This is a genomic window from Caloramator sp. CAR-1 (assembly GCF_030546345.1).
GTDB lineage: Bacteria > Bacillota > Clostridia > Clostridiales > Caloramatoraceae > Caloramator > Caloramator australicus.
In genome coordinates, this window is sequence record NZ_JAUONW010000016.1 from 57,672 (window position 1) to 115,342 (window position 57,671).

Sequence of the window (57,671 nt, forward strand, 5' to 3'; positions counted from 1 at the left end):
TACCGGCAAGACCAAATACTGTAAATAATATAGCACCAAGAGCTTCATTTTTCTTTATGATTTCCATATTAAATTTCTTCGAAACCTCATTATATCCATAGCCTAAATAGATTAACACCACCGCAGAAGCAACTAAAACTCCACCTTGGAAACCTCCCCCTGGGCTTAGATGTCCATGTAATATTATATAAAATCCAAGGACCAAGGCTATCGGTGTAAAAAAGTCAGCAGCAGTTTTTACTATAACATCCTTTACTTGTCTATTCTTGCCCTTCATCATGGTCACTTCCCTTCTTATGGCTCTTTAAAATAACTACTGAACCGGCAATTGCTGTAAGAAGAATAAAGGATTCTCCAAGTGTGTCATATCCTCTATAGTCAAATACAACAGCAGTAACCGCATTTACAGACTTTGTTCTTTTTAAGTTTTCTCTCACGATAATATTAGCAACTCCATCTGGTTTATTCATATCGTAATTTTGTTCATTCTTTAAAACCTCAGAAAGTTTTGTTCCACTATAAGTTCTATCTAATGTAGATGAATAATACATTGCATAACATCCCATTAACAAGAAAACCACCAACGAAAAAGCTATAGCAAATCTTTTCATCTTTCCTTGCCCTCCTTTACTTTTTTGAGGGTTATAATAAATATCACAGGTGATAAGACCGCTCCAACAGCAGCTTCTGCTATTGCAACGTCGGGTGCATGTAGCAATATAAACTCTAATGCTACAAAGGATCCTGTAACTGCTAAAGCTATTATTGATGATAAAAGGTTATCAAATTTTACAGTCAAAATTGCAGAAACTATAATTGCAATTATAACCAGTGTATTTAATATAACTATACTATTCATTAGGATTATCCCTCCTATACTCATCAACCACTAAATTCTCCGGTCTTATGCCATGTTTATATCCTCCCTTTAGAATGGCATGTCCCGCAACTGCACTCGTAAGAACTATAAAAATTCCTATCATGACCGTTTTGATTCCAAAAACAAAATTTTGATTTGAAAAGGCATATACAGCTACACCTAAAACCGTCCAAAGAACTCCAAAGGTTGCAATGTTAGTACTTGATTGCATCCTAGTAAAGGAATCTGGCATTCTAAGAAGACCAACTGCTCCTGCAAAAGCAAAAAAGCAACCTAATATTAAAAACAAATCAATTATTATCCTAACTATCATAGTCTTCCCTCCAAATATCTTGCTATAAGGACAGTCCCCAAGAAACCTAAAATTGCTAAAACAAGCGCAATATCAAGATAAATGCTTCTATTGCTATAAATCGAAAAAACAATTAAAGCAATGGCAGTTAAAATATCAATGCTATCAGCTGCAACAGCTCGATCTACAACACTAGGTCCTTTTAAAACCCTATATAAAAGCATTAATGCTAGTATAACATAAAATATCCCAACATAAACAAACTCTATCACTTCCAAATCCTCCTTATCCAGTTTTCTAATTTTCCTTTAATCATATCACCAGCTTCTTTGCTATTCTTACTTGCAACATCAATCCAATGGATATAGTAATAATTCTGTCCATTTTCTTCTACTATTTCCATTGTTATTGTTCCCGGTGTTAAGGTAATCGAATTTGCAAGCATAGCAAGTCCATATTCGGATTTTAAGTCAACTGGAACTTTAACAATACCAGGATTAATTGGAAGTTTTGGACTTAATGCTCTTTTTGCAACATCTACATTCGCCTTCCAAAGTTCTACTGGAAATATAAATAATACATAAATTATGAAATTGATAAACACATTTGGTTTTAATAAATGGAATGCATCTTCATGGATAAAGTAACTTGATGTAAATAATGCAACTAGTAATGAGACTATAGCACCTGCTATTAATTCCTGTGCTGTAAAGGTTAATGTAAATAATATCCATACTAGAAAGCATAATATAAACGTTGCAATAACAGCAGCTGGTTTATTTTTCATCATTATCCCCCCTTATTTATTTAATTTATCTTTTATTTTTCTTCTTAATGATGCAAATAGGTCTTTGTTATCAAATTCTTTTTTTGAAGAAAATCTATATATTTCAAGATTAGGATTTAAACCTTTTGCATACATGGATACCTTTTCATAGTCAAATTCGAAAAATTCCTTCATGTCGTATTTGTTTAACAAAAGAATATTTGCAACTGAAAACATCAATGGATACTTTTGAACTTTGTCATCTCCCTCTGGAATACTTAAAATTGCTACTTTTAGGTCCTCTCCCAAATTAAATTCAGCAGGACATACCAAATTACCTATATTCTCAATTAATAATACATCGATATCATTTAAATTAAAATAATTTAATATATTTTTTATGGACATAGCCTCAATATGGCAAGCTCCATCTGTATTAAGCTGAACCACTGGAATCCCCATCTGACTAATTCTCTCAGCATCAATTTGTCCAGTTATATCTCCTTCAATAACAGCGAGCTTATAATCTTTAGAAAGCTCTTTTATTAATTCAACAATTACACTTGTTTTTCCTGCACCAGGAGATCCCATTATATTTATCATAAAAACCTTTTTTTCGTCTAATTCCTTTTTTACTTCATTGCTGCAATCCTCATTCCATTCCATTATCTGTTTTACTACTTTAATTTCCACTATTCCACCTCCAATGCTTCTACGTAAAATTCTTTACCACTAATAATCCTATATCTATACCCACCGCATTTTGGACATCGTATATCGCTTCTTTTTATCTCACTTTCATTATTGCATTCTGAGCATATAATTTTAATAGGAACTCTATCTATAAGAAGTTTAGCACCTTCAACTATAGTTCCTTTAGAAACAATATCAAAATACTCCTGAATTAAAGAAGGAATAACCCCCGAGAAGTCCCCGCATTTTACCTTTATATTTAATACCCTTTTGGCATTATTTTTTTCTGCTACTTCCTTTGCAATTTTGATTATTCCTTCAGTTATAGCTAACTCGTGCATAATATCACTACCTATCTAAGCATGAGAAACAAGGGTCTATACTTGCAATAATAAGTCCTGCATCTGCAACGGTATTATTCCTTAGCATATAAGGAACTGTAGGTGCTGTTTTAAAGGTCGGAACATGTATACTTACTCTATAATTTGTTTGTCCTCCATCTGTAACAACATAATATATTACTTGACCTCTTGGAGCTTCAACCCTTTGTGTAAACTCCCCAGCAGGAACTTTAGGGATCTTCATTCCTAAATTAATTGGTCCTTCAGGTAGGTTTTCTAATGCTTGCTTTATAATCTTTATACTTTCATCAACTTCTAATGCCCTTATTAATATCCTTGCAAAAACGTCTCCATCTTCAACTACAGGAACATCGAATTCAAAATCTTCATAAGATGAATATGGAGCATCCTTTCTAACGTCTACCTTAACTCCAGAAGCCCTTGCATGGGGACCAATTGTTCCCATTTTTATAGCTATATCCTTTGGTAAAACACCTACTCCCTTTGTTCTCATGGCTAAAGTTTTATCGTTAAGAACAATTTCCTTTATTTTTTCGTGTTCCGCTTTAAATTCATCTAAAATCTGCAATATATTTCTTCTTAAATCATCACTAATATCCCTTCTTGAACCTCCTATAATTATCATACCATAGTTAACTCTATTGCCAGATATAGCCTCTAAAATATCCATTATCTTTTCCCTTACATTCCAAATATGCATGAATAAACTATCATATCCAACTAAATGGGCAGCTATACCCAGCCAAAGATAATGGGAGTGAAGTCTTTCAAGTTCAGCCATTATAACTCTTATATATTGTCCCCTTTTAGGAACCTCCATATTGGCAATCTTTTCTATAGCTTGAGCATATGCAAAGGGATGAGAGTGAGAACAAATACCACAAACCCTTTCTACTAAAACTAATGTTTGGATAAAATTCTTTTCTTGAGCTAATTTTTCTATACCTCTATGATTATAGCCTATAAAAACTTCAGCATCCTTTATTATTTCACCTTCAGTATAAAGTTTAGCATGTATGGGTTCTTCTAAAGAAGGATGATATGGTCCAATTGGAATTACGTAACTCATCTAATCACTCCTTTATTCCTTGAGTTTTTTTCACTAGTTCATTTAATGGAGTAACAAGTATCTGACCCTTTCCTTCAAACATCGTATCTGGAAGGAAAAGCCTGCCCTTCATATTTAAACCTTCAAAGTTAACTCCAATAAGTTCATGAAGTTCTTCTTCTGGCCATGAGGCTGAAACATCATAAATATGCGATATTGTAGGTAAAACATCTTCTCCTTTAACCGTATAGGCTTCAATAGTATCACCAACTTCATAATGGTAACTCACTATTTTTTGCCCCTCCTTATCCACATATCCGTGGATCATAACAAGTCTTCTTCCTTCACCACTCATCTTTTCTGCAATAGGAACTATTTCTTCCTTCTTAATTTCAATTGACTTAAAATTTTGCATTAAATCACCTCCATTTAACATATCCTGGGAAGCTGTGCCCCAGTTAACTTATTTAATATTCTTGAACCTCCGATTGGAGTTTTTAACACAACTAAACCTTTATGGTTTGAGGTTACTTTTCCTATAATAGCTGCATTTTTACCCTCAGGTAGATTTTTAATATCCTTTACTAAATCTTCTGCTATATCTTTTGACGCTATCAAAACTATCTTTCCTTCATTTGCACTGTATAATGGATCAATTCCAAGTATTTCACAAGCAGTAAATACATTTTGTGCAATTGGAACATCTTTTTCTATAAGTTCAATAGAAAATTCAGTCCCCTCAACAAACTCATTTAATGTAGTAGCTAATCCCCCTCGTGTAGGATCCCTCATTATTTTAACTTCTCTACCATACTTAAAAATAGTTTTTGCTAAATTAGTTAGGGGCATACAATCCGATTTAAGATCCGTATCCAAAAAGAAGCCATTTCTTGCTGACATAACTGCAACTCCATGATCCCCAACATTTCCCGTAACTATAACTACATCTCCATCATTAATCCTTGCCTTAGCATACCCTTCTATTTCCATAAAACCTATACCTGAAGTATTTATATATATGCCATCTCCCTTTCCCTTTTCCACAACCTTTGTATCTCCTGTTACTATCTCAATACCACATTCTTTTGCGGTTTCGCTAATCGAATTTACTATTTTTTTTAGGTGCTCAATTTTGAATCCTTCCTCTATAATGAAGCTCAAACTTAGATACCTAGGGATTGCACCACACATTAAAAGGTCATTAACAGTCCCACAAACTGCTAATTTGCCTATATCTCCTCCAGGAAAAAAATAAGGTGAAACAACAAAGCTATCAGTTGAGAATGCAATTCTTCCTTTACTTTTTAGAACTGCTCCATCCATTAATTCATTTAACTTGCTGTTATCAAATTTAGGTAAAAGAATTTCTTCTATTAAACTTGAAGTTTTCTTTCCACCGCTTCCATAGTCTAAAGTAATTATTTCTTCCATAATTTCACCTCAGAATCTTAAATACTTATAATATGCCGCACAGGCCCCCTCACTTGAAACCATACATGGACCTATTGGATTTTCAGGTGAACATAATTTAGCAAACAATGAACACTCCTTAGGTTCTATCTTCCCTTTTATTATATCACCACATTTACAAATTGTTAATTTATCTTTAAAATCTAATTTTATATCAAACCTTTTAACCGTATCAAAATCACAATAAGTATCCTTAATTCCCATACCACTCTTAGGAATGATTCCTATACCTCTCCAAATATCATCAACAGGTTCAAAAACATCCTCCATTATTCTTTGAGCAAATTCATTTCCCTCTAAGGTTACAATTCGCATATATTCATTTTCAATGATAGCAATATTTTTTTCAAACTGCATAATTATTTTATATATTGCTGTTAAAATATCTTCCGGTTCGAAACCTGATATTACAGAGGGCTTTTTGTAGTCATCAGCTAAAAATCTAAATCCCTTTATTCCAAGAATAGTTGATACATGTCCTGGACAAATAAATGCGTCGATTTCGATCTCCTTTGAATCTAATAAGGCCCTCAATGCTGGTTCTACAAATTTATGCATAGAAAAAACCGAAAAATTTTTAATATTCCTTTCCTTTGCTTCTTTTATTGCAACAGCCGTTCCTGGAGCCGTTGTTTCAAAGCCGATTCCCAAAAAAACAACCTCAAAATCAGGATTATTTTCTGCTATTGAAATTGCATCCATTGCAGAATAAACAACTTCTACTTTAGCCCCCATAGACTTTAATGTAGCCAAATTAAATCCCTGACGACTTCCTGGAACTTTAAGCATATCACCAAAAGTAGCTATCAAAACTTTAGGATTTTGGGATAGAGTTAAAATTTCATCAATTCTATTAATTGCTGTGACACAAACCGGACACCCTGGCCCAGAAATTAATTTTATATTTTCTGGAAGTATCGTTTTTATGCCACTTTTAGCAATAGACATGGTATGTGTTCCACATACTTCCATTATTTTTATTTTCCTTTTATCATAGTTTTTTATAAACTCTACAATGTCCTTTACCTCACTTGGATTTATTTTTAGCTGCATTGGCAACCTCCCTAAATAATTCTAAATTTTCCTTTGCAAGCTTTTCATCAAGTTTGTTTATTGCAAAACCAGCATGAACATATACATAATCACCAATTTTTATATCTTTGACAAAATCTACTCTGATCTTCATCTTAATACCATCTAGCTCTGCTACAGCATCGTTGCCATCAATTTCTATTACCTTTAAAGGAACTGCTAAACACATAATATTCCTCCCCCTTTTTCTGCAACAGCTAATTGTCCTAATGCTATTCCTTCATCATTAGTGGAAACCCTATTATGATAATATACTTTAAAATTATTGTTTCTAAGAATCTGAACTAATTTACTTAGTAGATAAATATTTTGAAAAACTCCACCAGAAATAACAACTCTGTCTATCTTATAAATATCCTTTAGCCTTAAAACTATTTCAACAGCTGAATTTACTAAAGTATTCATAAATGCAGCTGTAATAATATCTACATTCTTACCTAAAGTAACATCATTTACTATATCTCTTATAATAGGCCTCCAATCTATTTTTAATATTTCATCATTGTAAATTTCATATTTATAAAACAAATCATTTTCCAAAGCCTTTGACTCTAATAAAACCGCTGCTTGACCTTCATAGGATACCCTATCTTTAATACCAAGAATGCTTGCAACGCCGTCAAACAACCTGCCTATGCTGCTGGCTTTAACTGTGTTGAAATTTTTATTCAACATCATATTTATTACTTGCAGGTCATCTGTTGTAGCAAATTCATTTGGAATTTCTCCTAATGCATCCATTAATATAGAATACTTTATCCTATAAATATCCTTTATAGCCATATCTCCTCCAGGTAAAGCTATGTCTCTTATAGTAGCTACCCTTTTAAATTCTTTATAATCACCAACCAAAAACTCTCCACCCCATATTTTCCCATCTAACCCATAACCTGTTCCATCCCAAATGATACCTATTACTTCCCCCTCCAACTTATTATCCGCCATACATGATGCCATGTGGGCATGGTGATGCTGCACCATATAAAGGGGAATATTTTGCTTTTTGCTTATCTCCTTCGCATATTGTGTTGACAAGTAATCAGGATGCATATCACAGGCAATTCTATCAATATCTATATCAAATAATTTTTTATAATGTTCAATTTGATCTATATAATGCTTGTAGGTTTCAATATTTCTTAATTCTCCAATATGCTGACTCAAAAAGACAAAACCATTTTTGCTCAAAGCAAAGGATCCCTTCTGTTCTGCTCCACAGGCTAAAATCTTATTTCTTGAATTATATCTTATCGGGAAAGGAACATAGCCCCTTGATCTTCTAATAAAATATTCCTTGCCCTCAAATACCTTTACGATTGAATCATCACACCTTACATGTATATCTCTTTCATGAATCAAAAACCCATCTACGATATCCCAAAGTTCATTTATAGCATCTTCATTTTTATAAACTATTGGAACATCATGAATATTTCCACTTGTCATTACAAGCACGTCTAATTCCTGCATAAGTATATAATGTAAAGGAGAATATGGTAGCATAACTCCTAACCATTTATTTTCTGACACATGATCCAAAAGATTATTTCTTTTTTTAAGCAATACAATAGGCCTCTTATAACTCTCCAAGATATTTTTTTCTTCTTTACCTAAATAGCAATAATTTTCTACAGTATTTATATCCTTCATCATAAGGGCAAAGGGCTTTTCATCCCTACCTTTACGTTGTCTTAATTTTACTAATGATTCTTTATTTTTTGCATCACAGGCTACATGAAATCCTCCTATGCCTTTAATTGCAATTATTTTACCATCCTTTAAATATTCTATTGCCTTTTCTATTCCTTTATCGAATTTTTCCATATTTTTGTCTATAAAATACACCTTAGGTCCACAATCGCTGCAGCAATTAGGCTGAGCATGGTATCTTCTATCCTCAATATCTAAATATTCACTTAGACATTTATGACACATCTTGAACTCTTTCATTGTGGTTTTATCTCTGTCATAGGGAACATCCTTTATTATTGTAAAACGTGGTCCACAATTGGTGCAATTAATAAAAGGATATAAATATCTTCTATTCTCCTTATCGAATAATTCACTAAGGCATTCATCACAAATGCTAACATCAGGAGATATAAAGGTAAACTTGTCTTCTTTATCTTGGCTTTTTATAATTTCAAACCCTTTATAATATTTTAAATCTTGAAAAAATTCATATTGTAAATCTTCTATATAGGCTAACTTTGGAGGGTTATTTATTATTTCCTCTAAAAAACTTCTAATATAAATTTCTTCACCTTCAACCTCTAATTCAACCCCCAAAGAAGTATTTTTAACCCAACCTTTTAAATTAAAATTTTGAATTAACTTATTTATAAAAGGTCTAAAACCAACACCCTGAACAATACCGTTAACTCTTATTACAGCTCGTATCATAATTTTATCACCTGTATTTTATTTGATATAACAGTATCTATTTTTATATATAACAGATAGAAAAATTAGTTAAATTTTGGGCTTTATATAAGTATAACACAATTTATTTATTTTTTAAATAGATTTAACAGATTAAATTATTAACAATCTATTCCCCCTCGACTACACTCTAAATTATTGTTATAATATAATAATGTTAAGATTTTTTTAAGCAATTTTTTACAATAAATTTAGTATAAAGGAGAATGAAATATGGGATTTAAAGAAAAATTAAATCAAAAACTTCAAGATGCTTACTGGGAAAAATATAAAGATCGCCTAACCCAGGTTCACGGACATGTTCTAAGTGTAAAAGTTGCTGAAAAAGTAATATTGGGATTTATTCACTTGCTAAAGGTTGATATTGTTGTAAAACCTGAAAGAAGCAAACTTGTAGTTAAGTGCCAATACAAAAAAAGAAGGTTCTTTAAAAAGCCAGAATTTATTCAAGTAAATCAGGGGCATTTAGTTTTAATTCAAGGTTTAAAACCTAAAAAGAACAAAAAGAAAGATTCTGATGTTATAGAAATAATGAATGTCATAAATATGACAACTAAAAAAGAATTAATTCCTATCGGACTTGACCTTAAAAAGCTTCAACAAAAACAAATAATAAGGAAGTAAAGCTGTCTTTACTTCCTTTAATTTCTTTTATACCAATAAAGGCTAGAAATCAAAGAAATTATACCTGAAAATAATAGCACTATAAGCCATTGAATAGTATTCAAAGGTTGCGTATAAAAAACCTTCTGCATGAAGGGATTGTAAATTATAAAAATCAACATAAATAGCGAAGATAAAACTGCATATATTAAATATTTATTAGTCAAAATACCTATATTAAATATAGATTGTCTCTCTGAACGACACTCAAAAACATGGAATAACTGCGACATTATTAATGTGCCAAGGGCTATTGTTCTAGATATTACAATGTTGCCAAAATAATTTAAACTTATTGCATAGGATGCCACTGTGCACAAACCTATAAGTATTCCTCTTAAGATAATTTTGTGTAACAATCCCTCCGAAAATATGCTTTCATCCCTTTTCCTTGGCATCCTTTGCATGATATCCTTTTCTCCCTTTTCCATGCTAAGAGCCATTGCAGGTAGGCCATCCGTAGCTAAATTTACAAATAATATCTGTATCGGTAATAGCGGAATAGGTAAACTCAACAATGAACTTAAAAACATAGTCAATACTTCGCCAATATTGCATGAAAGAAGATATCTTAAAAATTTTCTTATGTTATCATAAATAATTCTACCCTCTTTAACTGCAGCAACAATAGTTGCAAAATTATCATCAAGCAATATTAAAGATGCCGATTCTTTAGTTACATCTGTTCCACTTTTACCCATAGCAATACCTATATCGGCTTCCTTTACCGCTGGAGCATCATTAACTCCATCGCCAGTCATTGCAACTACTAGTCCTTTTCTCTTATATGCCTTTACAATTCTGAATTTATGTGTTGGAGTCACTCTAGCGAAAACTTTTACTTTCATTATTATATCATCAAGTTCTTTTTCTGAGATTTTATTTAGTTCTTCTCCTGTTAATACAAGTTCCTTTTCGTTTAATATGCCTAATTCCTTTGCTATAGCCTCAGCTGTTAATTTATGATCACCTGTTATCATCACTGGAACTATTCCCGCCATTTTTGCCTCTACTACAGCATCATAAACTTCCTTTCTTGGGGGATCAATCATTCCTGCTAAACCTAAAAATATTAGTTCCTTTTCGTCCTCCGTGTTTTCAATTTCTTTATAAGCAAAAGCCAATACTCTCAATGCTTCCTTTGCCAATTTATCATTAGCAGATAAAATTGCCTTTCTATCGTTTTCTGTTATAACTCTTGTCTTCATATCTTCCAAAAGAGCTTTACAATTTTCCATAACCTTCTCAGGTGCTCCTTTTACGAAAAGAAATTTTCTATTGCCCTTTTGCACAAGAACCGACATCATCTTTCTATCAGAATCAAAGGGGTTCTCCTTTAATATTTTGAATTCCTTTAGTTCTTCCTTTTTGTATCCAAATTTTGCCGCTAATACAAGTAATGCAATTTCAGTAGGATCTCCTAAATAATTATTCCCTTCAATCGAAGAGTTATTACATAAAACACAACATTCAAGCAATTTTTTAAAGGCTTCCTTATTGTTTAAGTTTACCCTTATTCCTTCATATAATAATTCTCCCTTTATGTCATAACCTTCACCAGCTATTTTATATTCCTTATTCAAAATATATAATTTCCTCACCGTCATCCTATTTTGAGTTAATGTTCCAGTTTTATCGGAGCAGATTACCTGGGTGCAGCCTAATGTCTCCACTGCCGGAAGTCTTCTCACAAGAGCATTTTTTCTCATCATCCTTTGAACTCCCAATGCTAATGAAACAGTTACTACTGCAGGAAGACCTTCTGGAATAGCAGCAACTGCTAAACTTACACCAACTAAAAACATTTTATATATGTTTTCGCCCCTTAATATCCCTGTAATAGTAACCAATGCGCATATTGCCAATATTAGATATACAAGATATTCTCCTAATTTATCAAGTTTTTCCTGAAGAGGGGTCTTGTTATCATTTATATTTTCTAGCATATCTGCTATTTTACCCATTTCTGTATTCATCCCAGTTGCTATAACTTTACCTAAGGCCTTCCCTTTAGTTACTAAACAGCCCATATAGACCATATTTTCTTGTTTTATTTTATCTCCATTATAAGCTTTTTTATCAATCGGCATTGATTCGCCAGTCAAAATTGACTCATCGCTCTGTAGGGCATCGCATTTTAATATCAATATGTCTGCAGGAACCCTATCACCGCTTTCTAATTCTACTATGTCTCCTATAACTAATTCTTTAGCCTTTATTACCATTTTCTTTCCTTCGCGAATAACCTTTGCCGTTGGGGCAGCAAACTCCTTTAAAGCTTCTAAAGCCTTCTCGGTCCTATATTCCTGAAGGAAGCCTAAAATTCCGTCCATCAATATTATTATAAATATAGTTATTGCATCGGCGATTTCCCCCAAAAATATAGAAATTATAGTTGCAGCTAATAGAACCCATACAATAAAATCATTGAACTGTGACAAAAAGATAATTAATGATGATTTCTTTTTCTTTTTAGCTATTTCATTATACCCATATTTTTGTTGCCTCTTTTTTACTTCGTATTTTGTTAAACCTAAAAATTCATTTTCTTTTTTTATGTCGACTCCATAAAATGCCAAAATACCATCCCCCTTAGTTAAAATTAAAGAAGATAAATCTAATTAAAATATATTTTTAAATATATAGTTATATCACAAAAAGAAGTCATTATTTAAAAAATAGTATTTATTGGTTATAATATTTAAGTATATAGGAGGTGTTTTAATGACAGATATTATTTACATATTTGGCCACAAAAATCCTGATACTGACTCAATTTCAGCTGCAATAGCCTATGCTGAGCTAAAAAAACGTTTAGGTTTTAACGCAATCGCTAAAAGACTTGGGGATATCAATCAAGAAACAGACTTTGTATTAAATTACTTTAATATTCCAAAGCCAGACATCCTTCCAACTGTAAAAACTCAAGTTTCAGATTTAAACTTGGATAAAGTAATCCCAATATCCCCAGATTCTTCTATAAAAACCGCTTGGATGCTTATGAAAAAAAACAATGTCAAGACGCTGGCAGTTATCGATGAAAACGAAAAATTTTTGGGGCTTGTGACATTATCCAATATTACAAGTAAATACATGGATACACTTGAAAACAATATAATTAAAACGCCATTGAGAAATATATTGGAAACCTTAAACGCTAAAATTATTTTGGGAGACGAAGCGAAATTTAATTCCAACGGTAAAATAGTAGTTGCAGCTTTGTCCCCTGAAAGCATGAAGCCGTTTATTGAAAAGGGAGATATCGTAATAATAGGCAACAGAAAGGATTCCCAAAAAAAGGCTATAGAACTTGGAGCTAATTGTTTAATTATAACTGGAGGGTTTAGTGCTGAGGATGAAATTTTAGAACTTGCAAAACAAAACAACTGTATTATTATAAATACACCTAATGATACCTATACTACTGCCAGATTAATAAATCAAAGCATACCTGTAAAATATGTAATGACTACTGAAAATATAATAAGCTTCCATATCGATGATTTTGTAGATGAAATAAGAGATAAGATGCTGCAAACAAGATATAGAAGTTATCCTGTTCTAGATGAAAATAATAAAATCTATGGTTTTATATCAAGATATCATTTAATATCACAAAAGAAAAAGCAGGTTATTTTAGTAGACCATAACGAAAGATCCCAAACTGTCCATGGAATTGATGATGCTGAAATCCTTGAAATTATAGATCACCATAGAGTTGCTGACATTCAGACGGGTAAACCTATTTTCTTTAGGAATGAACCTGTCGGAAGCACATCGACTATAATTGCAGGGATGTATTTTGAAAATGGGATTAGACCCCCAAAGAATATTGCTGGTTTACTTTGTGCAGCTATTATATCAGATACAGTTAAATTTAAATCACCTACCTGCACATACATAGATAAAATAACAGCTGAAAGGCTGGCAGAAATAGCTGGTATAGATATCGAAGGCTTTGCCCTTGAAATGTTTAGAGCTGGAACATCTCTTCAAAACAGAACGCCAGAAGAAATTTTCTTCCAAGATTTTAAAGAATTTAAACTTGGAAAATATAAAATTGGTATAAGTCAAGTTAATACTATGAACGTTGAAAGCCTTGGTGAAACCAAAAATGATTTATTAAATTTCATGAACAAATTGTGTAACGAAAAAGGATATGATTTATTAATAATAATGTTAACTGATATTATTAGAGAAGGTTCAGAGATAATATTTACAGGAAAGGAAAAAGATCTTATAGCAAAGGCCTTTAACGTGGATGTGCATAATAATTTTGTATTTTTGCCTGGAGTAATTTCAAGGAAAAAGCAAATAATTCCTCCACTTTCACAAATAATTGAATAACACAAATAAAAAATGCGTCCTTGTGATTTAGGGCGCATTTTTGAATTTATAACGATGAAACTTTTACTTGAACAGGTTGATCAAACAAACCTCTTTTAACTTCAGTAGCAGTAATATGGGTTGCTCCAAATTTTTCAGTCATATAATTACAAGCATCCCAAGGATTTATATGATCGCCGCATGTAAAGACATCTACTGCAGCGTATCCTAACTCTGGCCAAGTATGAATTGTAAGGTGAGATTCAGAAATAACTACAACGCCACTAACGCCAAGTGGACTAAATTTATGAAAAGCTACTTCCCTAACTTCAGCACCAGCCATAAGTGCAGCATCAACCATTATCTTTTCAATCTTTTCTCTGTCGTTTAAAATTTCTGCATCACAACCATAAATCTCTGCAATTATGTGACGACCCAAAGCGTTCATTCTAACTCTCAACCTCCTTTTTCATTTTTTACAATAATTAAATTTTATCAAAATAACACAAAAAGTCAAGCATTTTAAACAAAATCCATAATTATTTAAAATTACAATTAAAACATATCAATTTTTCTCAATAAATCTCTTATTTTTAAGCAAAGTTACTATTTCTACTACTTATATTATATGACTATTTTCAAAAAATGCAATATAATAGCAAAAAAATAGCAGGATTCTCACCTGCTATTTTTTGCATCCTTTATAGATAGTGATATTCTTTTGTTTTCATAATCAATATCTATTATTTTTACTTTTACTTTTTGGCCAATCTTAGCAATATCCTGAGGCTTATTTATTCTTATATGAGACATATTCGATATATGAACTAAGCCTTGAACACCTTCTTCTAATTCTACGAAGGCTCCAAATTCTGCAAATGCCACTATTTTACCTTCTACTATATCTTCTACAGAGTATTTTTTAATAAACTTTTCCCAAGGTGTTTCCATAGTTCGTTTTATGCTTCCAGTAACCTTTCCTAATGCTTTATCCAATTTTATTATTATAAATTCTACTATATCTCCTATTTTAATTACATCGCTTGGTTTTTGAATTCTCTTCCAGGATAATTCTGAAACTGGGATAAAGGCATCATAATCTCCAGTATCTACAAATACACCAGAATCTATTATAGTCTTAACTTTACCTCTTTGTGTCATACCTTCCTGAAGATTTAATATTATATTCCTAGACCTTTGTTGCCTTTCATGTCTTGCAACTTCCCTTCTTGATACTATTATTTCAATTTTACCATCTTCTTTTACTTCTAAAACATTTGCCTTAAGTTTTTTCCCAACTAAATCCTCAGGATTATCCTTTACTAAATCAATGCCTGAGTGTGAAAGGGGCATAAAGCATCTTAATTCTCCTATTTTACATTCAAATCCTCCCTTAATCACTCTAATAACTTCTATATCAACTAATGTCCCATCATGTTTATAATTCTTTAGGTTTTCTATGAATTCTTCCTTTTCTAGACTCCTTCTGCTTAATAGAACATTTCCTTCTCCATCATTTAGCTTTATAATCTCAACCTCGTATTCTTCTCCTATTTTGAATTTTTCCTTAAGATTAATCTGCAAGTTAGATGCTTCTTCCTTTGGTAAAATTCCATCGGATTTATAGCCTATATCAAAATACACCTCTTCATCTGTAACATGGAGAACCTTACCCCTTACAACATCTCCTACTTCAATTTTTATAAAATCACTAAAATAATCTAAATCCATATCATTAGAATCTTCAATTTTAGTTTCTAATTTATTTTTCTCAAAAACATCATTAGTAATCTTATCTTCATTTGATATACTAACCAAATTATTCATTACTTCCTCTATAACAAATTGTGGAGTAGATGCGCCAGCAGTTATTCCTATTTTATTAAATTGTTTTATTTTTTCTATGTTAAGTTCATCAGCATTTTCAATAAGCATAACGTTACTACAATTTTCCTTTGAAATTTCGTAAAGTTTTCTTGTATTTGAGCTATTTTTCCCACCAATAACTATCATTAGGTCAACTTTTTTTGATATATCCTCAGTTTCTTTTTGCCTTATTTCAGTGGCACTACAAATTGTATTAATTATTAAAGCCTCTTTGGTTAAAGCAATAATTTTACAAGCTATTTCATGCCATTTTTTTGCGTTAAACGTGGTCTGTGAAACTACGCAAACTCTTTGATTTTTAAAATTATCCTCCACAACTCCATCAATATCCTTAATAATAATTGCTTCGTTATCACACCAACCATTAATCCCTTTTACTTCAGGATGTTCAGAATCACCTATGATAACTATCTTATATCCGTTTTTGAAGTTTTTCTCTACAATGTTGTGTATATTTTTTACATATGGGCAAGTGGCATCTATCACCTTCATAGCCCTGCTTTTTAAGATTTCGTATTCACCCTTTCCTATTCCATGAGATCTTATTATTATCGTGTCATCTTCTCCAACATCCTCTACGCTATTTAGTGAGCAAACACCCTTTTCTTCTAAAAGTCTTACTGCATCCGGATTATGAATAATAGGCCCTAATGTTTTTACATTTTTTTCTTCCTCAGAAGCCTTTAATGCTTTTTCCATAGCATTTTTAACTCCAAAACAAAATCCGGCATTTTTAGCAAGAAGAATTTCCATCATTTATTCCCCCCTCTTTTAATTCTTTAATCTTTTCTATAACTATTTGGCTTAATCTTAAATAATCCTCACCAGTTAGCTTGTCCTTAGTATATGCTGAAAAATCAATTGGCTCTCCAAAAAAAACCCTCATTTTTGTAAACGGAACATAGTTTCCTCCTATATATACAGGAATAACTTTTTTATTTGATTTAATTGAAAGTAAAGCTACACCAGAGTGGGCCTTCCCTAAGTCTTCTCCCTTTACTCTAGTTCCCTGTGGAAAAAGCCCTAATAAATGTTCATCCTTTAATAACTTCAATGCTGTTTTTATAGCATTTAAATCAGGCTCCCCCCTCCTTACAGGAAAAGCTCCTAAATTTTTTAATAAAAATCTCAAAAAAGGGTTCTGAAAAGCCTCAAACTTTGCCATAAATCTTATAGGTCTTGGTGTTGTAATAGCTACCATAACAGGATCAGCCCATGTATAATGGTTCGGACAAATTAACGCCCCTTCATCCTTTGGGATATTCTCAATTCCTTTAACTTCGATCCTATAAATTAATTTAAATACCCCCTTAGCAATAAACCTTAAAATCCTGTATAAGCTCATACTTTACACCTCAACTTTTTTACAAACTATATTTAGAATTTCCTCAACAACTTCTTCTAATGTCTTATTTGTATTATTAACTACTATTGCGTCATCAGCTTTTCTTAATGGGTTAACTTCTCTGGTTGAATCTATATAATCTCTTTTTTCAATTTCTTTAACTATATCATCATAGGATACCTCTATTCCCTTTTCTAGAAGCTCTTTATATCTTCTTTTAGCCCTCTCCTCAACAGATGCAACTAAAAATATTTTTATCTCTGCATCCTTTAAAACGTTTGTTCCAATATCCCTCCCATCCATAATAACGCTTTTATTTTTAGCAATATCCCTCTGAATTGCAACTAATTTTTCTCTTACTTCTTTTATTGCAGCTACTTGTGAAACAAGCTTACCTATTTCAGGCAATCTTATTTCTTCCGATACATCTTCGCCGTCCAGATAAACTCTACCATTAATAAAATTTATATCAGTTTTCTCCAATAACTCAATAATTTCATCTATGTTATTAATATCAGTCCCATTTCTGATAATCTTTAAAGTTATTGCCCTATACATTGCTCCTGTGTCAATATATTCTATTTTTAACCTTTGGGCAATAATTTTTGCTATAGTGCTTTTGCCTGCACCTGCAGGCCCATCAATTGCTATAGAGAATTTTTTCATTCACAACTCCCCTTTATTAATAATTCTATAAAAAAAGCTAAATTCCTTCATTTAGTTCTGGTCTTAAATTAATTGCTTCTCTTAAATACACATTTTTAACTTCACTTTGTCTTTTATCTCCATTTACTAATACTAAAATTCTAATGCATTTATTTAGACTATTTTCTACGTCCATCTCCTGCATGCACATATATGAAATATGCTTTAACCCTATATTTCTTAATGCTTCAGCAGGATATGCACTTTTTATATCCTTTGTTGCTGTGAAAATGATAGTAAATACATCTTTAATATTTAAATCATTTTCCTCAACTATTTTTTCAAATAATTCTGTTGTAGCAGTAAAAACTTCCTCTTTAGTATCACGTTCAACAGTTATAGCACCTCTAATTGAATACATCGATATCACCCCTAACAGTAATATCCAGCACAATATCCTGTTGAAAAGGCTATTTGCAAATTAAATCCACCAGTATAAGCATCAACATCCAAAAGTTCTCCCGTTATATACAAATCTTTTATTATTTTTGATTCCATTGTTTGCGGATCTACTTCTTTTATTGATATACCACCCCTTGTAACGATAGCTTCTTCTATGGGGCGTGTTCCAACAATCGTTAGTTTAAACTCCTTCAAAAGACTAGCAAGCTTTAATCTTTCTTCCTTTGTAATCGAATTAACCTTTTTATTTGGATCAATACCAGATAATTTTACTACAATAGGAATAAGTTTTTGAGGTAATAAGTCATCTAAAGAATTTTTAAAGTCTTTATTTTTATATTTTTCAAAATCCCTTAAAATTCTTTTATTTAATTCTTCAAATGATAATGCAGGTTTTAAATCAATTATAAATTCAACTTCCTTTGGTAAAATATCAACGATATTTCTGCTTGCAGAAAGAACTATAGGTCCTGAAACTCCGAAATGTGTAAAGAGCATTTCACCAAAATCCTGATATATAACTTTGTTGTTATTTTTAACTTTAATTTCTACATTTTTAAGAGTAAGTCCCATTAATTCTCTAACCCAGTCCTCCTTAACAACGAGTGGAACTAATGAAGGTTTTAAATCAATCACAGTGTGTCCCAATTTTTTAGCAAATCTATAACCATCTCCGCTTGAGCCTGTCCCTGGATACGAAGCACCGCCGGTTGATAAAATTACTACATCAGAAAAGATTTTCTCCTTTCCATTTATTTCAACCCCAATAGCTTTATTGTCTTTTACTAAAATGTCTGTTACTTTTGTATTTAACATAATTCTCACTTTATATTCTTGCATATATTTTTCAAAGCATTTTATTATGTCGCTAGATTTATCGCTGTCAGGAAACACTCTGTCACCTCGTTCAATCTTAAGTTTTACCCCCTTATCCTCAATCATCTTTATTAAATCATAATTTGAAAAGGTATGTAGTGCTTTATACATGAATTTCCCGTTTCCAGGAATATTTTTTATTATTTCATCGATGCTTTTGCTAGTTGTAACATTGCATCTTCCTTTCCCTGAAATAAATATCTTTTTCCCAAGCCGATCGTTTTTTTCAATGAGCAAAACGTCTTTTCCATATTTTGCTGCTATTATGGCAGCCATCATCCCTGAAGCACCACCACCAACTACTATAACCCTTTTCATATAGGCCTCCTTATTTAATAATTTACACTAAAAACTCTATGTAAAATTAAACATTGTTTATTATAACATATTTTATCCAAAAAAAATATTATAATAAATCACCTTGATTAAATATAACTTTTATCACAAGTATGAAAAATATATTCAAAGCCAAAAATAAATAAGGTAGGCACATTCTGAGATATGCCTACCTTAAATATTGGAAAAAAGATTACAAATTAATAATTACCTTGTGAGTGCATTGCATCTGCAACCTTAATAAAGCCTGCTATATTTGCACCAGCAACGAGGTTGTATCCAAATCCATATTCTTCTGCAGCTTTCATTGCCATATTATGAATATTTACCATTATTTGGTGTAGCTTTTGATCCACTTCTTCAGCAGTCCAAGCCATTCTCATGCTGTTTTGTGACATTTCAAGGGCTGAAGTTGCAACTCCACCTGCGTTTGCTGCCTTTGCTGGTCCAACATGAACCCCATTAGCTAAGAAATATTCTAAAGCTTCATTGGTGCATGGCATATTAGCACCTTCAACAACATACTTAACTCCATTTGCTACTATTTGTTTTGCATGTTCTAAATGAATATCATTCTGAGTAGCACATGGCATAACTATATCTACTTTTACACCCCATGGTTTTTGTCCTGGGAAGAATTGAACACCAAATTTATCTGCATAATCCTGAACTCTATCTCTTCCTGAATTTCTCATTTCAAGTAGATAATCTATCTTTTCACCCACAACTCCATCTGGATCATAAATATATCCATCTGGTCCTGAAAGTGTTACAACCTTACCGCCTAATTCTGCAACCTTTTTGCATACACCCCATGCAACATTACCAAATCCTGATACTGCAACAGTCTTTCCTTCAATAGTTTCTCCTTCATGCTTTAACATTTCCTGTGCAAAATAAGTAACACCATAGCCAGTTGCTTCTGGTCTTATCAAACTACCACCGTATGATAATCCTTTACCTGTTAACACTCCGTTTTCAAAGGCCCCTCTAATTCTTCTATATTGTCCATATAGATATCCTATTTCCTTTATTCCAACACCAATATCTCCTGCTGGAACATCAACGTCAGGACCTATATGTCTATATAGTTCAGTCATAAAACTTTGGCAAAATCTCATTATTTCAGCATCAGATTTACCCCTTGGGTCAAAATCAGAACCTCCCTTTCCACCACCAATTGGAAGCCCTGTTAATGAATTTTTAAGAATTTGTTCAAAACCAAGGAACTTAATGATGCTTAAATTAACCGATGGATGGAATCTAAGTCCTCCCTTGTAAGGTCCAATTGCTCCATTAAATTGAACTCTATATCCTCTATTGACATGTAGATTTCCCTCATCGTCAACCCATGGAACTCTAAACATTACAACTCTTTCTGGTTCACAAAATCTTTCAAGCAAATTAGCCTCTATGTATTCTGGGTGCTTTTCTAAAACTGGTTGTAAAGTTGGTAATACTTCTTCTACTGCCTGGAGGAATTCGGGCTCATTTGGATTTCTCTTTTTTACGTTTTCGATTACCTGTTTAATGTAATCAGAGGGAGAGATGTTTTTCTTTGCCATTTTAATGACCTCCTTCAAAATAACGAATCCTTACAACTCTATTATGAATGATTTCTTGCATTATTTCAAGTCAAAAAAATAATTAATTTCATTTTAATCATTTGTTTTTTAGATTTATCATCCGTTTTTTATTATTTTTTGAATTTTTATAAATTTTGCACTAATCGTTATTTTTTATCTTACTATCATAAACATTATATTCTTCCCAAATATTTTCAAGTGTCTTAAATGTTTCCGAAATCGTTTCTTTTTCCTTAACTCCTACTGCTACAATTAAAGCATTAATCAAACTCAAAGGCGCCACAAGTGAATCAACAAAGGATACCATATTGCTTTGTGCAATTAATGTGTAATCAGCATGGGAGGCTAGAGGCGAAAGCAAGCTATCTGTTATAGCTACCACTTTTGCACCTCGATCCTTTGAAAATTTTAAAGCTTCAATAGTTCTTGTTGAATATCTTGGAAATGAAATGCCTATAACTAAATCCCCATCACCAACTCTAAGAAGCTGCTCAAAAATATCGCTAACTCCTCTTGATACAACCCTTACATTATCTAATATTAAATTCAAATAAAATCCCATAAACTCAACAAGGGCCTGTGAACTTCTGAATCCAACTATGTAGATTCTTTTTGCCTTTAATATTTCATGCACTACTTCATCAAAAGTATTTTGATTTATTTTTTCTAAAGTGACCCTTATATTCTCCATATCTGCCTTTAGGACACTTCTTAAAGGATTTTCCTCATCTATAAGATCATTTGTTATCTCAATTCTTTGAACCGAAGTCAATTTGTTTTTTATAAGTTCTTGCAATTCTTTTTGAAGACTTGGATACCCGCTGAATCCTAACTCATTAGCAAATCTTACAACTGTAGACTCACTTACCCCTACAGTCTGACCAAGTTTTGCTGCTGTCATAAATGCGGCCTTGTCATAATGTTTTAGAATATATTCTGCAATGATTTTTTGCCCTTTGCTTAGCCTTGGAAATTTCGTTTGAATTATTTTCATTAAGTCTTGCCTATTTCCATCCATAAAAATACCCCTTTTCTATTAAATATTCCCCATCTAAATTAATAAATTAACCTAATTGCAATTTTCTAAAAATACAATTATATTTTATCATTTTATTTTGTTTCTTGCAACATATCCTTCATTTGAATGTAAATTAATTTTAAATCTTTATTCTGTTGGACTATCTGGTTCAGCATCATAAATAGAAATCGTATCCTTACCATTTTTGCTTGTTAGACCAAAAATTAAGCCATATTTTTTTAAATTTTTATTCAAAAAGTCAACTACCTTATACATTTCATCATAACTTTTAAATTCCATAATTGCTATTAGATTTAAATCTTCATGAATTTTTTTCATTTAGATCCCTCCTCTGTTAGCCATGAATTTACTTGTGCAATAATGTTAAAGTTAGTAAGATCATAATGTAAAGGTGTAACTGTTATATAACCCTTCTTTATATAAAAAACGTCAGAATTTTCATCATCATTATCCATGACTGTTCCGGCAAGTTGGAATCTTCTTTCATATTCATTGTCAGTATCTTCCTCAATATAGGCATTTTTATATACTCTATTTCCCAAAATGCATACCCTAATACCCTTATTAGTTTCATCTTTAGGAATGTTAACATTAAGAACCACATCATCCTTAAGGTTATTAAAGGATCTTTCTGCAATTTCTTTTGATATTTTTGCTGCCCTTTTTAGATATTCTTCATCAGCATCAAAATCTACCGAAACAGCTATTGAAGGTATTTTATATATTGCACCCTCAACAGCAGCTGATACTGTCCCTGAATATAACACATCAGTTCCTAAATTATATCCATTATTTATTCCAGATATTATTAAATCAACCTTTTCATTCAACAGTTTTTCAATTGCAACCTTTACACAGTCTGCAGGTTTTCCATCAACGCTATAAACCATACTTTTTATTCCTTCTAATTTTACTTTTTTAACCGTTATAGGTCTGTGTAGTGTAATTGAATGTCCTGCTGCACTTCTTTGTTTATCAGGTGCAACAACAATGCATTCATGATGGGCTTCAAGTTCCTTTGTAAGAAAATATATACCTTTAGCATTGACTCCATCATCATTGGTTATTAAAATTCTCATAATAAAGGCCCTCCTTTTTTGGAAAATTAAATATATAAGCATGAAAGGAGTAAAGCTATGATACAAATCGACGATGCTGGAAGCGGCAGCCTCGTTGGAGGCACAGTCATTGGACTTTTAAGAACATCAACTCTTGAGTATTATTATGAAGTTATCCCAATTAAATATTTTAAATCACCATACTTTAAAGAAAAAAAATTCGAAGATCATTGTATAAAAATAATCGAAAATGGAATAAAAGCATTAAACATAAGTAAATATGAAGAAATCAATATATGTAGAGGATATATGTTCAATAAGGCAAGGAAATATTTATCTGAAAAGGGATACACAGTAATCAGCTCAAAAATAACTGATCCTCTTCAAACTTTAATCGAAGATACATTCAAAGAATATATCATTAATTTAGGTGTGCCTCAAGATTATATAAATTATACAAAGTATCCATTTCATTTTCATAAATTATTACGCTGGGTATTAGCTGATCCATCTAACAGAATTAAGCTTTGTAAAACCGGATGGGATAGTTGGCAAAAATATATTAACAATTTAAACATCGAAAGGCATACGGATTATATTTTAAATGGCAATTATATTTGCTTAAAATGTGGCTATAAAATAACCCCACCTGCTAAAATAAAGGTTATTAAATTTTTTACTAACAGAGAATATTATGTTTATCTTCATTATAACTGTCATTTTTCTCAATAACAATTAAATATGGAGCCCTTTCATCCCTATTTACAAATTTAATCTGCATAACAGAATAAATCTTAGGATCTAACTTTTTTATAAATTCGTCTATTAAAAGTCCTTCTTCAGCTCCTCCTAAATGTCCTGTATATACAACTAAAGTTATTACCCCTCCAGGTTTTAAAATTTTTAATGAATCTGATAAGGCCTTTAATGTTGTATCTGGTCTTGTAATAATTTTTTCGTCTCCACCTGGCAAATATCCTAAATTAAACATAATAGCTTTTGGTGCTTCCATAACATAATTTAGGATATTTTCATGCCCGTCATTAATCAATATAACATTTTTTATGTTTCTTTCATGGATTGTTTTTTTAAATTTTTCAATTGCAATAGTTTGAATATCAAAAGCATAAACTTTCCCTCTATGAAGAAGATTACTCAAAAATAATGTATCATTTCCATTTCCTAATGTTGCATCTACAGCAATATCAGTTTCATCTATAACCTTCTTAACTATATCTTGTGCCATTCTGGTAGCCTTTAAAACAATCCTATACATCCTTTTCCTCCTTTTTATAATCTTTTAACCCACTCTATCTCTTCCTTCTTTAAATATCTCCATTTTCCAACTTCCAAGCTTCCTAATTTTATTTTGCCTATTTGAACCCTTTTTAGTTTTAACACCTTATGCCCTATTTTTTCACACATTTTTCTAACTTGCCTATTTTTCCCTTCATGTATCACTATTCTTACAAGTGCATTTTTATCGATTATTTTAAGAATTTCTATTTTTGCCTTTGATGTAATATAATCTTCTATTTTTAATCCGTTCCTAAACATTTCTAATTCCTTCTCAGTTGGGATTCCCTCAACCTCTGCTATGTAAACCTTGTCTACCTCCTTCGAAGGGTGCATAAGTTTATAGGCAAAGTCCCCATCGTTGGTTAAAATAAGAAGCCCTGAAGTATCATAATCTAATCTTCCTACAGGATATATTCTTTCCTTTACATCAATCAAGTCTAACACTGTCCTTCGTCCTTTTTCATCCTTAACCGTTGTAACATATCCAATAGGTTTATTTAACATTATGTAAACTTTTTTCTCTTCAGGTTTTATAATTTTTCCATTTACCTCAACTATATCCCTTTCAGGATCAACAAGAATGATATCCTTTATTAATTCACCATTAACTTTAACTTTTCCTTGTTTAATTAGCTCCTCAGCCTTTCGCCTCGATGTTACACCACACCTTGCTATATACTTTTGAATTCTCTCCATCCTTTCACCTCAATTTTATATTTTTGCTTTTATGAATTATATCATTTTATGTAAAATTTAACAATGATATTGACTAAAATATAAAGCATATAAAAATCCACTACGCATATGCGTAGTGGAATCGATGCATAAGTTGAGTAAGCCTGTAAGCCGAGTTCTGTTTTAGATGGTCATCTATCTAGGCCTACTGTTGCCAGCAGGCTCAAGCGACACTACCCGGGAGCACGCCGGGCCAGCGCATTTGCTCCCCTATTCGGTCTTGCTCCAGGTGGGGTTTACAGAGCCACACTGTCGCCAGTGTGCTGGTGAGCTCTTACCTCACCTTTCCACCCTTACCAGGCAGCATAAGCTGCTCTCACCAATCCAAGGGATTGGATCTGGCGGTATATCTCTGTTGCACTTTCCTTGGAGTCGCCTCCACTGGGTATTACCCAGCACCCTGCCCTATGGAGCTCGGACTTTCCTCTCCCGCTGAATGCGGCAGCGACCATCCGGCTTACTCAACAATTATTCATTTGACTTTCAAGCACAAGTTATATAATATCATCTTTTTGTTATATTGTCCATAATAATTTTTTTCAAAGACAAGTAAAATTTTCTTTTATAACACCGCAAATGGATTTTTATTAGTTTCCGTTAAAATACATTCAACATCAAAGCTTTTTTTAATTATATCCAATAAATATGGAACTGCTAAATATTCACTTGCAAAATGTCCTACATCTATAATATTTAAACCTAATTCAGAAGCTATAATAGCATCATGGTGCTTTATATCGCCTGTTACTAATACATCACATCCTTTATTTAAAGCGTCTCTAATAAAGGATGAGCCGCTTCCCCCTACTATTCCTATCCTTTTAATCTTTTTATCTAAATTACCTACTATTCGCACATTATCAACATTAAATTTTTGCTTTATTAAATTGATAAACTCTTTTAACCTAATTTCTCCTTTTAAATTTCCCACTCTTCCTGTTCCCTGCTTTAAAGAATTTTGTAAAGGATAAACATCATAGGCTACCTCTTCATAAGGATGAGCTTTTATCATAGATGATATAACCCTATTTAAGTCCTTTTCTTTAACAATAGTTTCTATCCTTACTTCTTCAACATATTCTATTTTATTTTTTTCTCCTATAAAGGGATTTGAACCCTCCAAAGGCATAAACGTTCCTTGCCCCTCTACATTAAAAGAACAATAGCTATAATTTCCAATGTGACCTGCTCCTTCAGTCAATATTGCATTTCTAACCACATCAGCATGGAACTTAGGAACAAAAACAACAATTTTAAAAAGTTTTATTTCCTTATGGGGCGACAATATCTCGATATCTTCTAACTCTAAAAGCTTGGCTAAAAAATCATTCAATCCTTTCTCTGCATTATCAAAATTAGTATGAACTGCATATATGTTAATATCGTTTTTTATTGCCTTTATAATTATACTGCCAATATATTCATCTGTCTTAATTTTTTTTAAAGGTGTAAAAATTAAAGGATGATGGGAAATTATCATATCACATCCTAGTTTTATGGCTTCATCTAAGGTATCCCTTGTAACATCTAACGTAAATAATATTTTGTTTATGTTTTTATCTTTATCTCCTATTAACAAACCAACATTATCATAATCCTCCGCAAGAGAAGGGGGAAACATTTTTTCTAAGTAGTCTATAATATTTTTAGCACTTACATCCATTCTCCCACTTCCTTAAACTCTAATAATAATTGATTTAATTCATTATATCTTTTATTATCCTTTGGAACTGATCTTAAAATTTCTTCTAAATTTTTTATTTTATAATTAATAAATTCTCTTAAAACTGGATGTTTCTTTTGAATTAAAATTTTCCCAGTATAATAAAACACTTCTTTTTCATAAGGAGGTTCACTACCATTTGATACCTTTAATATATGATAAAACTTTTCATCTTCTTTTACTATATCCTCATCAATTATTCTAAAATCATTTTCATTCAAATATTTCCTTAATATTTCTGGATATTGCATGGGCTGTAGGACTAATATGTTCGTTGATCTAACAATTTCTTTGCCTTCCTCTAATATTTTTACGATTAAGTTTCCGCCCATTCCAGCTATTAAGATTGTGTCCGCCTCTCCTTTTTGAAGTGGCTCTAGCCCATCCCCTATCCTGGTCTGTATCTTATCTAAAACCCTATATTTTTTAAAATTCTTAATAGCAATTTCTAAGGGACCTTTATTAATATCTGTTGCAATACCTCTTTTACAAAGCCCTTTGTTAATACAATGCACAAGAATATAGCCATGGTCTGTTCCTATATCGGCTATGCAATCGGAATTGGGAAGCATATCCACTATATGTCTTAATCTTTCAGATAAAATCATGTTTCACCTCCAATTATGCACCCTTTTCTTTATCCTTCACTACATACGGCAAATCCATAACGAAATTATAAAAGTCCATATAATTACCTTCAAAGTCAGCAAAATATTTTATGTTCTTTTTATTTAATATGTTATCTTTTATTAAAAAAGTCTTTACTCCAATTTTTGAGGCAATCAAATCCTCCTCAACATCATTACCTACCATTAAGCATTCCTGGGGTTTTTTGTTTATTATGCCTAAAATTTCTTCATAATACTTTATATTTGGTTTACAATAGTGCATAACTTCAAAGGATGTTATAAATATAAAATCCCTTTCATCAAGTCCTGCCCACCTTAATCTTTCGATTATGGCTTCCTTGGGGAAAATGGCATTTGTTGCAACTACCAAATCATATCCTTTTTCTTTTAAAATATCAATGGATTTAACAATGTGTTCTTGGGGCTTAAAATGTTCACCGATAGTTTTATACTCATTTTTATAAAAATCATCAATAATGCTTTCTACTACTTCATATTTTATTTTGGAGTATTCTGTAAATTTTTCCATAAATACCTGTTTATTAGTCCTATTAAAGTCTGAGTTCCTAATCATATCAAAGGTTGCATCTAAAACAAATTTAACTGTATGCTCAGGAGACAAAAAATTTTTCAATTTAAAGCAAAGTCTTTTAAAATATTCCTTTTCAAAAATATCCATATCCATGGGCAATAAAGTTCCATCTAAGTCAAACAATATTGTATTCATAATACCCCTCCGTTTACCACTAAAAAATTACGGCTTACAATATGTAAGCCTAATCTAAATAATCCTTTAGTTTTTTGCTTCTGCTTGGATGTCGTAATTTTCTAAGAGCTTTTGCCTCGATTTGTCTTATTCTTTCGCGTGTAACTTTGAATTCTTTTCCTACCTCTTCTAATGTTCTTGCACGGCCATCATCTAAACCAAATCTTAATCTCAATACCTTTTCTTCCCTTGGAGTTAAAGTATCTAAAACATCCATAAGTTGTTCCCTAAGCATCGTATACGCTGCAGCTTCAGCAGGCGCAGGTGCATCCTCATCAGGGATAAAATCGCCAAGATGGCTATCTTCTTCCTCCCCAATTGGTGTTTCAAGAGATACAGGTTCTTGAGCTATTTTCATTATTTCTCTAACCTTATCAACTTCCATATTTAATTCCTTTGCAACCTCCTCTGGAGAAGGTGCTCTACCTAATTCCTGCAATAGCTGTCTTTCTACTCTTATCAATTTATTTATAGTTTCTACCATATGAACAGGAATTCTTATTGTCCTTGCCTGGTCAGCAATTGCCCTTGTTATAGCCTGCCTAATCCACCAGGTAGCATAAGTAGAAAACTTATAGCCTTTCCTATAGTCAAATTTTTCCACAGCCTTTAAAAGTCCAAGATTTCCCTCCTGTATTAAGTCAAGGAATAACATTCCTCTTCCAACATACCTTTTTGCAATGCTTACTACTAGCCTTAAATTAGCTTCTGCTAGTTTTTTCTTTGCCTCTTGATCTCCCTGTTCGATTCTTTTTGCAAGCTCAATCTCTTCTTCTGCAGAAAGAAGAGGAACCTTTCCAATTTCTTTTAAATACATCCTTACAGGGTCATCGATACTAATCCCTTCAGGTAAAGTTAAATCAAGATCTTCCTCTAATAATTGTTCTGGGTTAAAGTCATCCATATCATCGATAACTTCAATACCCATAGATTCAAGTATTTCATATACCTTCTCTATTTGTTCTGGAGATAATTCAACATTTTCCAATGAATCCATTATTTCTTTATATGTCAAAACCCCATTCTTTTTACCCTTTTCAATCAATTGCTTTACTATAGACATTCTTTTATTGTTAGCTTCGTTCTTTTGATTATCCTTTTTCATAATTTCAACCTCCCTTCAAAACCTAAAGCAACGATAATTGCCTCTTCAGTTCTTCCAATTGCCTAGTCAAGTTAAGAAGATCATTAAAATCATTGGATCTTTCTTTTTCTTTTATTTTTAATTTAATATTTTCAATTTGTCGTTCTATCTTAGTCCTTTTTAAAGTTCTTATAAGTCCTTCTACTGTCTCAAAATCCATTTCAGTCAAATCTTCTTCAGCAAAGATTAAAGCCACATCCTGAATTTCATTTTGTTCTTCAAAATGTTTTATTATGTCATTAACTTCCTTTAATCCATTTTCCAAAATTAACGTAGCAACCTTTTTATATGAAGGAGTTATAAAATCCTCCCTATTAACCTTTTGTAGAATATATTCCTTTATATCATCATCCTTTAAAATTAACATCAATAGTTTTCTCTCTGCCTTCTTATATCCAGGTTCCATGAAAGTATTTCCACCAATATTATTATTTCTATTCCCATAATTGTTATTCCAATTATTAGTTTTCATATTTTTGACTTTATTTAATTGGTCTAAAATAACCTGAATACTTATTCCCGTTAGTTCATAAATTTTTGCTGCATAGGAATGAACCTCAACTTCATTATTTAATATTTTTAATATGTCAATAACTTCTTTTATAAAATTGCTTCTATCTCTGGGGTCATCAAGATTTTTATTTTCTTTAGAAGCATAAATCAAATGTTCTATTGCAGTAAGAGATTTTTCAATTAGCTTTTTAAATTCTCCAACCCCAAAGGTATTTATAAATTCGTCTGGGTCCTTCCCCCTTGGAATATTTATTATTTTAACATTTAATCCTTCTGAATGAAGAACTTCAATTCCTCGCAATGTCGCAGTCCTACCAGCTGCATCTGAATCATAACAAAGATAAACTGTATTGCAATATCTTTTTATAAGCCTTGCCTGTTCCTTAGTTAGAGCAGTTCCTAAGGTGGCTACTGTATTTTCTATTCCATGTTGGTGAAGTTTAATACAATCCATATAGCCTTCAACTAAGATAAGTGCATCTGGAGTCCCCTTTTTCAGAACAAAATTTAATGCATATAAATTAGTCCCTTTTTTAAAGACCGGTGTTTCAGGTGAGTTCAAATACTTTGGCTTTGAATCATCAAGAACTCTCCCTCCAAAACCTATTACTCTCCCCTTATGGTCAAAAACCGGGAACATTATCCTATTTCTAAATCTATCATATATTCTATTTTCTTTTTGAGAAACCAGTCCTGCCTTAATTAATAATTTTTCATCGTATCCTTTTTTCTTAAAAAAATTAATTAGCCCATCATATGAATCTATGCTATATCCAAGACCAAATTTCTGAATTGTCTTTATATCCAGTCCTCTATTTAACAGATATTTAATCTTTTCGCTATTTTGTTTTAAATTATTATAAAAGAACCTCGCAGCCTGAATATTTATTTCATAAATTTTTTCAATTTCAGTATCCTTATTTGAGCTAGTATCAAGAGTTATATTTACTCTATCAGCTAAAAATCTTATGGCATCAATATAATCGAGGTTTCTAATTTTCATTATAAATCCAACAACATTACCTGCGGCTCCACAGCCAAAACAATGAAATAGCTGTTTGTCAGGTGAAACACTTAAAGAGGGTCCTTTATCATTATGAAAGGGGCATACCCCCATAAAATTTCTTCCAACCCTTTTTAAGCTTACATATTCAGAAATAACATCGACTATATCATTCTTTTGCATTATATTATCAATTACTTGTTCTGGAATACGCATAGAAGCATCACCTGACATATTAATATTATTTTTCTACATCGAACATCAAAATTCCTTCTTATGAATATCTAATTTTATAGTTTTCTTTGACACAAATAAATAATATTCGACATAAAAAATAAAATTCCTGCTAGTTAAAAAAATTTTTTAAAATTTTATTTGCCAAGGCATAGGGATAAAAATCTTCGTAAATTCATGAATAGCATATCTATCAGTCATACCTGCTACATAGTCCAAAACAGTTCTTTCTAAACCATAGATATCGATTTTGTCATAATATTCTTTTGGCATTGAATTTGGATTATCCATATAATGAATAAACAATTCTTTAATTAGGTTTTTTGCCTTATCTTCTTCCTTTTTTGCCTCTGATGCAATATAGACGTTATCAAACATGAATTGTCTAAGTTCCCACGTTGCTTCGCCGACTTCACCTGTTAATTTTATTTCACCGTATTTTAAAGCATGTTCAATCACAGCTGTAATCATTTTATTTATTCTTTCTGAATGTCCCTTCCCTAAAACTTTAATGCATTCTTTTGGCAGATCCTCCACTGTTAATATTCCTGCCCTAACTGCATCATCTATATCATGATTTATATATGCTATCTTGTCAGCCAATTTAACAACCTTTCCTTCATTTGTTTGAGGAATAAGTTCTCCTGAATGACACAATATTCCATCCCTAACTTCGTGCGTAAGATTAAGACCGTTTTCCTTCTCAAGATAGTCCACTACTCTTAAACTATGTTCATTATGTTTAAAGCCTGTTGATGAAATTTTATTGAGTGCATCCTCCCCCGTATGACCAAAGGGCGTATGTCCAAGATCATGCCCTAAGGCAATGGCCTCCGTCAGGTCTTCGTTTAATCTGATTGCCCTTGCTATGGTTCTGGCAATCTGGGCAACCTCTAATGTATGAGTTAATCTAGTCCTATAGTGGTCACCCTCCGGTGCAATAAAAACCTGTGTTTTATGCTTAAGGCGTCTGAAGGCTTTAGAATGTATAATTCTATCTCTATCTCTTTGAAAATCAGTTCTAACTTTACACTTTTCTTCTTTTTTTATTCTTCCTTTAGTATTTTTACTTAAAGTAGCTAATGGTGATAATATTTTCTCTTCCAGCTGCTCATATTGTTCCCTCAAATTCATAGTATCACCTACACAAATATTTTTTATTATATATATTCTACATATTTGTCAAGAAACCTTCTTTTAAATATATAAAAATTAAATCATTTTTTTTAGATATTTCTTTAAATTACTTTAAAATTCTCAGTATTATTCATTATGTCAATTTTATCCTGTTTTTATTCAAAAAAGCACTTCTAATTAACATAATCCCTCTTGTCATTTCATATAATTCAATTGAAATATTAAAATGGTGATAGTATGGAAAATATTAGCTCTGTTGAAAGAGCGATTTATGAAAAGGATATAATAATAAATAAAATATTATCTAATTACAACATTGAAGTTTATTCAATAGAAAACATAAAAATAAAAGAAACTGACAAAGAACGAGCTGTATATAAAATAGCTACAAATAAAGGTGACAAATGCTTGAAAAAGGTTTATTATGATGAGAAAACACTCCTTTTCATATATTCAGTTATTGAATGGTTAAACATAAAGGGCATCTTAGCCCCAAGATTTATATCAACCAAAAAGGGATTAAAATATGTTAATTACCAAGGTAACCTATTTATTTTAACCGATTGGATAGATGGCCGAAAATGTGATTATGATAATATTGATGACATAAAAAAAATATCTGAAAATCTTGCTAAACTCCATAAGTCCTCTAAGGGTTTTTTCCCTATAGAGGGAAGCAAGCTTTTAATCAACGATAAAGACTATTTTAAAAGCTACAATAAGCATTTTAAACAGTTAATAGAATGTGCAAATCTTGCATATAAGATTAAGGACAAATTTTCCAAAATTTTTTTGGATAGTTTTGATTACTATTTAAATTGCGCAAGGGAAAGTCTTTATATTTTGTCTAGCCTTGATTTCAATAATTTAGGTGATGAAATCAGCAATGGAGCTATATGTCATCTTGACTATGTAAACAAAAACTTAATTTTTACTCCCGATGATAAAGTTTATGTAATTGATTTTGATAAAACTCGCATTGATTGTCCTGTTCATGATATAAGCAGCTTTTTGCACAGAATATTAAAGCGAAAAAAAACTGCCTGGGATTTTAGTATTTTTGAAACTGCAATAAATAATTATCAAAATGTAAGAAAATTAAATAAAAATGAAATGATAGCTATTTATGCATTCCTTTTATTCCCCAAAAAACTTTGGAAGGTTTCAAAGGATTATTATAAAAATATTAAATATTGCAATAAAGGACAATACATTGATGAATTAAAATCAGTTGTCAAATACAGACAAAACCATCAGGAGTTTTCTTTAAAAGTAGAAGAATTTATAGAAAAAAATTTTAGGGGGTAAGTAAAACCCCCTAAAATTTTTATCTTCTTGGATTTTTAACTTGTGCTTGTGCTGCAGCGAGTCTTGCAATCGGAACTCTAAATGGTGAGCATGATACGTAGTCAAGTCCTATATTATGGCAGAATTCAATTGATGATGGATCACCACCGTGCTCACCGCATATACCGAGCTTTAGATCCTTTCTTGTTCCTCTTCCAAGTTCAGCAGCCATCTTTACAAGCTTACCAACGCCAGTTGTATCAAGTTTAGCAAATGGATCGAATTCAAATATCTTCTTATCATAGTAGTCATTCAAGAACTTACCAGCGTCATCTCTTGAGAATCCGAATGTCATCTGAGTTAAGTCATTAGTTCCGAAGGAGAAGAATTCAGCTTCTTTTGCAATTTCATCTGCAGTTAATGCTGCTCTTGGAATTTCAATCATTGTTCCAACCTTGTATTCAAGCTTTACTCCTTCTCTTTCGATTATTTCATTAGCAGTCTTTACTATAACATCCTTTACATATTTTAATTCCTTAAGTTCACCTACAAGTGGTATCATTATTTCTGGAACTATATCCCAGCCTTTTCTTCTCTTTACATCAATAGCTGCTTCGATTATAGCTCTTGTTTGCATTTCTGCAATTTCTGGATAAGTTACAGCAAGTCTACATCCTCTGTGGCCTAGCATTGGGTTGAATTCCTTTAAGCTTTCAACTGTTGCCTTTAACTCTTCAAAAGTTATTCCCATATTTTCTGCAAGGGCTTTAATGTCTTCATCTTCATGTGGTAAGAATTCATGTAATGGTGGATCAAGAAGTCTTATTGTAACAGGTCTTCCTTCCATCGCTTCATAAATTCCAATGAAGTCTTCTCTTTGCATTGGTAAGAGCTTATCAAGGGCCTTTCTTCTTTGTTCTTCACTCTTTGCAACAATCATTTCTCTAACTGCTGGGATTCTATCTTCTTCAAAGAACATGTGTTCAGTTCTGCAAAGACCTATACCCTCAGCTCCAAACTTAACTGCTTGAGCTGCATCCCTTGGAGTATCAGCATTTGTTCTAACCTTTAGTGTTCTTATTTCATCAGCCCACTTCATGAATGTTTCAAAGTATCCTGTAATTTGTGGCTCAACAGTCTTAATCTTTTGTCCATATACATTTCCTGTGCTACCATCTATTGAAATGTAGTCGCCTTCGTTTATTCTTAAATCTCCAACTGTGAAATACTTGCCTTCTTCGTTAATCTTGATGTCTCCGCAACCAGCTACGCAGCATTTACCCATTCCTCTAGCAACAACCGCAGCATGGGATGTCATACCACCTCTTGCAGTTAAGATACCTTCAGCAGCTACCATTCCTTCGATATCTTCTGGTGAAGTTTCAATTCTTACAAGAACAACCTTTTCACCCTTTGCTGCAGCTTCCTTTGCTTCTTCAGCTGTGAAATATACCTTACCGCAAGCAGCTCCAGGTGAAGCTGGAAGTCCCTTTGCAATTGGCTTTGCTGCTTTAAGTTCAGCTTGATCAAACATTGGGTGAAGTAATTGATCTAATTGCTTTGCGTCAACCTTAAGCATTGCTTCTTCTTTTGTTATTAAACCTTCTTCAACAAGGTCAACAGCAATCTTCAATGCAGCTTGAGCTGTTCTCTTTCCATTTCTTGTTTGTAGGAAGTAAAGTTTTCCTTGTTCAATTGTAAATTCCATATCTTGCATGTCTTTATAATGTTTTTCAAGAAGATGTGCAATTCTTTCGAATTCTGCATATACTTCTGGCATTAATTCCTTTAATTGATCTATGCTTTGTGGTGTTCTAATACCTGCAACAACGTCTTCACCTTGAGCATTTAATAAGAATTCACCAAATATCTTGTTTTCACCTGTTGCTGGGTTTCTTGTAAATGCAACACCAGTTCCTGAAGTTTCACCCATATTACCAAATACCATTGTTTGAACGTTAACTGCTGTTCCCCAATCGCTTGGAATGTCGTTAAGTCTTCTATAAACAATAGCTCTTGGATTATTCCATGATCTGAAAACTGCCTTTACAGCTTCTAAAAGTTGCATTTTAGGATCCTGTGGGAAATCTTCGCCCTTTTCATTTCTATATAATTCTTTAAATCTTCTTACAACTTCCTTTAAATTTTCAGCAGTTAAATCTGTATCAAACTTTGCACCGTTTTCTTCTTTTACTTGGTCTAATATATGTTCGAATTTATTCTTATCGATTTGCATAACAACATCGCTGAACATTGTTATAAATCTTCTGTAGCTGTCGTATGCAAATCTTTCGTTGTTTGTTAACTTTGCAATACCTTCTACAGTTTCATCGTTTAATCCAAGATTAAGTATTGTGTCCATCATACCTGGCATTGAAGCTCTAGCACCTGATCTTACTGAAACAAGTAATGGATTTGATGGATCGCCAAATTTCTTTCCTGTAATATTTTCAAGCTTATGTAGTGTTTCAAAAATTTCTTCTACTATTTCATCTGCTATTTTTTGACCATCTTCATAGTATCTTGTGCAGGCTTCTGTTGTCACAGTAAAACCTGGTGGAACAGGAAGTCCTATGTTTGTCATTTCTGCAAGATTAGCACCTTTTCCACCTAAAAGATTTTTCATACTAGCGTTACCTTCATGAAATAGGTAAACGTATTTTTTCTTTTCCATTCCTCCTACCTCCTAATACAAATTTTGTCACCATAGGGACAAGTTATGTCCCAGATATGTATAAAATAACAATCCAAACCTCAAGCTATTCCTTACCAAGTTCTACAAAAAGCCTTGTAATGGTAGTTTTAGAGACTTTACCAGTTATTTTATACATTTCTTTACCATCTTCAGTTTTTACCTTTTCAACAACTGGTAGGCTGTCGATTTCATGTTCAATAATTCTTCTTGCAGCTTCATATGCACTTTCATTATCAGTTATTGTTATAATATTAGGCATTCTTGTCATAATTATACCTACAGGAACTTTGTGTATATCTGTATTACCAAGGGTAATTTTTAAAAAATCCTTTCTTGAAACAGCACCAGTTAAATATCCCTTATTCTCTACAAATAAAGTCCCTGTATCATTAATAAAAAGCTGAATTATTGAATCATAAATCGACATATCCTCTGAAACTACCGTAGGTTTGGATTTTATTTCTCCAACTGTTATTTCCTTAATTGATTTATACTTTAATGTATTTTGGCCTTTCTTTGAATAAACGTAACCTACTTTAGGGCGCGCCTCTAAAATTCCCGTCATAGTTAAGATTGCTAAATCAGGCCTTAAGGCCGCTCTTGTTAAGTTGAGTTTCTCAGCAATTTGTTCGCTTGTTATGGGCTGATTTTTTTTTACTATTTCTATAATTTCTTCTTGACGTTTTGTAAGTTTTATAAAAATCACCTCTGTGCAAAGTTTTATTTATTAATATTATATATTGACAGAGGAATCAAGACAATAGTAAATATTCTATTATCTTTACAATTATCCAAATAATTCTAATAGAAAGTATTATCAATTCATAAATATTTTATTACATTAGACAAATATTTTCAATATTTTTAATCAAAATTTAATGAATAAGCCTATCGGCTTATTCATTTTCATCTTTACTTTCTTCATCATTTTTGAATTTTTCATTAAATGTGTTTTTAAAATCATCAACAGTATCCTTTATATTTTCCTTTACCTCCTCAACTTTTTCTTTAACTATATCTTCAACGACTTCTACCCTTCCATCTGGTCTTTCTATTTCTATTTTTATTTTGGATACTACAGCTGTTATTGCTCCAACTGCTATCAATAATGGATTAAATAAACTTACTGCACCTGCAGCTATCCCAGCAGTAACAGGGATATCGATTAACACTCTATCGTCTTTTTTCACTTTTATCCTGTTAACATTTCCTTTTCTTATAATTTCCCTTATAGTCTCCACTAAATCGTTGCTAAATTCTGAAATTTGTGCCCCTAATTTTTTCTGATTCTGCTCAATATAAATCAAAGAATCGATCACATTACCATTGTGTTTTTCAAGAATTTCCTTTGCCTCAGCATATCCTATACCTGTCCTTTGCCTTAAAATGTCTATTTTTTCAAGAGTTATCTCTTCCATTTAGCTCATCTCCCTTTCAAATCTTTTATTAAATTTAAAGATTTAATTTCCCTATCAATATGATGTTTAAAATAGTCCTCCATAATCTCAATAAATTTTTCTAATATAATACTATCATATTTAATATTCCTCAATTCCTCTATTTTTATGTTTCTAATTTGTTTTAAAAATTTAACCTCATTATCACTTAATAAAATATTTTCTACTGATTTAACTGCACAATTACTGCACAATAAGCCTCCCTCTGTAATATTAAAGTATCTTAAATTTGTTTTTGATCTACATTTAATGCATTGGCTTACTATTGGCTGATATCCCGCAAAACTTAAAACTTTATATTCAAACGTAAGTTTTAGCAAATCTAAATTTATATCTTCATTATAAAGCATGTAAAGAGATTTTAATAACAATCCTAACATAAAAACATTTTTTACTTCCCTTTCATTTAAAACATCAATTAGTTCCAACATATAACTTCCATAGGCTAACCTATCCAAATCCATTATAATTCTTTGAAAAGACTCGATTATACTACTTTGATTTAAAGTATATAAATTCTTACCTTTATAAACTAAATATCTACTATAGCAAAAAGGCAATGTGGAGGATGCAATTGGACTTTTAGGTCTCCTTGCTCCATGGGCAACTACATCGATTTTCCCTAATTTGTCTGTAAATATGGTGATGATCTTGTCGGTTTCAGCAAGAGGCATTTCCTTCAAGACAACTCCTTGTAGGTTTATTAACGACAAAATCATCACCCCCTAATAAATCTATTGATATCCTAAAGTTTTTAAAACCGATGGACTGTCTCTCCAATCCTTCTTAACCTTTACCCATAGCTCAAGGAAAACTTTACTTCCCAAAAGTCTTTCTATTTCTACGCGGGCACTTGTTCCTACTTTTTTTAGCATTTGTCCATTTCTCCCGATTATTATAGCCTTGTGAGTCTCTTTTTCGCAATAGATAGTTGCATTAATATTAACGATACCCTTTTCATCATCAGCCTTCATTGATACAACTTCAACCGCAGTGCCGTGAGGTACTTCTTCCTTTAAATTATGCAATAATTTTTCCCTTATTATTTCAGATACAATAAATTTTTCTGGCTGATCCGTTATCATATCAGCTGGGAAATACTGAGGTCCTTCAGGTAATAATGAAACTATTATATTTAATAGTCTATCGGTGTTATCACCCTTTAATGCAGATATTGGAACTATTTCCTTAAAATCATATAATTTTGAATAAGTATCTATAGTTTTTGCCAATATTTCCTTTGATACTGTATCAACTTTATTAATCACTAAAATTATTGGAGTTTTAACTGTGCTTAATTGGTTTATTATATGTAAATCTCCTTCATTAGGCTTTTCGGATGGGTTGATCAAAAAAAGAACAATATCAACCTCATTCAATGTTTCCTTTGCTACCTTAACCATATATTCCCCAAGCCTTGTTCTAGGTTTGTGTATTCCTGGCGTATCCAAAAATATAATTTGATAATTATCCCTTGTCATTATCGCCTGAATCTTATTTCTTGTTGTTTGAGGTTTGTTAGAAATTATTGAAATTTTTTCGCCTAAATAATGATTTAACAAAGTAGACTTGCCAACGTTAGGTCTTCCTATAATAGTAACAAAGCCAGATCTAAATTGGCTCATTTACATACCTCCTTCCATATCATCCGAGGAAAAGGCATAGGGCAATAACTCATTTAACTTAAACACCTTATACTCTCCTTTATTATTTGATACTATAACATCAATATCTAGTCCAAATTCCGACATAACCTGCCTACAGATTCCACATGGAAATGTTAAATTAGGACTATCGCTTGTTATAGCAATGGCTCTAAACTTGTTATAGCCTTCTGAAATCGCCTTAAATAAAGCAGTTCTTTCTGCACAAACTGTGCCACCATATGAAGCATTTTCTATATTGCATCCAGTAAAAATCTTTCCTTCTTCAGTCAAGAGCGCTGCTCCAACACGAAAATTTGAATATGGAACATAAGCATTTTCCTTAGACTTATTTGCTATTTCTACTAGTTCTTTATATTCCATTTATATTCCTCCTACAAATTATTTCTAATGATATTTTATGCAATTTCGGTAATACAAATTATATCACTAATTTTGTTATTGTAAAGAAATAATTTTAGGCACCAATTCGGTGCCCATTAAAGGAGTTTAAAAATAATTATAGCAACCAAAGTTCCTATGATAGCTCCAACTGTTACCTCATAAATGGAGTGTATTTTTCCTTCAACTCTACTTTGTGCTACAACAAAGGCAAGAAAAAAAGCTAATGTTATTATTAAAGTATCCTGCGTTAACAATGAAATTGCAGTAGCAACTCCAAAGGCAACAGCTGAATGCCCGCTTGGCATACCGCCCTTAAGTGGAGTTCCTCTCCCATAAAATGCCTTTATCACTACTGTTATTATAGTTATCAATATTAAACAAATAAAGACTACAGTAGGGTCAGATTGTTTAATTTTAAAGATAACGGTGTTAGTAACTAACTTCAGCTTATCAAAAAACAATAAATAACCAACCAAAACAGAGGTTAAGGCTGAAATCAAAACCGCTCCAGCAGCTACATTTTTTGCAATCTTAGCTAATGGATGATAATAGTTTGCATTCAAATCAATTGTTACTTCTATTGCTGTATTAATCATCTCCAGCACAATAACTAGAGTAATCGTAAAAAACAATAGAAGAATTTCAAACTTGCTTAAATCAAAAAAAAGACTTGCTAATAAAACTAATGTCGCTATAGCAAAGTGGATTCTCATATTTCTTTGTGTCTTTATAGCAAAAATTACACCTTCTATAGCATGATTAAAGCTTTCGGTAATCTTCTTCATCTTCATAAAATTCACCCTTATCTAGTAATACCAAGGGAATGTAGAATTTCTTCTTCCTTTTGCCTCATAGCTTTTCTTTCATCTTCAACTTCATGATCATATCCCAAAAGATGTAAAACACTATGCACAATTAAAAAGGCAACTTCTCTAATAAAAGGATGTTCGTATTCCTTAGACTGTTCGAAGGCTTTTTCAAGGGACAAGACTATTTCGCCAAGGAGCACATTATTTGTTTCTGGATCAAAATCCTCCTCAAAAACTTCATAACTCCCTCTTTCTCTAAAATCAATCATTGGGAAAGATAGAACATCTGTTTCTTTATCAATTTTTCTATATTCTTTATTTATTTCTTTTATTGCCTCATTATCCACCAAATAAACATTTACATCATAATTAAATTGAATCCCTTCATATTTCAAAGCTTTGTCAATAACAACCTCAATCAATTCCCTTAATTCATTTGTAACCTCTATCTTACTTTGATTGTTCTCTATAAACACCATTTTCTTCACCTTCTTCTGTAATTTCCGGATATTCTATTCTGTTATGAAATATCCCTTGTAGAACATTTATAAAGCTAATTTTTATATTCATAATATCCTTAAGAGTTAAACTGCTCTCATCTAATTGTCCATCATTAATTTTTTCTTCTATTATTTTTTCCACCGTTTCCTGTATATCCTTTAATGTCACGTTCCCCAATGATCTTACTGCAGCTTCTACACAATCTGCCAGCATAACTATAGCTGATTCCTTTAATCTCGGTTTTGGACCTGAATATCTAAAGGATTCTGCATCTATATCTTCCCCATTTTTTTTAGCGACAGCGTAAAAATATTTTATTAAAGTAGTTCCATGATGTTCTTCAATTATTTGTTTTATTATATTTGGTAATTTATATTGTTCTGCAAGTTCTATCCCGTCCTTAACATGGGAGGATATTATCATTGCACTTAATTTCGGAGTTAAGTTATCATGAGGATTGTCATTAGTAATTTGATTTTCTTTAAAAAAATATGGTCTTTTTATTTTACCAATATCATGATAATATGCTCCTACTCTTGCAAGAAGGGAATTTGCCCCAATCTTTTCTGCCGCTGCTTCTGCAAGATTTCCAACCAAAATACTATGATGGTATGTACCCGGTGCCTCAAACAAAACTTTTTTAAGGAGAGGCTGATTAGGGTTAGAAAGTTCCATAAGCTTTATTGGAGTTACTACATCAAAAATTTGTTCAAATATAGGCATAATACCAATAGCTAATACCGATGAGAAAATTCCACCAGCAATTGTATAAGACATATTAATAAAAACTTGTGTAAATTCTTTTCCTAAAATCAATCCTAACGACAAAATGATAAGTGAATTTAAAAAACCAATAAGCACTCCACCGAACATCACATTACTTCTATCATGTAGATTATGAACAAAAATTACCCCAAGCAAACCACCTATTAAATATATAAACAATTCTTCTATAACAAATTTAGTTAATATTGCCAACATTAAAATAGAAATAGAAAATATAAAAAAGGCTAATTCATGATCAAATATCATAGTTAATATTATTGGCATAAAAGCCACAGGGATCACATATAAAGATATGTTTTTAGTTGCAGCTATAAGAACAGTATTCAAACATAAAATTAAAAATACTAATGTAAATTTATATCAAAATAAACTCTATTTTTAAATTTATAAAGATAAAATAAAACTAAAAATTCTGTAAGAGTAATTATTAAAATTAAGCTTATATAATTTGCAACATCAGATTTAGAATTATTCTTCAAAACACCTGCTTTATTTAATAGAATAATATGCTGGGCAGTGACTGTTTGGCCCTTTGAAACAATAACTTGATTTTTTCTAATATAAACAGGTTCAACCTGTTTTTTCACAAGTTCCTGTAATTCATTTGTCTTTTTTACATCAATAAACATATTAGGTCTGATAAAATTTTTTGATAATGTCAAAAGACTATTTTTTGTTGTAAAGTCCAGGTTAGACTCTAAAATCCTTTTTTTTAAGTAATCATAAGCATCATTAAAGGATTCATCATCATTTTGTAATATTTCTAAATTTAACAAATCACTTAATCCTTTAGTTAATAAAGTAGAAGCTTCATCAAGTTTAGAACTATCAAGATTCAAAAAATATAATATTATTTCATCATCAACCTTTAAATTTAAATTTGCCTTAATATAGTCAACTTTATTTTCCTCAGATTCATCTCTAACTTTCATGTCTTTTATTAAATCAAAAAATTGCTTAGCTTTATTGATTGCATCCCTTTGAAGATCATTATTTTTAGAATATTGTAATGGAATATTTGCAATTGCCGTTTGAATTTTTTCTTTAGTGGCAATTTCATCGATAAAATCTCGTGGTGACTTTATATCGGCAGGCGATACCTGTCCTTCTTTTAAATCATATTTTTGAGGTATTACACTGTTTACGCTTAAGGCAAACAGAATAATAAAAGTTCCTAAAAGCACACTAAATCTTAAGAAACGTTCATCCTTAAGTATCTTTTGTATATTAAAAGGATTCATGTAATCACCTTTTTCCACTATCGTATTTATCATAGGCTTTAATTATTTCTGTTACCAATCTATGTCTTACCACATCTTTATGTGTAAAATATACAAACTCTATCCCATCGATATCCTTTAGAATATGTGTTACCTGTTTTAATCCGGACATCTTTTCGGGCGGTAAGTCTATTTGAGTTAAATCTCCGGTTACCACTATTCTTGAGCCATAACCAAATCTTGTTAAGAACATCTTCATCTGTTCTGGAGTTGTATTTTGTGCTTCATCTAATATTATAAAGCAGTCATCTAAAGTTCTCCCTCTCATATAAGCTAAGGGTGCAACTTCAATAATTCCATTTTCCATATATTTTTGAAAGGTATCTACTCCTAAAATATCATATAAAGCATCATATAAAGGTCTTAAATATGGATTAATCTTTTCCTGTAGATCCCCTGGTAAAAATCCCAGCCTTTCGCCGGCCTCAACAGCGGGACGAGTTAATATAATTCTTCCTATCTTTTTTTCTTTTAAAAATTTTACAGCCATAGCTATTGCTAAATAAGTCTTCCCTGTTCCTGCCGGCCCGATACCAAAAACAATTTCATTCTTTTTAATCGCTTCTATATATTCCTTTTGGCCAAATGTTTTACATTTTACGTATTTTCCACGGGCCGTAACGATGATGACATCTTCAAGTATTTTTTCAAGATCCTGTGGTGAATCTTCTAAAACAAGGCTTATTATATAGTTAACAGTCTGTAAATTAATAATTTCTCCTCTTTTTGCAATTTCTAAAAGTTTTAAAACGGTTTTTGTAGCAAGTTCTATGTTACCTAATCCTGCAACCTTTACCTCGGTTCCTCTATTTATAATATTCACATTAAAAGTTTGTTCAATAACCTTAATGTTTTCATCAAATTTTCCAAACAAATTCATTACATGCTCCATATTGTCAATTACAATTCTATTTTCTTGTTGCAATTTCTATCCCCCAATCTATTTTATCTCTTCTTCTTTTGAAATCTTTTCTTCCGTTAAAATCAACTTTCTTATCCTAACTTTGTCCTTCATTAATATTTTATCATATTTTCTTTCCAAAATCTTTATATCCTTTGGCATTATTTTTATAAGTTCTTCATCCGCAAGGTTTGTCGCAACATCTATGGCCTCATTATAGGATAAATTTTTGATTTTTTCAATTTTTTCATAGTAGTATTCAGTAACTTTAGTAACCGGTGAATTGAATCCTAACAATTTCACTTGCTCTTTTTCTATTATTTTATCATAAAATTGAAATTTGTTAATATTTGACCATAACTTAATAATTTTATTATTAGGTAAAACAAAATATATGAATTTTTCACATTTGCCAGTTCTCTCAAAGTATCTGTATTTTAAAGGAACTTCCTTTATTGACTCATACCAAGTCTTTGCATAAACTTCCCCTAAGGCTCTTGTAACATCAATTGGTAAATTTTGATGATCCTTTATAACTCCTGAAATCAATATTTGGCCTTTCTTAACAAAATCACCTTCTTTTACTAATTTTTGTCCCTTCAAAGCTATAACTTTTGTTAATATCCCATCCTTAGCAGCCACTATGTTCATTGGTTTTTCTAAATCTAATATAGTTGGAGGCATAGTCCTCTCTACAATCTCTACTTTAGCTTTTGTTCCATCTAAACTAATCGTCACCATAGATAATTCCTTTATGTCCTTTAAAAGTCTATTCTCTATATCCCTAAGATTAATATTCTTCTTATAGGTCCCTACCTTTAATCCAGCTTTATTTAAGGATTTTAAAATTAGCTGATCATTTACTACTTTATTTCCGACTATTTCAATATTCCAAATGATGTTTGAAAAAATATATATCAGTAGAACAAAGATTACTAATCCGATTATAAAAAATATTCTCTTAAATAAACGCCTAAATAAAAAAATAAACCCATTTTTTCTCGCAATTTTAACTCTGCAATGTGTCTTTTTTGCTATATGCCTTATTTGTTTAAAATCCTTTTCTTTCATATTAAATCTCATATTAGTTATGCTAAGCCTTTCTATATCCCACAAGGTTAATCCATTTATTACCGCTAGATTTATAAATTTTTCTGGATTCAATCCTTCCACATCAACAGTTATATAATTTTTATCCATAGGCCCAGCCCCTCATCACTTAATAAATTCTATTACTTCAATTTCCCCCTCCAAAATTATCTCATCTTGTGTGATATATTTTATAACAAAATCCTCTCCTTTTAGTGCTACAGTCCCTATCTTTGAATTAATTCTTACAATTGTTTTGCTGTATTCAATTATACCTTTATGATTTTCTATGATAATTTTATTATTACTTACTATCTTTATTACTGGAACATCTAAAACTATTTCTTCTGGAATATCAAGTGCATCAGAAAATCTTTGTTTTATATCCATATACTCTCCCCTTAAAATTCATCCCATTAAATTTTATGAATAAAATAATCAATATTTGATTATTTATTTTTCAAAAAACTAAAAGACCCGCAATTTGCGGGTCATTATTTCACTGTAAAAACTTTTTTACCATTTCACTAACCATCTTGCCATCTGCCCTACCCTTAACCTTTGGAGCAACAATGGCCATGACTTTTCCCATGTCCTTTATGCTATTTGCTCCCACCTCATCAACAGCACTTCTTATAATTTCAGCAATCTCATCTTCAGTAAGCTGCTGAGGAAGGTATTCAAGCAAAATCTCTATTTCCTTATTAACTTGTTCAACAAGATCTTGCCTGTTCCCCTTTTCAAATTCTTCAAGGGACTCTTTTCTTCTTTTTACTTCCCTTGATAACACAGCAATAACTTCTTCATCATCAAGGATTTTACCATTAGTTTTTTCATCATATAATATAGCAGCCTTAGCCATATTAAGGACGCTTGCTCTAAAGCTATCCTTGGCCTTCATCGCATTTTTCCAATCCTCTTGGATCCTTTCTTTGAGTGACATATTCACCCTTCTTTCATTATTTATGCTTTCTCTTACGAGCAGCTTGTGATTTCTTCTTACGTCTTACGCTTGGGCTTTCATAGTGTTCTCTCTTTCTGATTTCAGCAAGAACACCTGCAGCTGCGCACTTTCTCTTAAATCTTCTAAGAGCGCTGTCTAATGATTCGTTTTCGCCAACTCTTATTTCTGACACCGTTCTCCCTCCCTCCGCTTAACAGAATAAAATAGTGCTGCGATGATAGACGCAAATAGCACATTAACATTATATATTACTAAAGTAAATTTTGTCAATCATAAATTACATCAACCTGGTGGCCATTGCATATCCCGTCCACCTAATAGGTGAAAATGAATATGCATTACCGTTTGTCCTCCAGCTCTATTACAGTTATTTACTATTCTAAAACCATCTTCAGCGATGCCAAGTTCATTAGCTAGCTTTTTAGCAACCATAAACACATGGCCAATTAAATTAAAATCCTCCCCTTCAAGCTTTAAAGCTGATTCAATGTGTTTCTTAGGGACAATAAGAACATGAACTGGTGCAACAGGATTAATATCCCTAAATGCAACTACTTTTTCATCTTCATATAAAATTTCAGTCTTAATGGTTCCATTTGCTATTTTGCAGAATATGCAGTCCATTATTTCACCTCCTCCAAAACTCCAATTGCCTTATTTTCCCTACTTTCTATTATTTTAACATTAATTATCTCTCCTGACAAATCCCTTTGTGACTCTACTCCAACTCTTATATAATTTTTAGTATATCCCCAATTATAACCTTCCTTATATTCCTCAAATAAAACATCCATTACCTTTCCTTCATGTTTTTTTATAAACTCATGCTCTAATATTTTATCAAGTTCAATGAGCTTTTTGCTTCTTTCTTCTTTAATGACCTCTGGGACTTGATTTTTATATTCAGCTGCTTTTGTCCCCTTCCTTGGGCTATATTTAAATATATGCATCTTTGAAAGTTTAATTTCCTTCAAGAATTCAAAAGTCCTTTCAAATTCTTCATCGGTCTCACCAGGGAATCCTACAATAACGTCAGTTGTTATAGAGACATCCTCAAAAACCTCCCTTAAATTATCCACTATTTTTTTATATTCTGAGGTAGTATAATGTCTATTCATCCTCCTTAAGGTTTCATCACAGCCGCTCTGAAGGGATAAATGAAAATGATGGCAAAACTTGTCTATATATTTTAATTTTTCTATTATTTCCTCATTAAAAAATGTTGGATCTACTGAACCTATTCTAATTCTTTCTATTCCTTCTACTTTAGAAATCATTTCAATTACATCTATAAGATTCACATCCTTTAGATCTTTACCATAGGATGCTACATGGATACCTGATAAAATTACTTCTTTATATCCATTTCTTGACAGTTTCTCAACTTCCATTAAAATATTTTCAGGTTTTCTGCTTCTTACTGGCCCCCTTGCATACGGAATTAAGCAATAGGAACAAAATCTGTCGCAACCATCCTGAATCTTTAAAAAAGCCCTAGTCTTATCCTGATATTCATCTATTTCAAGTTCTTCAAAATGTCTAATGCTCATAACATTTTCAACGTGCTTAATTCTCTTCCTATTTTTTAAATATTCATCAACAAATTCAACAATCTTACCTTTATCCTTTGTTCCAACAATTATATCCACATCTTCTATCTTTTCAACCTCTTCAGGTGCCACCTGAACATAACATCCTACAGCAACAACAACGGCATCATTATTCTTCTTTTTTGCCCTTCTTATCATTTGCCTTGATTTTTTATCTCCTATGTTTGTAACTGTGCAGGTGTTTATAACATAAACATCTGCATAATCATCAAAATCCACAACCTCATAGCCGTTTTTAATAAACGTCTCTGCCATAGCTTCCGTTTCATAGGTATTAACCCTACAACCTAATGTATAAAAGGCAACCTTTTTCATCTTCCTCCTCCTAAATCTCCTAGTTCGTATAAAATTAGAGCTGATGTTACAAAACCAGCAGTCTCTGTCCTTAATATTCTTGGACCTAAAGTAACAGGAATAGCTCCAATATCAAGGCAGTTTTCTATTTCCTCCTCTTCAAAACCGCCCTCAGGACCAATAAATATAGCAATATCTTTTATATCCTTTCTATCTCTAAGATCCTTTATGCCCCTTTCTTTTTCTCTTTCATAGGGAACCACTACTAAATCCTTTTGCTTCATTTCTTCAATTGCCTCTTCAAAATTCATGACATCGCTAACAATAGGAACTATGCCTCTATTGCTTTGCTTTGCAGCTTCATAGGCAATCCTTTGCCATCTTTCTATTTTATTTTTTAAATCCCTTCCCTCTACTTTAACAACAACTCTATTAGTTATTACAGGAACAATTCTAACAACTCCTATCTCTACGCATTTTTGAACAATAAGGTCCATCTTTTGTGATTTTGGAAGCCCCTGATATAATGTTATATTAATAGGTGCTTCTGTCTCGTTATCGAAGCTTTCAATTATATTACACACAACTTCCTTTTTATCTGATTTTATTATTTCACAAATATATTCTTTGCCATTCCCGTCGCTAATTTGTATCTTATCGCCGTTTCTCAACCTTAAAACTTTAACGATATGGTCAACATCTTCTCCATAAATATATATATTAGGAAATCTAACTTGTTCTGCTGATACGAAAAACTTGTGCATACTTCATCCCCTCTACATATTTTTTACAACAATTCCTACCCATTCTCCCATTTCTCTAATTTCAATTAAATTAAAGTTATTTCTTTCAAGTGTGGATAAAACATCAGTTTTCCTATCCTTTATAATACCTGAAATTATAAATAGTCCATCCTTCTTTAAAAATTCCTTTGCAGAAGGAGTCATCATAATAATCACATCAGCAATAATATTTGCAACTATTATATCCGCCTTTTCCTCTAAAACATCAGTTAAATTTCCATGCCTTATTTCTACGTTTTCAATGTTATTATACTCAACGTTTTCCTTTGCAGCATCTACAGCTACCTCATCAATATCTACTCCAATAACCTTTTTAGCCCCAAACTTAGATGCAGCAATCGAAAGTATTCCCGAACCAGTTCCTATATCGTAAACTAATTCCCCACCCTTTATGTATTTTTCAAGAAGTTCTAAGCACAAAATTGTAGTTTCATGGGTTCCCGTTCCAAAGGCCATGCCTGGGTCAAGTTCTATTATAATTTCATCTTCCTTTGGAATATATTCCTCCCATCTTGGCTTAACAACAATTCTATTACCTAGTTTAGTCACCTTATAATATTTTTTCCATGAATGAGCCCAGTCCTCTTCGTAAACCGAATTGGTAATTATTCTTCCTTCGCCAATACTAAAACCTTCTTCTCTAAGTTCTTTTAATCTTTCATCTATAAATTTTACTATATCATCAATATTATTATCATCGCTGAAATATCCTTTTACTACAGCTGCCTTGTCTCCATGTTCAAATAAATTCATATCAACATAATCCCAACTTGGTTTACTTTGTTTTTCTAATATATCATTTGGGTCCTCTATGGCTACCCCCTTAACATCTAAAGAATAAAAAATGCCGCTAACCATTTCAACAGCCTCAGGGCTTGTTATTACTTTAATTTCAATCCATTTTCCCTTCATTTTATCAACTCCTTTTTTATTATCAAACATTATATTAATTCAAATATTTAATTACTGCAAGTGTTATTATTAATGTTTAATAGGTAAGCAAAAAGAGAATAAAAAGGGCGGCCGCAATAGCTATTAATGCCAATGCGGCTGCCCCTTTTATACTCCAAATGCATCTTTAAATTTGTCTACAAAGGATTTTTTCTCCGGTGCTGTCTCTCCAAACTCCTCAGCAAGCTTTTTCAATAGCTCCCTTTGGCGTTCTGTCAGCTTCTTTGGGACTTCAACCTTAACTTCAAAATATAAATCTCCCCTTACGCTGCTTCTTAGTTTTGGGATGCCTTTACCTTTTAGTCTAATTATAGTTCCAGGCTGAGTTCCCTCAGGAAGATTGTATTTTTCTTCACCCTCAAGGGTTGGAACTGTAATTTCACCACCTAGTGTTGCCTTTGTTATGCTAACCGGTATCGTGCAATAAATATCGCTCCCCTGCCTCTTGAATATCTTATGAGGCCTTACATTAATGTGCAGATATAAATCGCCTGCAGGACCTCCTCTTACACCTGGTTCACCTTCGCCTCTTAATGGTATTGTCATACCGCTATCAACACCTGCAGGAATATTTACTGAGATTATCTTTTTCTTTCTAACTTTGCCTTTTCCTCCACAAATTGAACAAGGACTATCTACAATCTTTCCCTCTCCATGACATCTATCACAGGTAGTTATGCTTACAAAACTTCCAAAAGGAGTTCTTCTTTCAATCTTCATCTGACCTGTTCCATGGCACTTATCACATGTCCTTGGACTAGTTCCAGGCTTTGCCCCTGTTCCATGACAGGTATCACATGTTTCATACCTGAAAATTTCTACATCTTTTTTGGCTCCAAAGGCTGCCTCCTCAAAGGATAGATTCAATGTATATTCTAAATCAGCACCCCTTTGGGGGCCTGTTTTTTGTTTTCTTGAACCACCAAAGAAATCACCAAAAATATCTCCAAAAATATCTCCAAAACCACCAAAGCCCTCGAATCCTCCAAAGCCACCAAAATTTGAATAATCGAATCCCTGCCCATTAAAATCAGCTGTTCCAAATTGATCATATTGTGCCCTCTTTTGAGGATCCGATAACACCTGATATGCTTCGTTTATTTCCTTAAATTTTTCCTCAGCCTCTTTATTGCCGGGATTTCTATCTGGGTGATATTGAAGGGCTAATTTTCTAAAGGCCTTTTTTATTTCTTCGTCGGATGCATTTTTGTCTACTCCGAGTATTGCATAGTAGTCCTTTGCCAATTGTTTCACCACCTTTCACATACAGAAAAGAGGGATAAAAATCCCTCTTATATTATTTACCGTCCTTTACATCGTAGTCAACCTTTATATCATCGTTTCCTGTATTTTGCTGTTGACTAAATCCTTGATTTGCTCCTTGGTTGTATTGTGAATAAATTCTTGATGAAATTTCATAGAAGGACTGAGTAAGCTCATCTGATGCAGTCTTTATAGCATTAACATCAGTTCCATTCAAGGCATCCTTTAGCTTCTTTATCTTTTCTTCTATCTTTGACTTTTCATCTGCTGTTAATTTATCACCTAAATCCTTTATTGTCTTTTCAGTTTGATAAATCAATGAGTCAGCATTATTTCTGATTTCAATTTCTTCTTTTCTCTTCTTATCCTCTTCAGCATATTTTTCTGCTTCTTTAACTGCCTTTTCAACTTCTTCCTCTGAAAGATGTGTTGAAGCTGTAATTGTAATTTTTGCATCCTTTCCTGTTCCTAAATCCTTTGCTGAAACATTTAATATACCGTTAGCATCTATGTCAAATGTAACTTCGATTTGTGGCACTCCACGTGGTGCTGGTGGTATACCTGATAGAGTAAACCTTCCAAGGGTCTTGTTATCCCTTGCCATTGGTCTTTCTCCCTGTAGAACATGTATCTCAACGGAAGTTTGGCCATCGGCTGCTGTTGAGAATATTTGGCTCTTCTTTGTAGGAATCGTTGTATTTCTTGGAATTAAAACAGTAAATACTCCTCCTAATGTTTCAATACCAAGGGACAATGGTGTAACGTCAAGAAGCAAGAGGTCCTTAATTTCACCTGTTAAAACTCCTGCTTGAATTGCAGCTCCAACTGCAACAGCTTCATCAGGATTTATTCCCTTTGTTGGTTCCTTTCCTGTAAAGTTTCTTACAGCATCTTGTATTGCTGGTATTCTTGTTGAACCACCAACTAATATAACTTTATCAATATCATTGATTGTAAGTCCTGCATCCCTTAAGGCATTTCTCATAGGCTCAATAGTTGCTTCAACAAGATCTGCAGTTAATTCATTGAATTTTGCTCTTGTTAATGTCATGTTAATATGTTTTGGACCTGTGGCATCAGCTGTTATGAATGGAAGATTTATCTCTGTTTGAAGCATTGATGAAAGTTCTATCTTAGCCTTTTCTGCTGCTTCTTTTAATCTTTGGAGTGCCATCTTATCGTTTCTTAAATCTATTCCTGTTTCAGCCTTGAAAGTATCCATAATATAATCCATTATTCTTTGGTCAAAGTCATCACCACCAAGGTGGGTATTACCATTAGTTGCCTTAACTTCAAATACTCCATCACCTATTTCAAGGATTGAAACGTCAAAGGTTCCGCCACCAAGGTCATAAACTAAAATCTTTTGATTTTTATCCATTTTATCAAGTCCATAGGCTAGTGATGCTGCAGTTGGCTCGTTTATTATTCTCAAAACTTCAAGCCCTGCTATCTTACCTGCGTTTTTTGTAGCCTGTCTTTGGCTGTCGTTAAAATATGCAGGAACTGTAATTACTGCTTGAGTTACAGGCTCTCCAAGATAAGCTTCAGCATCGGCCTTTAGCTTCATAAGTATCATTGCTGAAATTTCTTCTGGGCTATATTCCTTATCGTCGATTTTAACCCTATAGTTTGTTCCCATGTGCCTTTTTATTGATATCACTGTTCTTTCTGGATTTGTTATTGCTTGTCTTTTTGCAACCTGACCTACTATTCTTTCTCCATTTGGTTTAAAACCTACAACTGAAGGAGTTGTTCTTGCACCTTCAGAATTTGGAATAACAACTGGTTCTCCACCAATCATGACAGCAACACATGAGTTGGTAGTTCCAAGGTCAATACCTATAACCTTACCCATTTCTTCTCCTCCCCTTTCTTAATTTGCTACTTTAACAAGACTGTATCTTATTATTTTATCTTTATATTTATATCCTTTTTGGAACACTTCAACTATGATGTTTTCATCATAGTTTTCATCTTGAACATGCATTATAGCATTGTGATAATTTGGATCAAATTTTTCTCCTTCTGCTTTTATTTCTTCTACTCCCATTTTTTGAAGTGTATCTTTAAATAACTTCAAAGTCATTTGTATACCTTCAACTAAAGGATTTGACTCATTATCTTCAACATGTGCTACTGCCCTTTCAAGATTATCAAGGACAGGCAATAATTCCTTAATTGCATCTACAAAGCCATCTGTATATATTGTTTCTTTCTCTTTTTGAGTTCTTTTCCTAAAATTATCAAAATCCGCCATAGTCCTTTTCAATAGGTCTACATAACTTTGGCACTCATTTTCCTTATCTGAAAGTTTTTGTCTCAGCTCTTCTATTTCTTTGTTCTTGTCGTCTAATATTTCTTTTTCCTCATTAACTTCTTGACTTAAATCTATATTCTCCTCCTTCGTTTTTTCATTTTGTTCGTCTTTTTCTAAAATCAAGTTATCTTTTTCATTCACATTTTCATTTGTCATAAATTCACCACCCTGTTAGAAGGAATTTCTTAATATGTCATTTAAATTATCTGCTATAAACTTTAGTATTCCGATTACTTTGGAATAATCCATCCTCGTTGGTCCTATAACTCCAATAGTGCCCACAACTTTATTTCCAACCATATATGACGCTCTTATTATGCTGCAATCTCTAACTTCATCATTGTTGTTTTCTTTACCAATTGAAACCTTAAGGTTTTCTCCATCATCTGAGAATATATCAATAAGGGTTTCCTTTCTTTCTAATAATGATAAGAAGTTTTTCGCCTTGTTTATATCATTATACTCTGGATATTTAAAAATATTGGTTGTTCCTTCTAAATAAATGTCGCAGTCTACTGATTTTAAAGAGTCATATAAAACAGGAATAATAGCATTTAATATTTCATAATACCCTCTAAGTTCCATAAGAATTTGATTTATAACTGAAAGATCTATCTGTTCTACTGTTAGATTTCTTAATTTTTCATTGAGCATATTGTTTATTTTTAATAGTGTATCATAATCTATTCTTCTCGGCAGCTTAATCAAAACATGTTTAATCACAGCAGTATCAGTAACAACTATTGCTAAAACATCATAATCGTTAACTTGAACGAGCTGTATTGATTTTACTGCACTTTTTTTGACCGAAGGCGATAAAACTGCCGCTGTATATCTCGTAACCTCTGACAAAAGTTTAGTCGTTCTTTTTATTATATTATCTATCTCACATATAGTTGCAAATTGCAATATATTTTTTATTTCTGAAGCCTCTTCAGGCGTTGGATCTTTTATGTTTATAAGCTTATCTACATAGTATCTATATCCTTTATCTGAAGGAATTCTTCCGGCTGATGTATGTGGTTGCTCTAAATATCCCAATTCCTCTAAATCTGCCATTTCATTTCTTATGGTGGCGGAGCTTATACCCATCTCATATTTTTTTGCTATGGTTCTTGATCCTACCGGTTCTGCTGTTTCAATATAATCATCTACAATTGCCTTTAGTATATATCTTTTTCTTTCGCCAAGATCCATGCTCCCACCTCCTCTCTTATTAGCACTCTTTAATAGTGAGTGCTAACTCTAAGATAAAAAATATCACTATCCTTTAAATTTGTCAATATATTCTATTAAAAATTCTTGTGATATAAAAAATAATCCTTTTTATAGCATAATAATATTTATGCCATAAAAAGGATTATCACAATATTTTTATTCTAATGTAAACTTATCATTCTTCTGTCCAAGAAGCCAAGCATATAAATCTTTATTTCTATAAGTTTCAGTCCAAGAATCATGCCCTGCGTCTGGATATACGGTAAATTTAACATTTCCATTATGCTGCCTTAAAACATCCACTAATTCTTTAGACATTTCAATAGGAACTATTTCATCCTTTGCACCATGAAATGCCCAAACAGGCACATCTTTAAGAACTTTAATCCTTTCAGGGAATCCTATTTTGGGAACCGTCCCACCGCAAATAGGAACAATAGCCGCAAAAAGTTTAGGATGAGCCTCAGCAAAATGCCAAGTTCCAAAGCCACCCATGCTTAACCCTGTTAAATAAATCCTGGATGTGTCTACATTATATTGATTAATAACATGCTTAACTAGTTCAAATAGTGAATCTATTTCCATATACCACATAGAGTTTGTTGGGCATTGCGGTGCAATAAGAATAAAAGGAAAATACTCTAATTCATTAATAATATTGGGTAGTCCCTGTCTTTTAACAAGTTCCAAGTCTTCCCCACGCTCTCCCATACCATGTAAAAATAAAATAAGCGGCCATTTCTTGTTTTTATCTTTTTCATATCCTTCAGGCAAATATGCTAAATATTTTAATTTCACCTTTTTTATTATTTCACCTGAAAACTCCTCATAATTACATTTCAATATTTTTACCCCCTTTACATTTATACCAAAATCTATTTTTAAATTCTTAAGGCTCTATCTAAGTTAGCATATAGCTATTTTATTTTTACCCTTCGATTTGCCTTCAATATATAAAGCAGCATCAGCCTTATTAAGCAATTCCTTTATATTATTTGCATCTTCTGGATACGAAGCTATACCACCTGACACTGTTACATTAATTGAATTACCGTTTATAATAATATTTGATTCTTCGAGCTTTTCTCTTATTCTTTCTGCAATTATGTATGCCTGTTCCTTTGATAGTCCCTTTAATATGATTAATATCTCCTCTCCTCCAAATCTACAAGCTATGTCAGTTTTTCTTATAACTTTCTTAATAACATTTGCAAATTCCTTAAGAACCTGATCCCCTGCTAAATGTCCATACGTGTCATTAACCTTTTTAAAATCATCTAAATCAAAAATTACAATAGAAAAGTTTACATTTTGTTTTATTAAATTGTCTATTTCTTTATCTAACACCTTTCTATTATATAGGCCTGTTAATGGATCTATCTCAGCTTCCTTTTTTATATCCAAAAAATATCTATAATTAGAAATTGCTAATGCCATTTGTTTTGAAAGTATATTTAATGGATCTTCAATGTCCTGCAATAGTAAATTTGACATGCTAATTCGTCCTGCTAAAAAGATTAATCCCTTCACTTCATCCTCTACAACAATTGGAACGAATACAGCAGATTCACACCAATTTTGAAGTTCCCCTACAATTGAAATATTTTTATCTCTTTTGGTATTTTTGCTAATATATATTTTCTTGTCTAAAATTCTTTTTATAGTATTGCCATTTTTAATATTAAGGTCTAATTCGTTTAAAGGAAGTTCTATAGGTAGATAAAAAGAAATAGGGATTGCAAAATCATCATTTTTATAATCGAAAAAATATATTGCAGCAATATCATAGGGTATTATTTCTTTTAAATTTATTAAGAAATAATCACACTTTGTTTTTAAATCGCCATATTTAATTAGGTCCTCACTTATAATGAGCAATTTTTTAATTATTGCATTTTTAAACTCCAATCTTTTAAAAAGATAAAAGGTATAACTTAATATAACTAAAATAACAAATATTAAAACCGTTCCTAATTTACCCGAGCTAAAACTTATCAAGCATAAGGATATCGACAGCGTCACAGCAATAATATAGTCCGTAAGTAAAATTTCCAAATCAAAGGCTTTAAATATAGATAGCCTCTTTCCATCCAAAATAATTTCAATGTATAATAGCAATATATTAAAAGTCAAGAAAAGAAGCTCAAACAATGCTGCAGACAATACAATATCTTCTAAATAAGGCAAATTTGCAAAACTAGATAATAAGTTGCTTATTTTACCCGATAAAAAAACAATTATTGCAAACATTGAGGTATTTACCAATAATTTATCTAAATTAATATCTGCTTTCTTATAATAAAACGTATTAATAATAAATGTGGTGATACTATAAAGGGTTTCAAACAAAATCGCATTATAAAGTCCAGAGGTTAAAAAGATGAAGATGGTTATTGTTTCCGTAAAGTCGAATCTAATATCTTTAACAAAAAGGGTAAAATAATTCATAATAGATGCAACAAATAAGGCAAAAAAGAAGAAAAACAAATCGCGAAAACTAATTATATTGATATTAAAAAGAGACTTTATGATAACTATCAATCCTATTGTAATAAGCAAAATTCTATAAAATCTTTTCTTCTCCATTTTATCACCTGCAAGAAAATATTTACTTAACATCGATAAATAATATTCTACATAAAAAAGCCAATTCCTTCTTAATTCAAAAAAAATAAAGGAACGTCTTAAAACGCTCCTTTGTTTTATAATATAAATCTCATAAAAACCTGATTTGCAATGTCAAGACCCCTAATCGTCAAAAAAATATTTTTCCCATCATCCATTAAAAGCCCTTGTTCAATTAGTTTAGATATTTCCTGACCAAAAACATTATAAACATCATCACTAAATCTTTTATTAAAAACTTCTTTAGAAACACCTTTTATTTTTCTTAAACCAAGGATCATAAATTCGCTCATTTCATCCTTTTTGCTAATAAATATTT

The 57,671-nt window shown here is 32.0% G+C and carries 62 protein-coding genes, 1 other RNA gene and 1 pseudogene (2 of these 64 cut by a window edge); 4 read left to right on the forward strand and 60 right to left on the reverse strand.

Going from position 1 to position 57,671, the window contains the following annotated elements; genetic code table 11:
* The 14 genes in view from Q3V94_RS04925 to hypF are tightly spaced (at most 14 nt apart) and all read right to left on the reverse strand, a layout consistent with a single transcriptional unit that may run on beyond the window.
* Positions 1–277, reverse strand: partial view of an MnhB domain-containing protein gene (locus Q3V94_RS04925; protein WP_040306115.1) — the 5' portion only. It extends 179 nt beyond the left edge of the window; 277 of the gene's 456 nt are visible here — the first part of the coding sequence; the start codon lies at positions 275–277; the stop codon falls past the left edge of the window.
* The gene (locus tag Q3V94_RS04930) at positions 261–611 is read right to left on the reverse strand and encodes a hypothetical protein (protein WP_008908612.1); all 351 of its coding nucleotides are present in this window, start codon (positions 609–611) and stop codon (positions 261–263) included. The genes Q3V94_RS04925 and Q3V94_RS04930 overlap by 17 nt, the downstream gene beginning before the upstream one ends.
* Complete coding sequence (locus Q3V94_RS04935) at positions 608–859, reverse strand: hydrogenase subunit MbhD domain-containing protein (RefSeq protein WP_008908611.1); 252 nt, start codon at positions 857–859, stop codon at positions 608–610. The genes Q3V94_RS04930 and Q3V94_RS04935 overlap by 4 nt, the downstream gene beginning before the upstream one ends.
* Positions 852–1,193 carry a monovalent cation/H(+) antiporter subunit G gene (gene mnhG, locus Q3V94_RS04940; RefSeq protein WP_008908610.1) on the reverse strand — a complete coding sequence of 114 codons (342 nt, stop codon included), beginning with the start codon at positions 1,191–1,193 and terminating at the stop codon, positions 852–854. Before mnhG ends, Q3V94_RS04935 begins: the two co-directional genes overlap by 8 nt.
* On the reverse strand, positions 1,190–1,444 hold the full coding sequence (locus tag Q3V94_RS04945) for a monovalent cation/H+ antiporter complex subunit F (protein ID WP_008908609.1): 255 nt from the start codon (positions 1,442–1,444) through the stop codon (positions 1,190–1,192). Before Q3V94_RS04945 ends, mnhG begins: the two co-directional genes overlap by 4 nt.
* A complete protein-coding gene (locus Q3V94_RS04950; protein ID WP_156792048.1) occupies positions 1,441–1,959 on the reverse strand; it encodes a Na+/H+ antiporter subunit E in 519 nt (172 codons plus the stop codon). The genes Q3V94_RS04945 and Q3V94_RS04950 overlap by 4 nt, the downstream gene beginning before the upstream one ends.
* A 12-nt stretch (positions 1,960–1,971) precedes the next feature.
* Positions 1,972–2,631: a hydrogenase nickel incorporation protein HypB gene (gene hypB, locus Q3V94_RS04955; protein ID WP_008908607.1), complete on the reverse strand. Its 660-nt coding sequence runs from the start codon at positions 2,629–2,631 to the stop codon at positions 1,972–1,974.
* Positions 2,631–2,972 carry a hydrogenase maturation nickel metallochaperone HypA gene (gene hypA / locus Q3V94_RS04960; RefSeq protein ID WP_008908606.1) on the reverse strand — a complete coding sequence of 114 codons (342 nt, stop codon included), beginning with the start codon at positions 2,970–2,972 and terminating at the stop codon, positions 2,631–2,633. Before hypA ends, hypB begins: the two co-directional genes overlap by 1 nt.
* 7 nt (positions 2,973–2,979) lie before the next feature.
* Entirely contained in the window at positions 2,980–4,062 is a 1,083-nt protein-coding gene (locus Q3V94_RS04965; protein WP_008908605.1) for a nickel-dependent hydrogenase large subunit, read from the reverse strand.
* Between the two features lie 4 nt (positions 4,063–4,066).
* Positions 4,067–4,456 carry an NADH-quinone oxidoreductase subunit C gene (locus tag Q3V94_RS04970; protein WP_008908604.1) on the reverse strand — a complete coding sequence of 130 codons (390 nt, stop codon included), beginning with the start codon at positions 4,454–4,456 and terminating at the stop codon, positions 4,067–4,069.
* 14 nt (positions 4,457–4,470) lie between these two features.
* A complete protein-coding gene (gene hypE, locus Q3V94_RS04975; protein WP_008908603.1) occupies positions 4,471–5,472 on the reverse strand; it encodes a hydrogenase expression/formation protein HypE in 1,002 nt (333 codons plus the stop codon).
* Positions 5,473–5,481: 9 nt separating this feature from the next.
* The gene (hypD, locus tag Q3V94_RS04980) at positions 5,482–6,564 is read right to left on the reverse strand and encodes a hydrogenase formation protein HypD (RefSeq protein WP_008908602.1); all 1,083 of its coding nucleotides are present in this window, start codon (positions 6,562–6,564) and stop codon (positions 5,482–5,484) included.
* Positions 6,539–6,772, reverse strand: coding sequence for a HypC/HybG/HupF family hydrogenase formation chaperone (locus tag Q3V94_RS04985; RefSeq protein WP_008908601.1), 234 nt, complete (start codon positions 6,770–6,772; stop codon positions 6,539–6,541). The genes hypD and Q3V94_RS04985 overlap by 26 nt, the downstream gene beginning before the upstream one ends.
* Positions 6,763–9,006: a carbamoyltransferase HypF gene (hypF, locus tag Q3V94_RS04990; protein ID WP_008908600.1), complete on the reverse strand. Its 2,244-nt coding sequence runs from the start codon at positions 9,004–9,006 to the stop codon at positions 6,763–6,765. Before hypF ends, Q3V94_RS04985 begins: the two co-directional genes overlap by 10 nt.
* A 252-nt stretch (positions 9,007–9,258) precedes the next feature.
* Here hypF and Q3V94_RS04995 point away from each other — a divergent pair, with 252 nt between their 5' ends.
* Entirely contained in the window at positions 9,259–9,669 is a 411-nt protein-coding gene (locus tag Q3V94_RS04995; RefSeq protein WP_008908599.1) for a hypothetical protein, read from the forward strand.
* 17 nt (positions 9,670–9,686) lie between these two features.
* Here the strand turns inward: Q3V94_RS04995 and Q3V94_RS05000 are convergent, their stop codons facing one another.
* Positions 9,687–12,287, reverse strand: coding sequence for a calcium-translocating P-type ATPase, SERCA-type (locus Q3V94_RS05000; protein ID WP_303525660.1), 2,601 nt, complete (start codon positions 12,285–12,287; stop codon positions 9,687–9,689).
* A gap of 145 nt (positions 12,288–12,432) precedes the next feature.
* Here Q3V94_RS05000 and Q3V94_RS05005 point away from each other — a divergent pair, with 145 nt between their 5' ends.
* A complete protein-coding gene (locus Q3V94_RS05005) occupies positions 12,433–14,055 on the forward strand; it encodes a putative manganese-dependent inorganic diphosphatase (RefSeq protein ID WP_303525663.1) in 1,623 nt (540 codons plus the stop codon).
* Between the two features lie 46 nt (positions 14,056–14,101).
* Here Q3V94_RS05005 and speD read toward each other — a convergent pair whose 3' ends face one another.
* The 10 genes and pseudogenes from speD to surE form a co-directional block, all read right to left on the reverse strand.
* Positions 14,102–14,482, reverse strand: coding sequence for an adenosylmethionine decarboxylase (gene speD / locus Q3V94_RS05010; RefSeq protein ID WP_008908596.1), 381 nt, complete (start codon positions 14,480–14,482; stop codon positions 14,102–14,104).
* A gap of 230 nt (positions 14,483–14,712) precedes the next feature.
* Positions 14,713–16,677, reverse strand: a complete 1,965-nt coding sequence (locus Q3V94_RS05015) for a bifunctional 4-hydroxy-3-methylbut-2-enyl diphosphate reductase/30S ribosomal protein S1 (protein WP_303525666.1) — start codon at positions 16,675–16,677, stop codon at positions 14,713–14,715.
* Positions 16,655–17,266 (reverse strand): 1-acyl-sn-glycerol-3-phosphate acyltransferase, encoded by a 612-nt coding sequence (locus Q3V94_RS05020; RefSeq protein WP_303525669.1) that lies wholly within the window; start codon positions 17,264–17,266, stop codon positions 16,655–16,657. Before Q3V94_RS05020 ends, Q3V94_RS05015 begins: the two co-directional genes overlap by 23 nt.
* A 3-nt stretch (positions 17,267–17,269) precedes the next feature.
* Positions 17,270–17,932 (reverse strand): (d)CMP kinase, encoded by a 663-nt coding sequence (gene cmk, locus Q3V94_RS05025; protein WP_008908593.1) that lies wholly within the window; start codon positions 17,930–17,932, stop codon positions 17,270–17,272.
* A 37-nt stretch (positions 17,933–17,969) separates the two neighbouring features.
* Complete coding sequence (gene aroH / locus Q3V94_RS05030; RefSeq protein WP_303525675.1) at positions 17,970–18,332, reverse strand: chorismate mutase; 363 nt, start codon at positions 18,330–18,332, stop codon at positions 17,970–17,972.
* 11 nt (positions 18,333–18,343) lie between these two features.
* Positions 18,344–19,573, reverse strand: a pseudogene (locus Q3V94_RS05035) (NAD(P)/FAD-dependent oxidoreductase); the annotation flags it as partial.
* Positions 19,574–19,785: 212 nt separating this feature from the next.
* Positions 19,786–21,150: an NADP-specific glutamate dehydrogenase gene (gene gdhA, locus Q3V94_RS05040; protein ID WP_008908590.1), complete on the reverse strand. Its 1,365-nt coding sequence runs from the start codon at positions 21,148–21,150 to the stop codon at positions 19,786–19,788.
* A 160-nt stretch (positions 21,151–21,310) separates the two neighbouring features.
* Complete coding sequence (locus tag Q3V94_RS05045) at positions 21,311–22,189, reverse strand: MurR/RpiR family transcriptional regulator (RefSeq protein WP_303525679.1); 879 nt, start codon at positions 22,187–22,189, stop codon at positions 21,311–21,313.
* A gap of 147 nt (positions 22,190–22,336) precedes the next feature.
* Complete coding sequence (locus Q3V94_RS05050) at positions 22,337–22,528, reverse strand: YpmA family protein (RefSeq protein WP_008908588.1); 192 nt, start codon at positions 22,526–22,528, stop codon at positions 22,337–22,339.
* A complete protein-coding gene (gene surE, locus Q3V94_RS05055; protein WP_303525684.1) occupies positions 22,525–23,289 on the reverse strand; it encodes a 5'/3'-nucleotidase SurE in 765 nt (254 codons plus the stop codon). Before surE ends, Q3V94_RS05050 begins: the two co-directional genes overlap by 4 nt.
* 57 nt (positions 23,290–23,346) lie before the next feature.
* Here surE and Q3V94_RS05060 point away from each other — a divergent pair, with 57 nt between their 5' ends.
* Complete coding sequence (locus Q3V94_RS05060; protein ID WP_303525686.1) at positions 23,347–24,000, forward strand: hypothetical protein; 654 nt, start codon at positions 23,347–23,349, stop codon at positions 23,998–24,000.
* Here the strand turns inward: Q3V94_RS05060 and Q3V94_RS05065 are convergent.
* The 9 genes from Q3V94_RS05065 to Q3V94_RS05105 form a co-directional block, all read right to left on the reverse strand.
* Positions 23,948–24,544 carry a class I SAM-dependent methyltransferase gene (locus Q3V94_RS05065; RefSeq protein WP_303525688.1) on the reverse strand — a complete coding sequence of 199 codons (597 nt, stop codon included), beginning with the start codon at positions 24,542–24,544 and terminating at the stop codon, positions 23,948–23,950. The genes Q3V94_RS05060 and Q3V94_RS05065 overlap by 53 nt on opposite strands.
* Before the next feature lie 14 nt (positions 24,545–24,558).
* A complete protein-coding gene (locus tag Q3V94_RS05070) occupies positions 24,559–25,263 on the reverse strand; it encodes a pseudouridine synthase (RefSeq protein WP_274767834.1) in 705 nt (234 codons plus the stop codon).
* 130 nt (positions 25,264–25,393) lie between these two features.
* An RNA gene (rnpB, locus tag Q3V94_RS05075) (RNase P RNA component class A) lies at positions 25,394–25,766 on the reverse strand.
* Positions 25,767–25,864: 98 nt separating this feature from the next.
* Positions 25,865–26,965 (reverse strand): Nif3-like dinuclear metal center hexameric protein, encoded by a 1,101-nt coding sequence (locus Q3V94_RS05080; protein ID WP_303525692.1) that lies wholly within the window; start codon positions 26,963–26,965, stop codon positions 25,865–25,867.
* Complete coding sequence (locus tag Q3V94_RS05085; protein WP_303525695.1) at positions 26,956–27,633, reverse strand: class I SAM-dependent methyltransferase; 678 nt, start codon at positions 27,631–27,633, stop codon at positions 26,956–26,958. The genes Q3V94_RS05080 and Q3V94_RS05085 overlap by 10 nt, the downstream gene beginning before the upstream one ends.
* Before the next feature lie 13 nt (positions 27,634–27,646).
* Positions 27,647–28,381 carry an HAD family hydrolase gene (locus tag Q3V94_RS05090; RefSeq protein WP_303525698.1) on the reverse strand — a complete coding sequence of 245 codons (735 nt, stop codon included), beginning with the start codon at positions 28,379–28,381 and terminating at the stop codon, positions 27,647–27,649.
* 49 nt (positions 28,382–28,430) lie between these two features.
* Positions 28,431–29,525: an RNA polymerase sigma factor RpoD gene (gene rpoD, locus Q3V94_RS05095; RefSeq protein ID WP_008908400.1), complete on the reverse strand. Its 1,095-nt coding sequence runs from the start codon at positions 29,523–29,525 to the stop codon at positions 28,431–28,433.
* 22 nt (positions 29,526–29,547) lie between these two features.
* A complete protein-coding gene (dnaG, locus tag Q3V94_RS05100) occupies positions 29,548–31,314 on the reverse strand; it encodes a DNA primase (protein WP_303525702.1) in 1,767 nt (588 codons plus the stop codon).
* A gap of 129 nt (positions 31,315–31,443) precedes the next feature.
* Positions 31,444–32,448 carry a deoxyguanosinetriphosphate triphosphohydrolase gene (locus Q3V94_RS05105; protein ID WP_303525705.1) on the reverse strand — a complete coding sequence of 335 codons (1,005 nt, stop codon included), beginning with the start codon at positions 32,446–32,448 and terminating at the stop codon, positions 31,444–31,446.
* A 240-nt stretch (positions 32,449–32,688) separates the two neighbouring features.
* On the opposite strand from Q3V94_RS05105, the gene Q3V94_RS05110 reads away from it, so the two are divergent.
* A complete protein-coding gene (locus Q3V94_RS05110) occupies positions 32,689–33,759 on the forward strand; it encodes a CotS family spore coat protein (RefSeq protein WP_303525707.1) in 1,071 nt (356 codons plus the stop codon).
* A gap of 19 nt (positions 33,760–33,778) precedes the next feature.
* Here Q3V94_RS05110 and ppdK read toward each other — a convergent pair whose 3' ends face one another.
* The 26 genes from ppdK to hemW all read right to left on the reverse strand — a co-directional run.
* Positions 33,779–36,412, reverse strand: coding sequence for a pyruvate, phosphate dikinase (gene ppdK / locus Q3V94_RS05115; RefSeq protein WP_303525709.1), 2,634 nt, complete (start codon positions 36,410–36,412; stop codon positions 33,779–33,781).
* 85 nt (positions 36,413–36,497) lie between these two features.
* A complete protein-coding gene (locus Q3V94_RS05120; RefSeq protein ID WP_202801036.1) occupies positions 36,498–37,130 on the reverse strand; it encodes a helix-turn-helix transcriptional regulator in 633 nt (210 codons plus the stop codon).
* A 199-nt stretch (positions 37,131–37,329) separates the two neighbouring features.
* The gene (locus Q3V94_RS05125) at positions 37,330–37,851 is read right to left on the reverse strand and encodes a DUF4342 domain-containing protein (protein WP_303525711.1); all 522 of its coding nucleotides are present in this window, start codon (positions 37,849–37,851) and stop codon (positions 37,330–37,332) included.
* Positions 37,852–37,856: 5 nt separating this feature from the next.
* Positions 37,857–38,603 (reverse strand): DNA repair protein RecO, encoded by a 747-nt coding sequence (recO, locus tag Q3V94_RS05130; RefSeq protein ID WP_274767849.1) that lies wholly within the window; start codon positions 38,601–38,603, stop codon positions 37,857–37,859.
* A gap of 21 nt (positions 38,604–38,624) precedes the next feature.
* Positions 38,625–39,515: a GTPase Era gene (era, locus tag Q3V94_RS05135; RefSeq protein ID WP_303525714.1), complete on the reverse strand. Its 891-nt coding sequence runs from the start codon at positions 39,513–39,515 to the stop codon at positions 38,625–38,627.
* Positions 39,516–39,917, reverse strand: a complete 402-nt coding sequence (cdd, locus tag Q3V94_RS05140; RefSeq protein ID WP_008907873.1) for a cytidine deaminase — start codon at positions 39,915–39,917, stop codon at positions 39,516–39,518.
* A gap of 116 nt (positions 39,918–40,033) precedes the next feature.
* Complete coding sequence (locus Q3V94_RS05145; RefSeq protein ID WP_008907872.1) at positions 40,034–40,729, reverse strand: diacylglycerol kinase; 696 nt, start codon at positions 40,727–40,729, stop codon at positions 40,034–40,036.
* A gap of 11 nt (positions 40,730–40,740) precedes the next feature.
* Complete coding sequence (gene ybeY, locus Q3V94_RS05150; RefSeq protein WP_303525718.1) at positions 40,741–41,226, reverse strand: rRNA maturation RNase YbeY; 486 nt, start codon at positions 41,224–41,226, stop codon at positions 40,741–40,743.
* Positions 41,198–42,361 (reverse strand): HD family phosphohydrolase, encoded by a 1,164-nt coding sequence (locus tag Q3V94_RS05155; protein ID WP_303525720.1) that lies wholly within the window; start codon positions 42,359–42,361, stop codon positions 41,198–41,200. The genes ybeY and Q3V94_RS05155 overlap by 29 nt, the downstream gene beginning before the upstream one ends.
* 17 nt (positions 42,362–42,378) lie before the next feature.
* Positions 42,379–43,275, reverse strand: a complete 897-nt coding sequence (locus Q3V94_RS05160) for a hypothetical protein (RefSeq protein WP_303525722.1) — start codon at positions 43,273–43,275, stop codon at positions 42,379–42,381.
* Between the two features lie 4 nt (positions 43,276–43,279).
* Entirely contained in the window at positions 43,280–44,206 is a 927-nt protein-coding gene (locus Q3V94_RS05165) for a PhoH family protein (RefSeq protein WP_303525952.1), read from the reverse strand.
* A 48-nt stretch (positions 44,207–44,254) separates the two neighbouring features.
* A complete protein-coding gene (gene yqfD / locus Q3V94_RS05170) occupies positions 44,255–45,415 on the reverse strand; it encodes a sporulation protein YqfD (protein WP_303525724.1) in 1,161 nt (386 codons plus the stop codon).
* Positions 45,416–45,430: 15 nt separating this feature from the next.
* Positions 45,431–45,694, reverse strand: a complete 264-nt coding sequence (yqfC, locus tag Q3V94_RS05175) for a sporulation protein YqfC (RefSeq protein WP_303525727.1) — start codon at positions 45,692–45,694, stop codon at positions 45,431–45,433.
* A gap of 109 nt (positions 45,695–45,803) precedes the next feature.
* The gene (locus tag Q3V94_RS05180) at positions 45,804–46,247 is read right to left on the reverse strand and encodes a GatB/YqeY domain-containing protein (RefSeq protein WP_303525730.1); all 444 of its coding nucleotides are present in this window, start codon (positions 46,245–46,247) and stop codon (positions 45,804–45,806) included.
* A gap of 16 nt (positions 46,248–46,263) precedes the next feature.
* The gene (gene rpsU, locus Q3V94_RS05185; protein ID WP_008907865.1) at positions 46,264–46,440 is read right to left on the reverse strand and encodes a 30S ribosomal protein S21; all 177 of its coding nucleotides are present in this window, start codon (positions 46,438–46,440) and stop codon (positions 46,264–46,266) included.
* 110 nt (positions 46,441–46,550) lie between these two features.
* Complete coding sequence (locus tag Q3V94_RS05190) at positions 46,551–46,895, reverse strand: histidine triad nucleotide-binding protein (protein WP_303525954.1); 345 nt, start codon at positions 46,893–46,895, stop codon at positions 46,551–46,553.
* On the reverse strand, positions 46,892–48,193 hold the full coding sequence (mtaB, locus tag Q3V94_RS05195) for a tRNA (N(6)-L-threonylcarbamoyladenosine(37)-C(2))-methylthiotransferase MtaB (RefSeq protein ID WP_303525735.1): 1,302 nt from the start codon (positions 48,191–48,193) through the stop codon (positions 46,892–46,894). Before mtaB ends, Q3V94_RS05190 begins: the two co-directional genes overlap by 4 nt.
* On the reverse strand, positions 48,190–48,936 hold the full coding sequence (locus tag Q3V94_RS05200) for a 16S rRNA (uracil(1498)-N(3))-methyltransferase (protein ID WP_274767859.1): 747 nt from the start codon (positions 48,934–48,936) through the stop codon (positions 48,190–48,192). The genes mtaB and Q3V94_RS05200 overlap by 4 nt, the downstream gene beginning before the upstream one ends.
* Positions 48,937–48,948: 12 nt before the next feature.
* Positions 48,949–49,887: a 50S ribosomal protein L11 methyltransferase gene (gene prmA, locus Q3V94_RS05205; protein WP_303525738.1), complete on the reverse strand. Its 939-nt coding sequence runs from the start codon at positions 49,885–49,887 to the stop codon at positions 48,949–48,951.
* Positions 49,888–50,034: 147 nt separating this feature from the next.
* Positions 50,035–51,171, reverse strand: coding sequence for a molecular chaperone DnaJ (gene dnaJ, locus Q3V94_RS05210; RefSeq protein WP_303525956.1), 1,137 nt, complete (start codon positions 51,169–51,171; stop codon positions 50,035–50,037).
* A 52-nt stretch (positions 51,172–51,223) separates the two neighbouring features.
* Positions 51,224–53,047 (reverse strand): molecular chaperone DnaK, encoded by a 1,824-nt coding sequence (dnaK, locus tag Q3V94_RS05215; RefSeq protein WP_303525741.1) that lies wholly within the window; start codon positions 53,045–53,047, stop codon positions 51,224–51,226.
* Positions 53,048–53,065: 18 nt separating this feature from the next.
* Positions 53,066–53,665 (reverse strand): nucleotide exchange factor GrpE, encoded by a 600-nt coding sequence (gene grpE, locus Q3V94_RS05220; protein ID WP_303525744.1) that lies wholly within the window; start codon positions 53,663–53,665, stop codon positions 53,066–53,068.
* A 15-nt stretch (positions 53,666–53,680) separates the two neighbouring features.
* Entirely contained in the window at positions 53,681–54,706 is a 1,026-nt protein-coding gene (gene hrcA / locus Q3V94_RS05225; protein ID WP_303525747.1) for a heat-inducible transcriptional repressor HrcA, read from the reverse strand.
* A 177-nt stretch (positions 54,707–54,883) separates the two neighbouring features.
* On the reverse strand, positions 54,884–55,570 hold the full coding sequence (locus Q3V94_RS05230) for a prolyl oligopeptidase family serine peptidase (protein WP_303525748.1): 687 nt from the start codon (positions 55,568–55,570) through the stop codon (positions 54,884–54,886).
* 63 nt (positions 55,571–55,633) lie between these two features.
* On the reverse strand, positions 55,634–57,346 hold the full coding sequence (locus Q3V94_RS05235; RefSeq protein ID WP_303525750.1) for a GGDEF domain-containing protein: 1,713 nt from the start codon (positions 57,344–57,346) through the stop codon (positions 55,634–55,636).
* 83 nt (positions 57,347–57,429) lie between these two features.
* A protein-coding gene (hemW, locus tag Q3V94_RS05240) for a radical SAM family heme chaperone HemW (RefSeq protein WP_303525751.1) crosses the window boundary here: on the reverse strand, positions 57,430–57,671 show its 3' end. It continues 862 nt past the right edge of the window; 242 of the gene's 1,104 nt are visible here — the last part of the coding sequence; the start codon falls outside the window, past its right edge; its stop codon occupies positions 57,430–57,432.

Excerpts from the sequence above, each read along its gene's own strand:
- Q3V94_RS04930 (WP_008908612.1), bottom strand. The coding sequence starts at position 611 with ATGAAAAGATTTGCTATAGCTTTTTCGTTGGTGGTTTTCTTGTTAATG.
- Q3V94_RS04935 (WP_008908611.1), bottom strand. The coding sequence starts at position 859 with ATGAATAGTATAGTTATATTAAATACACTGGTTATAATTGCAATTATA.
- mnhG (WP_008908610.1), bottom strand. The coding sequence starts at position 1,193 with ATGATAGTTAGGATAATAATTGATTTGTTTTTAATATTAGGTTGCTTT.
- Q3V94_RS04950 (WP_156792048.1), bottom strand. The coding sequence starts at position 1,959 with ATGAAAAATAAACCAGCTGCTGTTATTGCAACGTTTATATTATGCTTT.
- hypA (WP_008908606.1), bottom strand. The coding sequence starts at position 2,972 with ATGCACGAGTTAGCTATAACTGAAGGAATAATCAAAATTGCAAAGGAA.
- Q3V94_RS04965 (WP_008908605.1), bottom strand. The coding sequence starts at position 4,062 with ATGAGTTACGTAATTCCAATTGGACCATATCATCCTTCTTTAGAAGAA.
- Q3V94_RS04970 (WP_008908604.1), bottom strand. The coding sequence starts at position 4,456 with ATGCAAAATTTTAAGTCAATTGAAATTAAGAAGGAAGAAATAGTTCCT.
- hypE (WP_008908603.1), bottom strand. The coding sequence starts at position 5,472 with ATGGAAGAAATAATTACTTTAGACTATGGAAGCGGTGGAAAGAAAACT.
- hypD (WP_008908602.1), bottom strand. The coding sequence starts at position 6,564 with ATGCAGCTAAAAATAAATCCAAGTGAGGTAAAGGACATTGTAGAGTTT.
- Q3V94_RS04985 (WP_008908601.1), bottom strand. The coding sequence starts at position 6,772 with ATGTGTTTAGCAGTTCCTTTAAAGGTAATAGAAATTGATGGCAACGAT.
- hypF (WP_008908600.1), bottom strand. The coding sequence starts at position 9,006 with ATGATACGAGCTGTAATAAGAGTTAACGGTATTGTTCAGGGTGTTGGT.
- Q3V94_RS04995 (WP_008908599.1), top strand. The coding sequence starts at position 9,259 with ATGGGATTTAAAGAAAAATTAAATCAAAAACTTCAAGATGCTTACTGG.
- Q3V94_RS05005 (WP_303525663.1), top strand. The coding sequence starts at position 12,433 with ATGACAGATATTATTTACATATTTGGCCACAAAAATCCTGATACTGAC.
- speD (WP_008908596.1), bottom strand. The coding sequence starts at position 14,482 with ATGAACGCTTTGGGTCGTCACATAATTGCAGAGATTTATGGTTGTGAT.
- Q3V94_RS05015 (WP_303525666.1), bottom strand. The coding sequence starts at position 16,677 with ATGATGGAAATTCTTCTTGCTAAAAATGCCGGATTTTGTTTTGGAGTT.
- Q3V94_RS05020 (WP_303525669.1), bottom strand. The coding sequence starts at position 17,266 with ATGAGCTTATACAGGATTTTAAGGTTTATTGCTAAGGGGGTATTTAAA.
- cmk (WP_008908593.1), bottom strand. The coding sequence starts at position 17,932 with ATGAAAAAATTCTCTATAGCAATTGATGGGCCTGCAGGTGCAGGCAAA.
- aroH (WP_303525675.1), bottom strand. The coding sequence starts at position 18,332 with ATGTATTCAATTAGAGGTGCTATAACTGTTGAACGTGATACTAAAGAG.
- gdhA (WP_008908590.1), bottom strand. The coding sequence starts at position 21,150 with ATGGCAAAGAAAAACATCTCTCCCTCTGATTACATTAAACAGGTAATC.
- Q3V94_RS05045 (WP_303525679.1), bottom strand. The coding sequence starts at position 22,189 with ATGGATGGAAATAGGCAAGACTTAATGAAAATAATTCAAACGAAATTT.
- Q3V94_RS05050 (WP_008908588.1), bottom strand. The coding sequence starts at position 22,528 with ATGAAAAAAATTCATGAAGATTTAAATCTAATAGCAATTATGGAATTT.
- surE (WP_303525684.1), bottom strand. The coding sequence starts at position 23,289 with ATGAGAATTTTAATAACCAATGATGATGGAGTCAATGCTAAAGGTATA.
- Q3V94_RS05060 (WP_303525686.1), top strand. The coding sequence starts at position 23,347 with ATGATACAAATCGACGATGCTGGAAGCGGCAGCCTCGTTGGAGGCACA.
- Q3V94_RS05065 (WP_303525688.1), bottom strand. The coding sequence starts at position 24,544 with ATGTATAGGATTGTTTTAAAGGCTACCAGAATGGCACAAGATATAGTT.
- Q3V94_RS05070 (WP_274767834.1), bottom strand. The coding sequence starts at position 25,263 with ATGGAGAGAATTCAAAAGTATATAGCAAGGTGTGGTGTAACATCGAGG.
- Q3V94_RS05080 (WP_303525692.1), bottom strand. The coding sequence starts at position 26,965 with ATGGATGTAAGTGCTAAAAATATTATAGACTACTTAGAAAAAATGTTT.
- Q3V94_RS05085 (WP_303525695.1), bottom strand. The coding sequence starts at position 27,633 with ATGATTTTATCTGAAAGATTAAGACATATAGTGGATATGCTTCCCAAT.
- Q3V94_RS05090 (WP_303525698.1), bottom strand. The coding sequence starts at position 28,381 with ATGAATACAATATTGTTTGACTTAGATGGAACTTTATTGCCCATGGAT.
- rpoD (WP_008908400.1), bottom strand. The coding sequence starts at position 29,525 with ATGAAAAAGGATAATCAAAAGAACGAAGCTAACAATAAAAGAATGTCT.
- dnaG (WP_303525702.1), bottom strand. The coding sequence starts at position 31,314 with ATGTCAGGTGATGCTTCTATGCGTATTCCAGAACAAGTAATTGATAAT.
- Q3V94_RS05105 (WP_303525705.1), bottom strand. The coding sequence starts at position 32,448 with ATGAATTTGAGGGAACAATATGAGCAGCTGGAAGAGAAAATATTATCA.
- Q3V94_RS05110 (WP_303525707.1), top strand. The coding sequence starts at position 32,689 with ATGGAAAATATTAGCTCTGTTGAAAGAGCGATTTATGAAAAGGATATA.
- ppdK (WP_303525709.1), bottom strand. The coding sequence starts at position 36,412 with ATGGAAAAGAAAAAATACGTTTACCTATTTCATGAAGGTAACGCTAGT.
- Q3V94_RS05125 (WP_303525711.1), bottom strand. The coding sequence starts at position 37,851 with ATGGAAGAGATAACTCTTGAAAAAATAGACATTTTAAGGCAAAGGACA.
- era (WP_303525714.1), bottom strand. The coding sequence starts at position 39,515 with ATGAGCCAATTTAGATCTGGCTTTGTTACTATTATAGGAAGACCTAAC.
- cdd (WP_008907873.1), bottom strand. The coding sequence starts at position 39,917 with ATGGAATATAAAGAACTAGTAGAAATAGCAAATAAGTCTAAGGAAAAT.
- Q3V94_RS05145 (WP_008907872.1), bottom strand. The coding sequence starts at position 40,729 with ATGAAGATGAAGAAGATTACCGAAAGCTTTAATCATGCTATAGAAGGT.
- ybeY (WP_303525718.1), bottom strand. The coding sequence starts at position 41,226 with ATGGTGTTTATAGAGAACAATCAAAGTAAGATAGAGGTTACAAATGAA.
- Q3V94_RS05160 (WP_303525722.1), bottom strand. The coding sequence starts at position 43,275 with ATGAATCCTTTTAATATACAAAAGATACTTAAGGATGAACGTTTCTTA.
- Q3V94_RS05165 (WP_303525952.1), bottom strand. The coding sequence starts at position 44,206 with ATGGAGCATGTAATGAATTTGTTTGGAAAATTTGATGAAAACATTAAG.
- yqfD (WP_303525724.1), bottom strand. The coding sequence starts at position 45,415 with ATGGATAAAAATTATATAACTGTTGATGTGGAAGGATTGAATCCAGAA.
- yqfC (WP_303525727.1), bottom strand. The coding sequence starts at position 45,694 with ATGGATATAAAACAAAGATTTTCTGATGCACTTGATATTCCAGAAGAA.
- Q3V94_RS05180 (WP_303525730.1), bottom strand. The coding sequence starts at position 46,247 with ATGTCACTCAAAGAAAGGATCCAAGAGGATTGGAAAAATGCGATGAAG.
- mtaB (WP_303525735.1), bottom strand. The coding sequence starts at position 48,193 with ATGAAAAAGGTTGCCTTTTATACATTAGGTTGTAGGGTTAATACCTAT.
- Q3V94_RS05200 (WP_274767859.1), bottom strand. The coding sequence starts at position 48,936 with ATGCACAAGTTTTTCGTATCAGCAGAACAAGTTAGATTTCCTAATATA.
- prmA (WP_303525738.1), bottom strand. The coding sequence starts at position 49,887 with ATGAAGGGAAAATGGATTGAAATTAAAGTAATAACAAGCCCTGAGGCT.
- dnaK (WP_303525741.1), bottom strand. The coding sequence starts at position 53,047 with ATGGGTAAGGTTATAGGTATTGACCTTGGAACTACCAACTCATGTGTT.
- grpE (WP_303525744.1), bottom strand. The coding sequence starts at position 53,665 with ATGACAAATGAAAATGTGAATGAAAAAGATAACTTGATTTTAGAAAAA.
- hrcA (WP_303525747.1), bottom strand. The coding sequence starts at position 54,706 with ATGGATCTTGGCGAAAGAAAAAGATATATACTAAAGGCAATTGTAGAT.
- Q3V94_RS05235 (WP_303525750.1), bottom strand. The coding sequence starts at position 57,346 with ATGTTAAGTAAATATTTTCTTGCAGGTGATAAAATGGAGAAGAAAAGA.